This window comes from Neglectibacter sp. X4 (assembly GCF_009917365.1).
GTDB lineage: Bacteria > Bacillota > Clostridia > Oscillospirales > Acutalibacteraceae > Acutalibacter.
Genome location: NZ_QWLE01000011.1, coordinates 1 through 55,903, shown reverse-complemented (window position 1 = coordinate 55,903; position 55,903 = coordinate 1). Strand labels below are relative to the sequence as shown.

Here is a 55,903-nt window from a genome sequence, read left to right as displayed (position 1 = left end):
ATTGCTATCTGCAATCAGAAGGGCGGCACAGGCAAAACGACCACAACGGTCAATTTAGGGATAGGACTTGCAAAGCAAGGTAAAAAGGTACTCCTTGTAGACGCCGATCCGCAGGGCGACCTCACGACTTGCCTCGGATGGAAAGATAATGACAGTCTGCCGACTACCATTACTAATAAGTTGTCCGAGATAATGCGTGAAGAAAACGGAAACCCGCATTTCGGTATTTTGCATCACGAGGAAAATGTTGATTTGCTTCCCGCAAACCTTGAACTGTCCGCAATGGAAATGATGCTTGTAACGACTATGAGCCGTGAAACTGTTTTGAGAACCTATCTGAATAAGGTAAAGAACGATTATGAATATATCCTGATCGACTGTATGCCTTCCCTCGGTATGGTAACTCTGAACGCTTTAGCGGCGGCAGACAGCGTAATTATTCCCGTTCAGGCTCAGTATCTTCCCGCAAAAGGAATGACACAGCTTATGCAGACCATCGGGAAGGTCAAACAGCATATCAATCCGAACCTGAAGATTGACGGTATCTTACTGAATATTGTAGATAACCGAACAAACCTTGCGAAAAGCACGGCGGACGCACTGCGGAAAAACTACGGAACTTTGGTTGGGGGTAACTTCTTTTTTTGCTCAAAAATAACGCTTATAGCGAATAAGCAACGAAAATATCGTAAATATTTTATGAAATTCAGTATATCATCGTTAGTGCTTCGCCGTCGTCTTGTGTATTATGTCATATCTACCAAGTATACTAATACTATCAGCATTAGCTGTTACGACTTTAGTTTGATTGGAGGTGGAATGTGTGCAAAACGAAAAGAGCGTTGAACAGATAATCGGCAAACGTATTCAAAAGATAAGACAAGCAAAAGGCTATACTCAGCAGCAGTTCGCTGAAGTAATCGGGTTGTCTACTAACTATTTATCGGATATTGAAAGAGGAAAAAGCTCTGCTCGCTTGGATAAATTAGTTGCCATTATAAATGCTTTGGAATGTTCAGCAGATGATGTGTTCTCTGATGTTATTGACTTTGGCTACAAGGTCAAGAGTTCACGCTTATCAGAGCGTCTTGAAGCATTACCGCCGGAGGAACAAGAAAAGGCGTTTGCTATTCTTGATGCCTTTATTCAACAGACCATAAAGTAAATTTTGCGTGTTTGAGCCTGCGATTTTTCGCAGGCTTATTTTTTTGCCGAAAAACCTATCATTTTTGACGATATTGTGATATACTAATGCCATTATCGTTAGTTATACGCTAATAGCGATATTTTTGGAGTGAGAGTGTGAAACAGAAAACTTGTTGCTTTACCGGACACAGAGATATTCCTTTGGGAGATTATCAACTTATTTTCGACAAGACTGAAGAAATGGTTGAACGGCTTATAAAGAAGGGTTATCTATACTTTGGTGCAGGAGGAGCGTTAGGTTTTGATACCATCGCAGCTCTCGCAGTTTTGAAATTAAAGGAACACTATCCTGATATTCGCCTTATTCTTGTTTTACCTTGCCGATTCCAAACAAGAGGTTGGGCAAGTGAAGATGTAAAGATATATGAGAATATCAAAGAGCAAGCTGATAAGGTTGTTTATACATCGGAAGAATACACGAGAGGTTGTATGCACAAACGCAACCGTCATCTTGTAGATAATAGTTCGGCTTGTATAGCATACTTGACTGAAAGTAAAGGAGGAACGGCGTATACGGTAGATTATGCTGCTAAACACGGTTTGACCGTTTTCAATATTGCAGACTGCTTGTGATCTGCAAAGGGAGGAACACGATGAAAAAGAAGCTGATAATATCATTGATTGCAGTAATTATTGTTTTGGGAGTTGCTTTTGCTATCGGAGCTTTGGTGAAGGAGAAGGACACACTCCAAGATATGATAATTCGCATAGAATCAGCGATTAAAGAAGTGCTTGGTGATGATGTTAAAAAGCAGACAGAAACAGTTGTTGCGGGTACTCTAAAATACGCCGATAAAGAAGGCAACGAAATCAACTATCATATTTTGAAAACTACATACTACGAGGCAGATCCTTCAGAAATCACAGGATTAAATGTGGATGCTCTTGGCGTTTTGATAAATCCTGATAGTGCGAACCGTTGCAAAGAAATGAAAATTAAAAATTGGGATGCAGCACTCTATGAGTTCGATGAACATTCATATCTTTGCTGGACTGACACACCAGAAATAAGTTATGTTTTAGAGTATAGCCCCGAAGCAGTCCCGGATGAAGAAATAGTTAAAATGGCAGAAAGTGCTGAAACGCTTGAAAGAAACAAATAAAAAAACAGATGCCGAAAGCATCTGTCAAACACCCATTTATTTCGTAGAGTATTCTCCTTGACGAAAGCAGAATTTTCTCGAAAAACCTAATATAATTATACATAGTGTTGTCGGATTTGTCAAGGTGTCAAACGAAAATACCTGAAAAATGTCGAAAAAGAACTTTGTTTTAGTTCTTAAAGCAAAAAAACAGAGTGCTTGGCTGCATAGAAAAGCTATTTTCAGTCACATTGTCCGTCAGCCAATAGTAATTAGAAAGGATATAAAGCAATGTCGAGAACAGGTGAAAACATTTATAAAAGGAAAGATGGTAGATGGGAAGCAAGGTATATTGATTCCTATGACGGAAACGGAAAGGCAAAATATAAATACCTATACGCACCTACCTATACCGAAGTAAAAGCGAAACTTCTCAAAGCTCAGAACTATGCTGATTTATCAAGTGATTTAGGTCAGTTTACAAGGAACTACACGCAGACCGTGAAACGGGCTGCTGACAACAAACGGCGCTATGCTCCCGGCTGGGTGCATAGCACCTGTTTGTTGCGGGGGTTTCCAAAGGGGGCAGCGCCCCATTTGGCACACGACTTTGCGGAGCAAAGTGTAGTGTGTTATACGCTCTGTCGGCGTTGCCCTGAAAATACCGTTGCCGCCGGGGAGGGCAAGGGCATTTGACGCGGCAGGAAAGCAGGGCTTTGTTTGGGGCTGGTAAGCCGGAAACAAAGGGCTGATTTCAGCAGCAGACAGGGCGTATTATGAAAGCCCCCGTCCCTCGTCCTCCGCCCCCGGCCTATGGGACAAAAAGTCCCAAAGCTCTGGACACCGTGACCAGATGTGTGGCCACACTCCGGGAAAAGTAGCAGGACGGCAGGAAACCGTCAAGGCTGAAATGAATGGGCTGACGCCCGGCCTTGACCGTTCCCCGCCGCCCCGCTGGATGGGTGGACAAGGTGGCCAATCCCTAAAAGTGTTTGGCCGCACTCGTTCATTTTGGGGCCTTTCTTCTCCCAAAATTGAAATGGGCGGGAAAGCCCTAAAATGGCTTTCCCGCCTTGATTACCCATTAGCAAAGACGGGCGAGACTGTCAACGGCGGCGCTGAAAGCGCCGTTCATCTTGACCGTTGACTGGCTCGCCTGGCTTTGCTACTGCCCGTAAGAGATGGAAAAACAAGATGGAAAACAAGGTTAAAAATGGTTGACAAGTCTATCGGATGTGTGTTATACTGTGCGACAGTTTGAGATTGGAAGGAGGCTTACGTGTGTTAATTTGTGTACGCTAATAAGCAATAAAAAGTAGAAGTACCTTTCCACATGATGGTGGGCTTTTTTTGCGTGCGTATGCAAAGGAACACGTAGGTTTGACACGAGCAGTCTTTGAACTGTATCGTGGTGTTTTTTCGTGCTTTGTTGTTATGCAGGCGTCTGCCCTCTCTGTGGGACAACGCCTGCTTTTTATTGCAGAAACAAAGGAACAATGCAATAAAAAAGGAGGTTCGCATTATGACCCAAAACAACAATTCATGGAGAAAAACTTATTTTACACTTCTTGCCGGACAAGCAATATCCTTTATTAGCAGCGGTATTTTGCAAATGGCCATTATCTTTTATTTGGTTGCGAAAACTAATTCTGCAATCATATTGACGGCGGCAACACTGATTGGATTTTTGCCGCAAGCCTGTTTAGGCCCGTTTGCAGGTGCTTTTGTTGACCGGCACAGCCGTAAAAGCGTAATGATTGGTGCGGATTTGATAATTGCCGCCGCTGGCGGTATTCTGGCGCTGGTGGCGTTTTACATGGAATTGCCCGTATGGTCTATTATGGTTGTCCTGTTAATCCGAAGTGCGGGAACTGCTTTTCATTCTCCAGCATTCAGCGCAGCAACACCTATGATTGTGCCAAAAGAGGAACTTACAAAATGCGCTGGTTACACGCAGACCATGCAAGCAGTAAGTGCGATTATCAGTCCAGCTGCCGCAGCGTTTTTATATGCTGTTTGGCCTCTTAATGCAATTATATTGTTAGATATTGTGGGTGCAATCCTTGCCTGTGTGACTGTTGCGATTTCGTCCATACCAACGCCTGAACTATGTCCAGAAACGAAAAGACAACAGTTTTTACAGGATATGAAAGAGGGGTATGTGGTATTAAAGCAAAACAGGGGCCTCTTTGCTCTGCTCTGGATTGGTGTAATTTATATGTTCTTTTATATGCCAATCAGTACGCTTTTTCCTCTCATCTGTATGTCATACTTCAAAGGAACACCGGCCCATGCCTCTGCCGCTGAAATTGCTTTTGCGGTTGGTATGCTGCTTGGCGGAGTCATTCTGAGCATTTGGGGCGGTTTTAAGAAACGGCGGTACACCATCGGTCTTTCCGTTCTCCTGATGGGCGTTAGCAATATGCTCTCCGGGCTTTTGCCGCCAGACGCATTTCTTGTCTTTGTTGTGTGCTGTACTGTTATGGGAATTTCCGCTCCATTTTACGGTGTGCAAAATGCGATTTTTCAAGAAACGGTCAAACCAGAATATCTGGGGAGAGTTTTTTCTCTACTGACAAGCGCCGCTTCCCTCGCCATGCCGTTTGGCCTTGTCATTTCCGGGCCTCTGGCGGAGCGGCTGGGAGTTGAGAAATGGTTTGTCATTTGCGGAATTGGCATTATCATCGTTGCGCTTGCCGTATTTTTACTACCCGGTTTGAGAGAGATTGACAATACGCAATAATCAACTGCACCTTTTTCTATTACTAAACAAAATGCCTGGATGGTGGTTCTGAAAAACCAGAACCGCCGTTCAGGCATTTTTTATCTTCGTCCTCTCTGCGGTTTTGGATTCTTCAGCAAGTCGGATTTTTCCGCAATCTTTTTCAGCCACTTCCGTTCTTCTACTGACAGCTTCCTAAAATTCAGCTTGAGCCGTTTGCAGATAAACGCCAAGTACGCTTGTTCCGTGTCGCTGTCCTGGCTGACGATTTCACCAGCAGTTTCCAGCATTTCTTTTAGCGGGTTATCCTCTGGGACGCTGAAAAAATCGTCCTTGTGTGTTTCCCGCAGAGCAAGGGCAATCCCGTTTATGTCCCGTTGTATCACATAGCGGCAAAACTCGTCCTCATCAATATGGGCGGTGATAAGCTGTCTTAACTGCGTATCACTCATGCCAGGATTATGCTTTTTTATAACAGTTGCGCTCATCGTGTCCACTATGGCGTTTGCACCCTGCGCCTGTTTCAGTGCCGTTCCGTTCACATAGATTTCAAGGTCAGCCATCAGCCGGGGGAAATCCGGGTGCGCCGCCAGCTCACACAGCAGGGTATTGTCTATCCTCCCGCTTTTCAGCAGGTCAATCATTTCATCACTCAAACGCAGGTCTGCAAGATCGGCGTTTGGGTGATTTTTCATTTCAGACAGCCCCAGCAGATAATCAGCGGTCACACCGTAAAACTTCGCCAGCCGGATAAGGGCATAGTGGCTGATGTCCTTGAAGTCTTCCGTTTCGTAACTGCCCAGCGCAGACTTGGAAAGCCCGGTCTGCTCCGCAAGCTGCCCCAGCGTCAAGCCACGCTCCACACGTAGGTCTTTTAATCGCTCTTGTATGGATAAAGACATATTCACCCTCCTTGCTAGCTCAACGAAAGAGAAGCCGTTATGCTATGTACTATGCTCATAGCATAACGGCATAGGCATTTACAGTTTTATTTTACCATTTGCTACATCTTCACGAAATTTATCAACAAGCTTCGCTGTCAGCTTGGATTTACCGTAGTGTTCAAGTACAAAAGTACGATAACTTTTTCCATCTACAAGCACATCACTTTTTCTGGTCAACAACCAATTTCCGTTACCTCCTCCCTGTTCTCTAATATTCCAGTCTTTCCCATATCTTTTATAGATTTCATCTTTTTTACCTTGAACAGACATTGATTCGCTTGGAATATAAACAATTTGCATAATAGCTCCTCCTTTATTTTGTGCAAGAAGACCAGAAACCTGAATTTGTCTTTTATCTTTTTTTGATTATATCACAAATCCGAGAGCGTGGAAATAGGGAGTTTTTCAGGCTGATTTCCTACCTCTTGGATATACGGCACAGGCGGTCAAAAAGGTGTAGACTTGGGATAGTTCATCGATGGACAAGCACCTTGGAAACAGAACACGCCAAAGAAAACGGAGGGACGCATGAGCAAAAGACCCTATCAACACCTGCCGCCGCTGGAACACAGGCCGGACGGCTCCCCCTACCGCATAACCCCGCCCCAGAAGAGACGAGCCAGCGGCCTGATACGCCGGGAGTGCTGCAACTGCGAGGACGGAAACTGCCTTGCGCTGGACGATGGCGACACCTGCGCCTGTCCGCAGATGATTTCGTTCTCCGTCTGCTGCAAGTGGTTCCGCTGGGCGGTCTTGCCGCTGGACAGGACGCTGGAAGCGGAGATTTACCGGGACAGGGACTTGAAACGCTGTGCGGAGTGCGGCGGTGTGTTCGTCCCGAAGTCCAACCGGGGCAAATACTGCCCGGACTGCGCCGCCAGAGTTCACAGGCGGCAGAAAACAGAAAGTGAACGGAAAAGGAGGTCTGCTGTGGACAGTTAAGAGCGGGAAAAGCCTTGATTTGCAAGGCTCCGCAAGCCCTCAACCGGGGCGGCTGGTATCATTTATCATTCGCCCCGGAAAACGGGCCTCTAACCGTCCACAAAACACGCTATGACAAACACGATTTATATTCACCAGCCGGAAAAGGCGTTCAGTTTCACCCGGCTCCCCAATTTCCTTTTTGAAGCACCCACATTCCAGCCCTTGAGCAACGAAGCGAAGGTGCTGTATGCCTTTGTCCTGCGCCGGGCGGAGTTGTCCCGGAAGAACGGCTGGGCGGACGAGTACGGGCGGGTCTACCTGTACTACCCCATCTGCGAGGTGGTCGCTTTGCTCCGCTGCGGGCGGCAGAAAGCGGTCAACACCCTGCGGGAGTTGCAGTATGCGGGGCTGGTGGAAATCCAGAAACAGGGCTGTGGAAAACCCAACCGCATTTACCCGAAATCCTATGAAGCGGTTCCAAACACCGACTTCAAGAAATCCGGTTATGGTACGCCGGAGGGCTGAAAACCGTACTTGGCGAGTACGAAAATCAATCCTCTTGAAGTACGGAAATCTGACGGTATATAGAAATACAGAGATTAAAACCATCTATTTACATTCATTCCATTCCAATCCTATCAGAGATATTTTCGGCGGGAAAACCCGCCGGAAAGGAATGGAATGGGGAAAGGAGTTCAATGGCACAACACGCAATTTTGCGATTTGAGAAGCACAAGGGCCACCCGGCGGGGCCGCTGGAAGCCCACCATGAACGGAAAAAGGAGCAGTACGCCAGCAACCCGGACATTGACACCAGCCGGAGCAAGTACAATTTCCACATCGTCAAGCCGGATGGCCGCTACTACCATTTCATTCAGAGCCGCATCGAGCAGGCCAGATGCCGCACCCGCAAGGACAGCACTCGGTTTGTGGACACGCTGATTACCGCCAGCCCGGAGTTTTTCAAGGGCAAGTCCCCAAAGGAGATAGCGGCCTACTTCCAGAGGGCGGCGGACTTCCTCATTGACCGGGTGGGCCGGGAGAACATCGTTTCGGCTATGGTACACATGGATGAAAAAACGCCCCATCTGCACTTGGTCTTTGTGCCGCTGACAAAGGACAACCGCCTGTGCGCCAAAGAAATTATCGGCAACCGGGCCAATCTGACGAAGTGGCAGGACGATTTTCACGCCTGTATGGTGGAGCAGTACCCCGACCTGGAGCGTGGGGAAAGCGCCAGCAAGACGGGCCGGAAGCATATCCCCACCCGGCTGTTCAAACAGGCGGTCAACCTCTCCAAACAGGCGAGGGCCATTGAAGCGGTTCTCTCCGGCATTACCCCGCTGAACGCCGGAAAGAAGAAAGAGGAAGCCCTCTCCATGCTGAAAAAGTGGTTTCCGCAGATGGAGAACTTCTCCGGGCAACTGAAAAAATACAAGGTCACAATCAATGACTTGTTAGCGGAAAATGAAAAGCTGGAAGTCAGGGCAAAGGCCAGCGAAAAAGGCAAGATGAATGACACGATGGAACGGGCGAAGTTAAAAAGCGAACTGGACGATATGCGGCGGCTGGTTGACCGTATCCCGCCGGAGATTTTAGCGGAACTGAAACGGCAACAGCGGCAGCATGGAAAGGAAAGGTGATCTTATAAGTAATATCAGATACAAAAAGGAAATCGAAATCGTGACTTTTCAGGGAAAGGAAATCACACTGGAAAATCTCTCCCCGGTGTTCACGCCGGAACAGGAAGCAGCCAAACGCCGGGAACTGGAACAGCAGCTTTATGAGGTGTTCCGCAAGTACGCCGACAAGCGGGAGAGTGAGGAAGCCGGGACATAAGGTTTTCCAAACCCATCATTGATTTGCGGGGCTGCTGGCGGTATAATAGAACTGTCAGCAGCTCCGTTTCTTTTTTAAGAAAAGGAGCGACAATATGAACAATCGGATAGACGCAATCTATGCAAGACAATCGGTAGACAAAAAGGACAGCATTTCCATTGAAAGCCAGATTGAATTTTGCAAATACGAGTTGAAAGGCGGTAACTGCAAGGAATACACAGACAAAGGGTACAGCGGCAAGAACACAGACCGTCCGAAGTTTCAAGAACTGGTGCGGGACATCAAGCGGGGCTTGATTGCAAAGGTCGTGGTTTACAAGCTCGACCGTATCAGCCGTTCCATTCTGGACTTTGCCAACATGATGGAGCTGTTCCAGCAGTACAATGTGGAGTTTGTGTCCTCTACGGAAAAGTTTGATACCTCCACGCCGATGGGACGGGCCATGCTGAATATCTGTATCGTGTTCGCCCAGCTTGAACGGGAAACGATACAGAAGCGGGTAACGGACGCTTACTACTCCCGCAGTCAGCGGGGCTTTAAGATGGGCGGGAAAGCCCCTTACGGCTTCCATACGGAGCCTATCAAGATGGACGGTATCAACACAAAGAAGCTGGTGGTAAACCCGGAGGAAGCGGCCAATATCCGGCTGATGTTTGAGATGTACGCCCAGCCCACAACTTCCTACGGGGACATTACCCGGTACTTTGCCGAACAGGGGATTTTGTTCCATGGCAAAGAGCTGATACGCCCCACGCTGGCGCAGATGTTACGCAATCCTGTCTATGTGCAGGCAGACCTTGATGTGTACGAATTTTTCAAAAGTCAAGGTACAGTCATTGTCAATGACGTTGCCGATTTTACGGGCATGAACGGCTGCTATCTGTATCAAGGGCGAGATGTAAAGGCCAGCAAGAAAAACGACTTAAAAGACCAAATGCTGGTACTGGCTCCCCATGAGGGTATCGTCCCCTCCGACACCTGGCTGACCTGCCGCAAGAAGCTGATGAACAACATGAAAATCCAGTCTGCCCGGAAAGCCACCCACACATGGCTGGCAGGAAAAATCAAGTGCGGGAATTGCGGGTATGCTCTTATGAGTATCTACAATCCCTCCGGCAAACAGTATCTCCGCTGCACGAAACGGCTGGACAATAAAAGCTGTCCTGGCTGTGGGAAAATCATCACTTCGGAACTGGAAGCGGTTGTTTATCAGCAGATGGTAAAGAAGCTGGCAAGCTACAAGACGCTGACAGGAAAAAAGAAAGCGGCAAAGGCAAACCCGAAAATCACCGCCCTGCAAGTGGAACTTGCCCATGTAGACAGCGAGATTGAAAAGCTGGTGGACAGTCTGACGGGGGCAAACAATGTCCTGTTCTCCTATGTGAATGTGAAGATAGCGGAACTGGACGGGCGCAAGCAGGAACTTCTGGCAAGGATAGCGGAGTTGACTGTGGAGGCCATCAGCCCGGAACAGGTCAGCCAGATTTCCGGCTACCTCGATACCTGGGAGAATGTATCTTTTGATGACAAGCGGCGTGTGGTGGATTTGATGATCACCACCATAGCCGCCACAAGCGACAGCTTGAACATCACATGGAAAATCTGACTGGCGGCACCCCTCCCGTCAGATACCTACCCTGTGTAGTCCCTTGTAAACTGTACTTTGGAAAAAACAAAAGATAAGGAAAAATATGAATATTGGCTGGATGCGTGGTTACACGCCAAACGATTAGGGGTAAAAGAGTCAACCTACATTCGTTATAGGAACACAATCGAAAACCACATCAAACCCGACCTCGGCGTTGACCTGCCCGTTCACTTTTGAGAAATAGCGGATATATCCGGCGTAGTGGAGCAGGACAGCGTTCACGGCTTCTGGGTCGCCCTCACGGGCTTTGAGGATTGTTTCATAGGGGAGAAGTCTACTCATACCGGCTCACCCCCATTTCTTCGCGTAGCCGCTGCAAGGCAAGCTGGATATGCCGCCCCGCTGTGCTGCGTGACCGGCCAATACACGCGCCGATCACGCGCTGCGGCTGGCGCAGAAAGTAATAGCGCAGGATTTCTTCCCGCGTCTGCTCCGGCAAAACAGAGATCGCGTCGGCAAGGGCGGCGTTGCAGAGCAGGACGGTCTGACCGCAGACGGTAAATGGGTATTCCTCGTCCGGCTCCGACGCGGCAAACTGGACAAACTTCTCGTTCATCAGATAGTCAAGGGAAACTTGCCGTTCCCATTGCCGTTTAAGCTTCAAAATCTTGTCCAAGGCGGCACAGCGGATAACAGTCTTGCAAAAGGCGTTGTACCTGCGCTGGATATATTCTTGATAGGCTATCTGGTCGGTCATGGAAATTCCCCTTTCTGAATAATAGTGCGGGGCGGTGGCACTTCTTGCTGTCGCCCCTTGATTGCCTACCAGCAAAGGCGGGCGGGGCTGTCAACGGCTGCGCATATGCGCCGTTCATCTTGACCGTTGACTGGCTCGGCTGGGTTTGCTATTTACCCGACAAACTTGAATTTATTTTAAGCTATCACGTTTTACCTTCTTAAGCCTTACTATCATTACCATAGGAATTTCTTTGTTGGTTTTAAAACATTCTTCATAAAATCCATCAATGACAAATCCAGCTCTAAAACAAAGGTTAAAAATATCTTGTATGGAACGATGATAATAAATCTGCTCTTTCGGTTGCCCTTCAATCGCTATATCATAGTAACTGTGCGGTGTCATATATTTTTCAGTCAACGTGACAAAACAAGGGTGTTGCGTTGCAAAGACAAAAATTCCGCTTTCCTGCAACAGTTCATAAACAGCCATAAGAAGTGGTTCAATATCCGTAATATCCATAATTGCCATATTAGAAACTGCTTTCGTAAAGGCTCGATTTCTTTTTAATTCTAATATACTTTTTCTATCGGTCGCATCCGCCACACAAAATTCAATTTGTTTTGCATATTGTGATTGCCGTCTTTTAGCCAATTCTATCATTTTTTTGCTGTAATCAAAAGCGACAACCGAAGCGCCTCTTTGTGCAAGATACGAAGAATAATTTCCATTGCCACACGCAATATCCAAAATGTAATCCGCAGGATTAGGAGATAGAAGTTCCGTTACTTTGGGACGCACTACCTCTCTGTGAAATTCATTAGATTCGTCACCCATTGCATTATCCCAAAATTGTGCGTTCTCCTCCCAGATTTTTTTACTTTCCTCTGTTCCCATGTTCTCTCCCACTCCCCAAATTTGCTTTTTTGCTTCCATTAAATCTTCCTTACTATATTCCATTGTTACCCTCCATAACTTCTGATTGTTGCCGTCTTGACGATTATGTATCTTTACATTACCTTCTGAAACATATGGCGCACCTTGTCCAGGCGGCTGTTTGGACGGCGGGGCTGGATGACCGGCTGACCGACAGCGGCCTGATATCCTTTCAGCTCTGTAAGGCATACGCTCCGCCCGTTGGTGTAAAAGGCCAGATCAGTACGGTATGCCTGTATACAGCGGGCGGGAATCTCGCCAGTAAAGACAACTTCATCCTTTTTTACCTGGGCCGTTTCGATGGTGGCACAGTATTTCGGTGCATCATGATAAGCCCTGGAAAGGTATTCCTGGGGCGCATAGAGGATGAAGGAGAGATAAGGTTCCAGCAGCTGCGTCCCCGATTCCTTCAATGCCTGTTCCAATACAATCGGGGCCAATGAGCGGAAGTCCGCCGGCGTGCTGACCGGACTGTAATAAAGCCCGTATTCAAAGCAAATCTTACAGTCCGTTACGTTCCAGCCGAACAAGCCCTGCTCCAGCCCGTAACGGATACCATCCCTGACAGCGTTTTGAAAACTCTGGTTCAAGTATCCCAGCGAAACCCGGCTCTCGTATTGTACACCGGAGCCAAGCGAGAGTGGTGTAACAGACAGTCCTATGGATGCCCAAAACGGGTTGGGCGGCACCTCGATATGGATGGTGTGGCTGGCTGCTTTGAGCGGCCGCTCCATATAAATGACGGAGGGTTCCTTTACCACTGTTTCAAGCTTGTATTTTTCCGACAGCAAAGCGGAAACAACCTCCAACTGCACCCGGCCCAAAAAAGAAAGAATGATCTCATGGGTGATGGAATCCACTTCGCAACGCAAAAGCGGGTCAGTATCCGCAAGTTGCGTAAGAGCGTCCAGCAGCCGTTCTCTTTGCGCTGCCGTTTTCGGCGCAATCGTCGTCCGCAGCATGGGGAGGGGGTCCTCGCGCCACCTTTTACGAGGGAGCCGGGTTTGGTCCCCTAATACATCGTTTAACCTCACGCTGTCGCTGGGAAGGATAACAATTTCACCCTGATAAGCGGTGTCTGTCCGAACAATTTCCCCTTTGGATGGAATACGCATCTCTGTGATTTTCAGCTTTTCTCTCCCGGCCAGGGCCACCGTATCCCGCAGGCGCAGCGTTCCGCTGTATAACCGTAGATAGACACGCCGCTGGCCGCAATCGGTGTACTCAACCTTGAAAACGCTGCCGCATAGGGCGGCGCCCCCCTGTTCCCCAATCGGTTGGAACAGCCCTGTCACCGCATCCATCAACGGTTGAATGCCAAGGCCATTTTTGGCGCTGCCATGATAGACTGGGAACAGGGAGGCGTCTTGAACCCGCTGCTGTTCCTCCCGCGCAAGTTTTTCCCGGCTGATTGGTTCTCCTGCGATATACTTTTCCAATAATTCATCGTTATTTTCGATGACCGCATCCCATGTTTCTATGTCGGTATTTTCCTCCAGGACTATTTCCGGGGACAGCGACACCGTCTGCTTGATGATAATATCGGCGGAGAGCTTATCCCGAACAGACTGAACCACGCTCTGCAAATCAACGCCAGCCTGGTCGATCTTGTTGATAAAGATAACGGTGGGAATGTTCATTTTCCGCAGGGCATGGAACAGAATACGGGTCTGGGCCTGCACGCCATCTTTAGCGGAGATCACCAAGATGGCCCCATCTAAAACAGCCAAAGAGCGGTACACCTCCGCCAAAAAATCCATGTGGCCGGGCGTATCCACAATGTTAACTTTACATCTGTGCCACTGGAAGGAAGTGACTGCCGCTTGAATGGTAATCCCACGCTGCCGCTCCAAAAACATGGTGTCCGTCCTCGTTGTCCCTTTTTCGACGCTCCCCGGTTCTGAAATGGCTCCGCTGGCATATAGCAGGCTCTCCGTCAAGGTCGTCTTTCCAGCGTCTACATGGGCAAGAATTCCAATATTGATTATTTTCATGTGATTGTCCTCCCTTTACAGCCCCAAAGGGCATAAAAATCCCCAGCAGTAAAATACTTTTACCACTGGGGATTATAAGTTGCGGACATACACATATACAGCATACACCTGTTTGTGATTGCTGTTTTTGGGGATATGTCAAAATTGATAAGGCAAAAGTATTCTTAAATTGGGTACAAAAAACTAAGCCCCTACAAAAGGAGCTATCATAATCCTTTGTTCCCACTATTTGATTATAGTTTTATTTAAGAATACCTTGCCGCATATTTTTTACTCCTTTTCTGGATTAAATCATTGTATCACATCAGTTTTAGGAAAGCAAGTACCTAAAAGAAATTTTTCTTCCCCTTATATGTAACAATCATACCGGCTTCCTAGCGTTCAGAATGTTTTCTGCTGTCTGCTGTGGTGTTTGGTTGGAATTGTCCAACCAAAAGCCGATCCGTGGTGTTGTCTGCATTTTACTAAATACAAATTCAATGTATACAGAAAGATATAAGGAGTGGGAGGGATTCCGCCGTAGTTGGCATTGTAGGAAAATCCAAAAGTTTAGATTTTCCCACAATGCTTATCTTTTGGTCTTTGGTTCGGAATAGTGTAGTGCTGGCGGTCTATCTCTTGTTTTCGGTTGCTTGCTTCCTTACCGTACATGAGCATTCATTGTGCGCTTGTAGCATAAAAAATGAATCAAACAATTCTGAAAATTACGAATATACCGATGTAATCTATTCGCTTTACTATTATTTCAAACAAGATACGAATGATATATTAAGAATATTGTCATCAGATAATTTGAACGAGCAAGCGTCACAGCTAAAAGAAAAAGTAAATGAAGTCAACTGGGTTGTTTCTGCTTTACTTACTTCTTTGGAAACATTACAGGATGATACGATAATTACAGATTCTAATGAAGAAGATGCAAAAGAGAATATAACTGGAATCACATCTCTAATTGACGAAAATCTTTCTGATTTATATGATGATGAGAATTCTTCTGCTCTTGTTGATCAATTTAATAAAACATTATTGGCAAACATTAAATATGTAATTGAATTGAGATTTCAAATTCTTGATATAATAATACTAGACAATATGCCGTCTCAAAATCTTCTTAGTTTGGATGATATTAAAACAGAATATGCTTGCGAAGTAAAAGAATATATCACAATCAATCGATAACAAACTATGTTATATGTGAATCGATAATAAGACCGTCTACTCTTTTTGAGCAGGCGGTCTTATCTATTGTATTTGAGAAAGTCATTACAGTGTTCTTGCGGTCTGAGCCTATATCCTTGTGATATGAGCGTATCCGCTTTCAAAGCCACAAGGTTTATATCCGAGTTCAAGGTTCTTGCTATTTGCTGAGTATCGTAACCTCGCTCAGCCAGCTCAAGAAAATCATCATCGGATAAAGCAACTTGAGAAGCAAAAATGTTTGCTTCATATTCCATACGGTTGTCCTGCATTTCAAAGATGTTAAATTCTTCAAAGCCGCCTGTCCGGGTGGCTTCTTCTCTGTGCAGCGTGTCGTGTCCAAGTTCGTGCAACAGGACAATATTCTCCATAACCGGATGCAGATTGTCTTTGATGAACATAAAGCGATTTCGCATGATAACCTTATATGCTCCTCGCTGTTTGGAAAACGGCAAATACATTACCTCAATTCCGAGTTCCCTTGCAATGCGTTTCGGATCACGGGTGCCGCACTGAGCAACAATCCGATTCGCCTTTTGCACTATTTCGGAATTACAAACATACATTGATTCTCACCCCTTTCATACCTTCCTACACTAATCCTATCAAAAGATATGTCACAAAAAACGGACTTACTCGGAACGGTATTTCTTTGGGGTGTATTTTTTATTCTTTTCTTTTGCAATCCAATAAGCGTCCTGGATAGCTTTCATCATAACATCCATATCTTCCTGTGCCATTTCACCGCCTGCAAACAAGCCGGTTACTTCCTCGGTAAGCTGCTGAGCCTGCTTTGCACCCCTGGAGCCGTATTTCTCGGCGGCTTGTGCAACAAGCATATCGCCGTTTCCGAGGAGCTGATCTGTAGTTACATTGAGAGCTTTTGCGAGCTTTTCTGCCGCATCTAAACGAGGACGAGATGTTCCGTACTCATATCTCTGTATCATACGAGAGGAAACACCTGAAATCTTTGCGAGCTGCTCTTGCGTTAATTTGCTTTTTTCTCTCAATTCTTTAAGTCTCTCGTTGAATTTCATAATCATACCCCTTCGTCTTAAAATCTGAAAATTTTGCAACACGACATTTATTTCGTAAATTCATATTGACACGACATTAGTGGCGTGCTATAATCTAAAACACATAAACGACATTTATGTCGTGCCTATATATTACAGCACGACATTTCGTTTGTCAAGTGGTTTTGCAAAAATTTCATGAAATGAGGCGAAAAAGAGTTGAACCGTTCCATTCTGCATTGTGATATGAACAATTTTTATGCAAGCGTTGAATGTATGCTTGATCCTTCTTTAAGAAAATATCCGGTTGCAGTTTGCGGTTCTGTTGAAGAACGACACGGCATTGTCCTTGCTAAGAACTATGCGGCAAAAGCCTTTGATGTGAAAACTGGAGATGCCGTTTGGCAGGCAAAGCAAAAATGCAAAGATTTGGTGGTCGTTCCTCCTCATTATGAAGAATACATTAAGTATTCAAAACTTGCCCGGAATGTTTATAGCCGATATACAGACCAAGTGGAACCGTATGGTATGGACGAGTGCTGGCTTGATATTAGCGGCACAGAGCATATCTTTGGTTCACCTGAAAAGGTGGCAAACGAGATACGGGAAATGATTAAGTTTGAACTCGGCTTGACTATCTCTGTCGGAGTGTCTTTCAATAAGATATTCGCCAAATTAGGCTCAGATATGAAAAAGCCTGATGCCGTAACGGTAATCCCGCAGGACACTTTCAGGGAAAAGATTTGGGGACTCCCCGCAGCGGATTTGCTCGGTGTAGGTCGGGCAACGCAGCGTGTATTAGATAGCTACTGCATACGAACTATTGGAGATTTAGCCAATGCCGAACCTGATTTTCTAAAAAGACGGCTCGGTAAAAATGGCGTGGCTCTTTGGCAATATGCAAACGGTAATGACCACTCCCTTGTTCACAACTCTGACTTTGTATCACCAATTAAGAGCGTAGGACACGGAATTACCACAGTAGCAGATTTAGAGAAAAACGAGCAGGTGTGGCCCGTTTTCCTCGAACTAACCCAAGACATCGGACACAAGCTCCGTGTCCATCAGAAGTGTGCGGATGGAGTCGCTATTCACATACGGGACAACACGCTTTTGTCAAAGCAATGGCAAACGAAGTTGGATATGCCTACACAGTCCCCGATGCTCATTGCAAAGGCTGCTTTCAGCTTATTTGAGAAAAGATACGACTGGAGAAATCCAATTCGCTCTGTCACGGTTCAGGCTATCAATTTGGTGCCACAGGACACGCCCCGACAGATTGATTTGTTTATGAATGTGGAGAGAATAGAGAAATTTGAAAAGCTCGATTTGTGTATTGAAACAATCCGACAGAGGTTCGGCAAGGACAGCATTAAAAATGGTGTCCTATTTCAAAATCTTAGGATGCCACCTGAAAGGGCAGAAATCGCAATGCCGACCGGAATGTTGAGTTAGGAGAATTAGGCAATGGAAGAACGCAGAAAAGTATATGTGGAGGTAAGAGCAAGACATTTGATTGATGGAACTTGCCGACCTGAAACCATTAAGTTTGAAAATGACGAGGTTTACGAAATCGACCGTGTGAAGCAATGCTGTCGAGCTGCTTCTACTAAAGTCGGCGGTACGGGACTTCGGTATACTGTGATGATTTGCGGCAAGGAAACCTATCTCTTTGATGAAGAAAACGGGAAGTGGTTTGTTGAGGGTAAAAGCAGAGTTGCCACTTGATAATAGCATAATACTCTGGTTTTACAAAACCTCAGCAAAGGTACAAAGCAATTTGATGAGGTGATGTAATTGAAATATGATACTTGGACTCCGGTTCCTATGTTTTGCGCGAACTGCGGACATCTAAACTATGGATACCGGAATGAAAACGGAATAATCAAATATGAGTGCAAGAACTGTAAAGCAGTTTCAGTCAGAAAACAAAAAGGTCGAAGGCACGACACGATAGACTTATATGCTCCCGCAGGGCAAGTGCGATATGAGTGAGGTAGATAAAATGACTTACTATGATTTGAAAACGAATGAGATTTGGGCGGACTCGAACATTGCCGGATTTCACGACGAGCATATTGAGATTGACGAAGTGATAGCTCCGTTAATCCGAGAACTGAATATTAAGGGTTACAAAACAAAGTTCTGCTGTTCGGGACATCCCTTCTATTCTTTATGCGAAGCTATGGTCGATTCCGAAGAAACGGCAAAAGCGTTTGTGTCAATGCAACGCTCCCACAAGAGGAACACAAGGCTCGTGATATATGGGATGCACCCACTCTCTTTAAGGCTCTTGAGCTTTGCGATGACGATATATTAAGACTTGCTATTAACCTTGCTTTCTCTTGTTCCTTGCGAGTTGGTGAAATGCTTGGATTGACTTGGGATTGTGTTGAGATCTCCGCTGCAAGCATAGCAAACGGCACGGCTTTTATATTCGTTAATAAGGAACTGCAACGAGTAAACCGTGATGCACTTGAGAAATTGAATGAGAAAGGCATCATACTCAAGTTTCCGGCTTTCTTTGCAAGGACAAACACCGCCTTAGTTCTCAAAGAGCCTAAGACAAAGACAAGTACCCGAAAGGTATTCCTACCTAAGACGGTGGCAGAAATGCTCAAAGAACGTTATCAGGAAATTCAAGAATACAAGGAACTGTTCGGTGACGAGTTCCAAGATTTCAACCTCGTATTCTGTAATGCAAATGGCAGACCGATGGAGAGCCAAATCATCACCCGTGCATTGCAGAAACTAATCAAAGACAATGACCTACCGCCCGTAGTTTTCCATAGCTTGCGACATTCAAGTATTACCTACAAGTTGAAGCTCAACGGCGGTGATATAAAGTCTGTTCAGGGCGATTCCGGTCACGCACAAGTAAAGATGGTTACTGATGTGTATTCTCACATCATAGACGAGGACAGACGGCTCAATGCACAAAGGTTTGAAGAAACCTTCTACCAAAAGAAAAACCCGTCAGAGGTCAACGGAGCGACCGTAGAGCCGAAGAAAGAGCCGCAAGGCATAACCGAAGAAGCAATGCTAAACTATATGGTTCAAAACCCCGACTTCTTACAGAAGTTCAAAGTCCTGCTCGGTGTAGGAAACTAAATACAAAGCAGAACGGCAAGATCACAAAATGGTCTTGCCGTTTTCTTTTCGCTTTAATGTGTAGAATTTTTCATATTTATGTGGTATAATCAATTAGCTAAATAAGAATTTGACGGAGAGATAGTATGGCTATTATTAAAAACGAAATACCGATTTTGGAGTTTGATACAGAGCAGACAGCAGTTCTTAATCCCACTCATGAAAATCTTGGTTTGAACTTACCCAAGAAATGTGTGTTCGCATTTCTTGGTGCTTACATAGATGAATATGCCAGTAAAAGTGATACCAAACAGGTATCCACTTTTGAGAGTGCAACGAAGCATTATCCCATTTACATCACCAAATACAAGGGTGAGGACATTGTGCTTTGTCAAGCACCCGTTGGTGCGGCAGCAGCCACACAGATACTTGATTGGCTGATTGGTTATGGTGTAAGAGAGGTAATCTCGGCAGGTAGTTGCGGTGCTCTGGAAAAGTTCCCCGAAAGTACATTCCTCGTACCAAACAAGGCTCTGCGTGATGAGGGAACATCTTATCACTATGCGCCCCCTTCTCGATTTGTGGAAATCAGCGAGAAGGCAAGAAAAGCAATTGAAGAAACCATTCTTGAGCATAGTATGAAATATCAGGAGGTTATAACCTGGTCAACGGATGGATTTTTCCGTGAAACCAAAGAAAAGGTGGCTTATCGCAAAAGTGAAGGCTGTGCAGTTGTAGAAATGGAATGTTCTGCTCTGGCGGCCTGTGCTGATTTCAGAGGGGCAACCTGGGGTATGATACTTTATACCGCAGACAGTCTTGCAGATGTTGACAAATACGACGAAAGAAACTGGGGCGGTAATGCATACGAATATGCACTTACGCTCTGCCTTGATGCGGTTATCAAATTATAAGAACAGTTAGAATCAATCTTTTTTTTGTGATATAATTTTATTGAGGTGAATGAAATGAGGACTGAAAAAGAAATATACGATTTAGTTTTGAATTTTGCTTTTCAAGATGAGAGAATTAGAATTGTAACTCTTGAGGGGTCTCGCACTAATGTTAATATACCAAAAGACAATCTTCAAGATTATGATATTACTTTTTTTGTTATAGATATGGGAGAATTTTTGAAAAGCGATGACTGGCTTAGTGTTTTTGGTAACAGAATTATGATGCAAAAACCTGAAGATATGGAATTATTTCCTCCAGAAGAAAAAGGATTTTCTTATATAATGCTTTTTGATGATGGTGTAAAGATTGATTTAACTTTGTTACCTGTTTCAATGCTTGAGGAGTATCTTACTCGCGATAAACTTGTAAAAATCATGTTAGATAAAGATAATATGATTAAAACAGAAATAGTTCCCACAGATGAAGATTATTACATTAAGTGTCCAACAGAAAGAAAGTTTGATGACTGTTGTAACGAATTTTGGAATGTTGCAACATATGTATCCAAGGGCTTACTTCGTGGTGAAATACTATTTGCAATAGACCATATGAATGAAGTATTACGTCATGAGCTTCTTAGGATGATTAGTTGGTATGTCGGTACTGAAAAAGGATTTAATTTCAGTTTGGGTAAAAACTATAAATTTTTAGATAAGCATATTTCAAAAGAATTGTGGGATAACTTACTAAATACATATTCAATGAGTTCGTATGAAGAAATGTGGAAATCGTTTGATTTGTGTCTATGTTTGTTCAAAAAAATATCTAAAAAAGTGGCAGATTCACTTGGTTATAATTATCCTGATTATGATGAAAACGTTACAAAATATTTGGAAACACAAAAGAGAATTTCAAATAAATATCTTTATGGTAATAGGTATTGACAAATTCCAATTTAGCGAAGTGAGTAAAATAAATAAAACTCGGTAACAGACCGAGGTACAAGCGATTAAATAAAGGCATCTTGTGGGAATATAACCGTTTCCCTAAATCCGACCACCTTGCTAATTCCCATCTAATGAAACGGTCGAAAACGGGGTAAAATTAGCAGTAATTCCGTAACACAGCTTAACACTCAAAGTGCGAAAAAGCCTTGAAAATACGGGATTATCGGGTACAGGAAGTGACTCTACAACCGAGTTTCGAGGTCACTCCTAAGAAAGTGTTCCAACGCTCGCCTTGGGAGGACAAGGAAAATGTTGCGAGTTCTACAATTTCATAGTTTTTATAAATGTTTCCGTAGCTCAGTTGGATAGAGCGACCGCCTCCTAAGCGGTAGGTCGGGTGTTCGAGTCACCTCGGGAACGCCAAAAACCCCGCCGAAAACCCTGTAAAATCAAGGTTTTCGGCGTTTCTTATTTTCCGAGAGAAATCGGACAGGTAGCAAAGTGCGATTAGCAAAAGCCCATCTTGCTAATCAGACATACCAGAGAAAAATCGAACTTGGATTTTTCGTTCATCGGTTATCCTGCTTCGGCTTGCTAATGATTAGCAGGATTTTTGCCGAGTTTGCTAATCAAAATGCCTTTCCTGCTAATTTCCCGAAAAAAGCTGCTAAAAATCATGCTAATTTGAAAGGCGATAGTTCCAAGTTCAACAGCTTATTTTATAGGTTTATCTGCTACCAGATACGGCACATTTGAGTATCCCATCGCTTCTATATATAATGGAAGCAGGAAAGGACAAAGAAGCGATTCAACTTCCTGCCAAGTTGGCAGTAAGTTGTCAAGTGCTTCGGAAGTAGCTAAAAAAAGCGGAGATAGCGAAAGACAGGTTTTCCGTTTTGTTCGTTTAACCGAGCTTGTACCAGAGATTTTAATGATGGTAGATGAAAGGCGGATTGCTCTTAATCCTGCGGTGGAATTATCTTATCTCACCGAGGGACAGCAATACACCCTGCTTGAAGCTATGGAGTATAACGATGCCACGCCGTCACTTGCACAGGCTATCAAAATGAAAAAGTTTATGCAGGACGGCAAGCTCACGGACGAGGTTATCCAGAGCATCATGCAGGAGGAAAAGCCCAACCAGAAAGAAAAGCCCGCCTTCAAGGACGAGCGGATAACCAAGCTCATACCGAGGTCAGTCCCCAGAGGGCAGGAAACGGATTTTGTTGTCAAGGCGTTGGAGTTCTACAACCGACACCTGCAACGGCAGCGAAGCCAAGAGAGATAGCCGCACACCGAGGGCGAGGTCTGCCCTTTTGCGGCACGGGTGGATAGCCACGGCAGCGGCTTCCCCCCTCTCCACACCTCTCCTCCTTGATACTGCCAGTAACTATCCGAGAAAAGAATATCTGCAAATCCCCGTTAGGGCTGAAATTCCCACCTTTGAGGTTTTCTGCGGTTTTCCGTATAATGGAGCCACAAAGGAGGACGATTGCTTATGAAAAAACGAATGATTGCAGGCGGTGTCGGCAAGACCACCACGGCAGTCAATCTGGGCGTAAGTCTGGCACAGCAGAGCAAGAAAGTCCTGCTCATTGATGCTGATGCACAGGCAAATCTAACCATGTCCCTCGGCTACCACAGACCAGACGATTTACCAGTCACACTCTCCACCATCATGCAGGACATCATGAAAGAAAAGGGAATATCCTACAAGACCATAAGCAATGACAAGCGTTCTCTGAAAGCTGCTTTTTACACAGCGATACAGGACGACTGTATAAGGAAAAATCCCTTTGACTTCCAGCTAAACACCGTGATCGAGGACGACACAGAGCCGAAAGTACCCCTCACAGGAGAACAGGAAGAAAGCCTTTTATCCTTTATGCAGGGTGATAGCGTCTATCAGAAATATAGGGACAGATTTGCTTTCCCTCATCATGCGGAGCATCGACATATCACGACTTATGTTCGGTTGGATTGAGATGATAACAAGACAATATTCATTTTCTGCAAAAATTTCTAATGCTTTTTCGACAAACTGTGTACAGCTAACATCAACACAATCATTTTGCATTATATTTTGAATCGCTAAAGTAAACGCCAAATTATCGTCCGCAACCAATATTCGTTTTCTGATCTTAAACCACCATCCATTCTGCAAAAGAATAATAAAAATTCATAATCAATATAGTACGACGGGCTGATTTGTACCGTCCTTGAGCCCGCCGATTTTGCCTATGCTTAAATTTGTGTATAATACTCTGTCTACGTCCAGCCCATGCACCTGACAGGCTTCCTTCAGCGACTCATGGATGGAGGATGGGCATCCGACACAGTGCATTCCGGCTTTCACCAGAACATCAACAATCCCCAGGTCATAATCAAGCATCTGTCCCATTGTCGTTGCTTTTGTGATTTCCAATGTATTTCCCGCCTTATCGTTCTTCCACGGTTTCACTGAGTGGGCGGAATGTACTGTGCCATTCCTCATAAGGAACCGATTCATCAGACGGATAACCGATAGGAAGCAGGCAGATCGGCTGTACCTGCTCCGGCAGGTCAAACACCTTTGCCACCTGCCGCGAATCAAATCCGCGCACCCAAACAGAACCGATTCCTAACGCCCATGCTTCCAGCATCATGTGTGTGCAGACAATGCTGGCATCCATTTCACCGGTATCATATCCGTGCTCAGATGGGCTTCGCCAGACTTTCGTTTTATCTGCACATACCAACAGAACCACCGGCGCGTCATAGGCAAACCGGGTAAGGGAACGAATTTTTCCAATGGCTTCCGGACTTTTCAGTACATAAATTTTCTGTGGCTGAAAATTCACCGCCGTAGGCGCAAGCTGTCCGGCTTTCAAAATTCGTTCCATTTTTTCCGGCTCAATCGGACGATCAGAATAGGAGCGAACAGAATAACGGTCTGCTGCCAGTTCTAAAAAGTCCATATCTACTCTCCTTTACTTTGCAGGGCGAAGCTGAGAATAGCCATTCCATGCAAAGAGCGCTTCCTCTGCTTCATTGCCGTACACCTGCTCTACATCGCAGATATACAGATAGTGGTCGCCGGTTTCATGGTATTCTTTCATGTGGCACTGAATTGCCACCCGGCTATGTGCCGGAATCTGAATCTTGCTTCCCTCTACGCTGGCAAGTTCAATGCCGAATTTGCCGACCTTATCAGTATTTCTGCCGGTCATGCTGCCGCAGCCCATCACAGCGTCCGCTATTTCAGCGCCGGGAACTGTTACAATAACCTTGCCGGTTTCACGGACACGCTCCCCGCTGTAAGAAGTTTTTGCCATTGCAAAGGCAATCATGTTGGGATTAAAGGATAGGTACGTCCACCATGATACTGTAGCAAGATTGGTGCTGCCATCCGGCTTTTCGGTGCAGACAACAGTAACGGGGTTTGGAGAGGTCAGGCGAGATGCCTTCGCTAATTTGATTTTTTCCATTTTGTTTATTACCTTTCTATGTTCTTATTGGATTGATTTTCCCATTTCATAAAGGCTCTCGCCCTCCTTGTAGGAATAATCAGGGATTCCTTTCTTTCCTGTGCCTTTCCTGTCACGTTTTGCCCACATACGGACAGCGGCGGCATGGTTGGCGTACACTTTCCCGTAGGCGGCTATGTACTCGCTCAATTCCTCAATGAACCGTTCCAGCCTGTCCGGGTATTCCCCTTTCAGCTCCGCATACTCGGATTCGGAGAGGAAAAGGTTTTTATATCTGCCAAAGGGTGCGGGCTGCTCCCCACTCACTCCTTTTCGTTGGTTCTCTTTTAGTTGGTTTATAGTAAGTTGGTTAGGGGTCGGTTTTCCGTCCAACGCAAAGGTCGCTTTTCCGTCCTTATGAGGGTCGCTTTTCCGGCTATCAGAGGGTCGGTTTTCCGGCTGTATGGCTGTCATATGGTCGGAAAACTGTACCACTGGCATTTGCGGTATTTTTATATAAAGGCGGTTGGGTGCGGAGAAGCCCCGGCGTTCCCTCACCAGAAGCCCGGCAGCGTCCAGCTCGTTCAGTGCGCTTTTTATGGCGGTGCTGCCTTTATCCAGCATTTCCGTTATCTCCGAAACGGGATAGACAATATACGTCCTGCCCTCGCTGTCCTGCCAGCCGTTCTTCTGTGAGAGGGTGGAACGGTCAAGAAGCAGCCCATAGAGCAGCCTTGCGGTATGCGACAAGTCCATTTTCAGCAGAAAACTGTGGTAGAATCTTGCTCTAAGAAAGTGGCGGCTTTATCTAAATCAAAAACCCATTTTAAAGATACCAACTTTGCTTCATCTGTTTCGTGTGTTTCTCCGCATAGAAATTGCCACATTCCGTCATCTTCATCATGTGATACATATAGAATAGGTGCCTGACGCTCCAATATATGGCAACAGATAATCGTAGCAGTATCGGGTGAATCATAAAAAGGAAATTCCATGTCTGTTACTCCTTTCAAACTTCGATTTGTCGTTGCTTTATTATATACCCGTTTTCCCAAAAATGAAAGCGATTTCTTATGCTTCATGTTCATCAAAACGGAACTTGAACAGGGCAGCGACAAGCCGGGATTTTATGCTGTCCTCTGTATCCCTGTCGATATGCCCGTTTTCAATGGCGGCGATTCGGATTCGCTTGCTGTAATGCCGTAAAACCTCGTCCACGGCTTCCGGCTCTCCGCTGGTCGCCCGGACAATCGTTTCATAGGGTAAAAGGCTCGGATTCCCCATGTGAAAGCACCTCCATTTCTTTGTGCAGAAGCTGTAAAGTCCTGCGGATTTGATACCCGGTCGTACTCCGGCAGCGTCCGTACATTTTCCCGATTTCCTGTTGTGTGTAATCTCCGAAAAAGTAAAGGAAAATGATTTCCCGGTTTCTCTCTGGCAGAGATAACAGGGCGGCGGCAAGCTCCCCATTGGTGAGGATAACTGTCTGACCGCATATCGTTATAGGGTATTCTTCATAAGGTGCTTCAAAATATTTGTCTGTTGTGCCTAAAGGGTAAAACTTTTCTTCTGTGAGGTATTCAAGGGATATTTCTTTTTGCCGCCGTCTGCTCCTGTCACGCCATGCGTTGAGTGCTGCATAGCGTATGACGGTCTTGCAATAGCCGTTGAACGTATACATGATGTGTTCTCTGTATGCTTCTATGCAAGGCATAAATGATTCCCCCTTTCCCCCACATGGGGTGGTGCATGATTGACAGTTAAATTACTATAATTCAGATGAGAGACAGATAACGACAGGGCAGAGGAACGTCCGTTTTACAAATTTTTATTGTTTTTATTTTTCAGTTGGAACAATAATTTTTGAAATACTTCTGTATCATTTTCTGTCTCAAAAAAAAAACTAATGTCAACACTTTCTACTGCTTTAATCGCTTCTTTTAATACAGATAATCCATTATCTGTATTACAGATTGTATTCGCACGACTGTCAACTTTACTTTGGATTCTTTGCGTTAATCCTTTCTTTTCCAGCAAACGTAATGTTGACGATACTGTCATAGGGTCAATCATCGAGAAATCGGATATTTTCTTTTGCGTAATTTCAATATCACTTTCACTTAATTCAACAATAACAGCAAGTATGGGATGTGTAATACTGCCCCATCGTGACGGGGGCGTTGTAGAGCGCTGCCAGCTTGAGGAACTCCTCGGCCCTGGCGCGGCACTGGTTTCGGGCCTTGCAGAACCGGCACCAGGAGCCAGCGGCGAACTCCCCGGCCCCCATGAGGGCCATGGCCCCGGTGGGGCGGAGAACCTCCTCACCCCACTTCTTCAGCTCCTCCGGGGTGATCTCCCAAGTGGAGCAGTGGCAGAGTCGGGGCTGGAAGATGGTCAGCCGCACCACCTTGGGGTCGTAGAGCAGCTCGGCCTTGCTGAGAACACCCAGGCCGTAGATCATAAGCTGGGGGTTGCGCTCGGCATCCACCTGCACACCCCGGCCCAGCTTAAGGTCGATGATGTGGATGTAGGAGTCGGTCACGATGACCATGTCGGCGGTGCCGAAACAGCCCTCCACATACTCGGATGCATCGACCCTCTGCTCTACGGTGAAGACGGGGTCCTTGCAGACCCGCCGCGCCTCCTCGATCTCGCCCTGGACGAAGGAAACGTACTCGTCCACGGCCTCCAGCAGCTCGTCCGAGTAGTAGTCGGACACGGGGCGGCGGGTGCGCTGCTTGAGGTACTTCTTGATGAGATGTTCGGCCATCGCGTGGCCAGCGGTGCCCTCGGCGGCGTAGGCGCTCTCCTCGTCCTGGAACTGCTCCTCCAGCATCAGGGAGGGAGGACAGTGCAGGCGGCGGTTTGCAGCCGAGGGGGAAAATCTCGCGTGTGTGGAAGGCATCAGAGCGCCTCCACTTCTCGGAGGAGGTCGGCGTAGTCCTCCGGCTTGACGCCAGACAGCTTGCCAGCGTCATACTTCATCAACAGGGCCTTGACCTGGGCGGTTTTGCCCTCATCGCTCTTGGCGGACATGACGGCCCGGACCTGCTCGATGGTGATGGGCTTTTCGGTTTGCTTGTTCGGCTCCGGGGCTGCAGCGGGGGTGGTCTCCGCTCCCTGTTCAGCCAGGGAGCGGTAGCCAGCCGCCAGCAGCTCGAAGCCTTCAGCCAGTTGGCTGTAGACTTTCTTATCCATTTGTGGTATCCTTTCCTCAGATGATGTGTGCGCCCTGCAATTCAGCGAGGAACTCCTCATCCACCCGGTCATCGATGGACAGCGTGTCCGGGGTGATGCGGTTGAGCTGCTCATCGTAGCAGCGGATGGGAATGCGCATCTTCTTGGCGATCTCCAGCTCGTACTTCATGCCCTTGGTGATCTTGCTGCCGATGAGCCACATCATGTCGCTGGCCTTCAGCAGCTCGGCCCCAAGCTGGATGCCGAGGATGCGCTCGTCCGGGAGGTCGTCCCGGAGGAACTGCGGATACATCAGGTGGGGGATGACGGGGACGTAGCCGCTCTTGGCGGCGATCCGCCCAGCGTCCCTGGCGACCTTGATGTTGTGGTCGATGTCCCCACGGTAGGGGGAACAGATGAAAACTTGCTGCATATCAGTTATCCTTTCGAGTCATTCGGGTGCATCCCGTGTGGTTGATGGTTGCTGCCGCCGCCACCCGGTCGGGCGGGCAGTGGTTGTATGAGTGGCCACCTCATGGCTTAATAATAGCCTGCCAGACGGCGTTTGCCCCGGATATTGAAAACCCGAAAATGGGCCGCTTTCCAAGGCTCCAAACTGGGTCAGAGTTTCGGAAAGCGGCCTTTATCAACGGCCGAGTAGGCGGGTTTTGAAAACCCGGTAGCCAGAAAACTTTTTATTTTTCTTTCGCCAGCGGGGGAACCCCTGTGCTACGGAGCAGTGCATTGCAGTCGTAGATGCTGCTCCCTGTCATAGTGGAGAGGATCGTCAGATAGGCGATGTCGCTTGGTTCACCAGCAAAGGTGTGTCCGGCCTTATGTACCAAATCGAGGCTGAACGGCAGAGGGAGCCGGAGGCCCACGCACAGTGCGACAACGGTCTGGATATTGGGCTTCGATTTGTTGGAGCCATTTCGATACTTGCGGATAGTGTCCTCGTTGATAAGGCACAGGCCAGCCAGAGCCTCGTTAGTCAGGCGGAGCTTGTCCATGTGGTAGGCCAGGGTCGCTCCGAACTTACCAGGTAGCTCGTCCATGATGGCAGAGGCCTGCTCCACATAGGTCTTGAACTCCGGCGTGTGGGCGGGGACGTCACTGACCGCCTTATTGAATGCGGTATCTTGATAGGTGGCCTTGACCATGGCGATGTCCTTGGCTGTTTGTTTCTGATGATTCTTCATAGCTATGCCCTTTCCGCCTGGGCGGGCAAAGGATGCAGAAAAGCCTGGAGCGATACAGCGCCCCAGGCCCATGCAGTCGAAAATGGATGCACAGAACCAAGGGTGCCATATGCGCCTTCTCTTCATTGAAGAGTTAGCGACTATAGCATCCTTTGCCTGTATGCATCCAGGCTTCGATATTTTTATCTCCACGGCGGTGCCGTTTTGACCTTGTTATGTATAACGATTTTCCAAGGGAAACAAAAGCGGGTGTCGATGGGCACCTGATATGCTGCCGTATTATTGGGCTTTACCCGCGCCTTCAGCGGTTGCCTTTGAATCGACTGTTGCTCGTTTCCTTGTGCCTCTGCGACTATGGTAACACAGAAAAATTTGCTGTATCGGACACGCCGTGTCCGGTCCAGAACGCAAAAAAAGAGCCAGAGTCAACTGGGTGTAACCCAGTGAACTCTGGCTCTATAGTATCGCTATTGGGTTCAGTCTACTAAGAACGGAAATTCGGAAAAATGGCAGTCCTTACAGTTTCGGCGTTTCCTGATCCATTCTTGTGGCCTGATAGAGATTCCGTACATACCGAATCCTGCTGTTAGTCCAATCCTTGCGGGTGTAGATTTTCCTTAAATCGTAGTGCTCCCGGATAAAGCTGGCCCATTGCGCCCTGGTAGTCATGCCGCAGAAGTATTCGGGCAATGACCATTTATGTATAATCTCTTGTTTGAGATAGTACCGAATTATAAGGTAGACACACAGCTTGGCCTCGACTTCTTCCCAATCCGAATCCGAGAACATAACAGGGACCAATGACATCCGGTGGAGGACAAACCGGCTCTCTGTGTGCAGTATCGTTGTAAACTCCGGGGGAATCGGAAACGCCAACTGGGCGCATAGGGCCGCAAATCTGTCGAGAGGGACATCCTTAGTTCCGGTACGTTCGGAGTTAACAGCACAAGAATACGAAAGCTCAACACAATATTTCCATTCCAACGTAAAAAGGGCAATAGTGGCAAAAATCACGTCTTCATCTGAACCGTCCAGCTTTTTAAGCAGATCCTGCGTTAAGCTCTCATAGCCTGTCATGAATTCCCGGAATGTATTATTGCGTATCTTCTTGACATCGCAGATTCGCTTGCTTACGATTGCCTTGAAAAGAGGATAATCTACCATAGTATTCAATTCAAAATATTGCATCTCGGTAAAATGATAACCTTCCAGCCGTCCCTCCATGGATCGTACATCATCGGGTAGCAGTTCAGGTTCTTCCCACCCAATGTTGTTTTTGATGTGTTCAAACTGAAGAGTCCGATAATGCTGGGCGTACTTGGTAATCCGGCTATCCCTCATCCTGGCATCATCGTCATCCGTTCCGCGAAGTGTCCGCAAGGACTGCCGGGGCGCTGTCTCGTGATAGGAATCCTTGATCAGTTCCATAATGAAACAGTCCCGGAAATCCGCCAGACCAAATGGAGATACATCATACAGTGTAGGGTCTGAGCAATAGCCGGAAATTCGCTGGTCAATAAACTCAATCATGCTCAAGCTCATAGCGTCACCTCCTTTGGCGGATTCGGCACCGGACACGCTATGTCCGTTTTCTACCAAAAAAATTTTAAATTTCTACATCAAACGCTTTGAGATAGCTCTGTGCAGATTTAAACGGCTCCGGGTACTTAACGTGTAGGGCCTCGTTAATCCATTGGTGGCTTGGATTCATCGGCATCAGTCGGCAGCCCAGCACTTCTAGCAGTTTCTCACTTATGACTGGAGGAAGATTGAGTCCAAAACAGATGCCAGCTGCGGTTTTCAAATCTGGCTCTGTTTCGCCTTTGACCGTTCTGCTTATGGTTTTGGGATTTCGACCGATAATTGCTCCAAGATTGGTATAATTCATTCCACGCCAGTCGAGCAAGAGCTTAATACACTGTTCCGGGTCATCCGTCATTTGCCTTCGGATACCGATCCACTCCTCCTGTTGCTTTTTCCGCATAGCAATCTGGCGCTCTGGGGGAGCGTTCTGAAAACCGTTGCGGAATGTGATGTCAAAGGTAATGTCACTTGGCTCACGATTTAAAAAGCAGACCGTGTGATAGGCACCGGCAACTTTACTGGTGACCTTCATATCAAAGACCAAGCAGCATTCGTCCATGTGGGATCGGGCATAGGCGGTCAAGTCAAGGTTCCCATCCGCATTGCTTTCCACGTAGAGCGGAGTATTGTAGACGAAATGGTTGTCTATGAACAGATAATCCCCGGTCTCAGTCAACTTCTTCAGTTCGGGATTTATAAGCCGTTGGATAGCGGCATCCTGGGCGCTGATGGAAAAGGTCTGGTCTACCCGGATTGCGCCCTTGCGGAAGGAATGGGGTTTCACATAATGGTCATCGATATATGTAAAGGTGCCGACCGCTGCTTCGAAACCCAACTCCACTAAGCGAATTTTAACTGACTGCCTGGACACCACGAAATCGGTGGCCAACTGCTGGATCACGGCTTCCATGACCTCGATCTCATGACGGGCACCCATCTCGCGCATAAAACGAGAGATGTAGTCGTTTGCTTTCGCCTTGAATGGACCCGCCGGCATCTGGATGCGGGGGGACAGCCGGTTGGCTTGGCTCTCCATCCGCTCTGTTGCTCGCCGGGAGAGGTCTGCTTGGACACCGCCGGTTACCTCGCAGGTGATTCCGTGAGCCTTGTCATTGTATAGCTTTTCCAGCATATATACTTTGCGGTGCTTTACCCAATGGACGCATTCATGGATTACGGTGTTGCCAGGAGAGCCATAATTGGTGAGCAGAAACATCGTTGGGTCAACAATAATCGTCTTGCCGGGGATGTGAACTGGAACCATTTCATCCTGATCACCATCGTACATCTCGGTATCGGCGTCATCGAAGAAAAGCTGGTCAAAAACGGTACCGTCCGCTCGGATGGAGCGGGTTTCGACCTGTAGGCCCAGCCTTTTTGCCAGGACCATTGGATCAACATAGACCGGGGGTTCTTTTGGCTTTGTGATTCGGAGAGCTTCCGGGTAATACTCTTTTAGAAAGGCTGTGGCGGCATCATCCATCTTATCATTTCGAATGTCTGGAACCAAGGCATCGGACATGGAGTTTTCGGGGAAATTCTGTTTGCGGTAAATGCAGGTATTGGTGATTGTCCAGTCATTCAACCCTTGCGCCAGATCACCCGCGCAGGAAATGCGGAGCCACTCGGTAAGCTCGTCGCTGAAGTCATTGTGATGGTCTGCGGAAGATACCGCAATTTGAACCTCCAGTCCTACATCGAAAGCGATGCGGTCACCGGGAAGGTCGGAAACATACACTCTACGCACCCAGGCATCCGCCAACTCCGCAGTCTGGATATCCGGCACACGTTGGGATTCCAAGTCCATAGTCTCCCAATGCTTGGCGATATACTCAGCCGCGACGTTGTACAGGCCGTTATAGCATTTCTTATCCACATATGAAAAAATTGACCTGACTTCCGCCACAGAGAACACCTCCAACCATCCTGTTTATAAAACCATTTTACACCACAAGCAGTACAATAACAAGGATATCAATAACGGTGCAGCTCAGTTTTACAGAAAAAGGCAAAAGCTCTGGCGAATTTTCAGTTTTTTACTTTGCATTCATAGCTCGGATCATCTGCAACGCCGCCTGTTTCTGCTCCGGGGTAAGCGACACCCAATTGTCAAACAGTTCCTTCAGTTCGGGGGTCAATTCCACCATCTCGCTCTCGGCGAAGAACTGGGCCAAGGAGATGCCAAAGGCGGAACATACGGACTCCAGAGTTGAGATGGAGGGAACGGTGTTCCGCTTAAAAATGTTCGCCAGCGTGGACTCGGAGAGGCCGCTCTCTTTCGCCAGCCGATAAGCAGTCCAACCCCGCTCCGCCATTAACTGCCGCAGCTTGGAATGTGTGTCCATAATGCCGCCTCCCTCTGGTCAATATTTTACCGTTCACTTAAATGGTTTTATACAGTTGACTTGTATGGCTAATACCGTTATATTAAACTGTATCAACCATCACGGGAGAGCGGTAAAATGACGGAGCGAGAACTGCGGCAACATCGGTGCTGCTTCACTGGACACAGGCCGGAAAAGCTGGAACAGCCGGAGGCGGTGGTCGTAGAGGCACTAAAAAAAGAAATCCGCACAGCAATTGCTGACGGATTTCAAACATTTATTTCTGGAATGGCGAGAGGTGTGGACCTTTGGGCAGCGGAGATCGTGTTGGCTCTCCGTGATGAAGGTGCGGCAATCCGGCTAATCTGTGCCAGCCCCTATCAAGGATTTGAAGCCCGCTGGAGCCAGAACTGGCAGGAGCGGTATCGGCGGGTCTTGGAGCGTGCCGACCTGGTGCGCTTCATCTGCCCCGAATACAGCCGGGAATGTTTTCAGATGAGAAATGAGTGGATGGTGGATCATTCAGCGCGGATCATTGCGGTCTACAATGGAGGACCTGGGGGTACGAGGAACACGGTCGAGTATGCTCGAAAGAAACAGATTTGCATAGCTCTCATATGACTGTCTTTTGGCCCAGAGGTTCTCAATTTGTTAATTAATAGCGTTCCAAGAGGATGAGTTTAAAGAGAAATATCTCAAATACAATCAAATAGCGCAAAAGTAAAGAAATAGATTGAAATGTGTGCAAATATATGATATGATAAAATACATAATGTGGCCAAACGAGGACGAGGTGCATAAGTATGTCTAATTCACCAAACGAAAATTATATTGGCATTGAAGATGCTGCGCTATTCCTTAATATCAAGCCAGTTACTTTGCGAAAGTGGGTAAAGGATAAGAGTGTTCCAGCCCACAAAATTGGAAAGCAGTGGAAATTTAAAAGGTCTGAGCTGGAAGAGTGGGTAAAAAGTGGAGAAAGCGCAATCAGTTAGAATAGCCTCCTTGCCCAGCCCCCATGAAAGGATATATGCTTAATGACAGTTAACATAAGATGTGTTGATTTGTTTTGCGGATGCGGCGGAATGTCACTGGGCTTTGAAAAAGCCGGATTTAATGTCGTTTCGGGAATTGACAACTGGAAAGCGGCACTTCGTGTATATGAAATGAACTTCGAACATTCTGCTATTGAACAGGACCTATCAGATGTAGATGGAGCCGTAAAGGTTGTGTCAAAGTTCGTCCCCGATTTAATTATCGGGGGGCCTCCTTGCCAAGACTTTTCAACGGCAGGCTTTCAAGATGAAAGCCGTGGGAGAGCCATTCTATCGATTTGCTACTCTCAAATTGTAAGTGAAATTAGACCAAAATACTTTGTTATGGAAAATGTTGCGGCAATCCGCAATACGAACTCTTTTAACAAGGCCCTTTCGCATTTCCGTAAAGCTGGATATGGGCTGACACAAATGGTTCTGGACGCAGCTTATTGTGGTGTGCCGCAAACCCGTAAAAGAATGTTTGTGGTAGGTATGCTCGGCGCTGCCGATGGCTTTTTGGACGGAGAGCTTCGCCTTAATCTGGCACAAAAGCCCATGAGTATTCACGATTATCTTGGGGATTCACTTGGAATTGATTATTACTTCAGGGTTCCAACGAACTATAACCGTAGAGGCGTTTTTAGCGTTCATGAACCATCTATGACAATACGTGCAGTAGACCGACCCATACCAAACGGCTATAAAGGGCATCCGAATGATCCAGTCCCGGTAACACAGGTGCGTTGCCTTACGCCGAAAGAAAGAAGCTACATTCAAACTTTCCCAGAGAGCTTTCAGTTCATAGGTGGCAAGTCCGACATCAATTCAATGATTGGAAATGCCGTTCCTGTGAATTTGGCTAAATTTGTGGGGGCAGCTTTGATGAGATATATTATGGGAATAGAAGGTAGCAAATGATATGAAAGCGATTGACTTGTTTGCTGGCTGCGGTGGTATGTCATTGGGATTTGAACAGGCTGGTTTTGATGTTATTGCAGCTTATGATAACTGGGATGCTGCGATAAAAATATATGAGAGCAATTTTTCTCATCCCATTTATAAAAGGGATTTGGCGGATGACAGTGTAGCCCAGCAGATTGTAAAAATGTGTCCAGACCTCATAATGGGAGGCCCCCCATGCCAAGACTACTCTATAGCTGGCAAACGGGAATTAGGAAAGCGAGCAAATCTTACCATACGATTTGGTGAGATCGTTGCGGAAGCTAAGCCCATGTGGGTAGTGTTCGAAAATGTTTATAATATTGAGCGTTTTTCTACCGTGGCGCAATTAAAGCACATACTATCAACAGCGGGATATGGATTAACATCACGAGTTTTAGACGCAAGTCGTTGTGGTGTGCCGCAAAAACGACATAGGTTCTTTTTGATTGGTAAGCTTGGTGAGACAGATGGGTTTCTCGATGATGCGTTAGTTTCTAATTTGTCAACAAGGCAAATGTCTGTGCGGGATTACCTTGGCGATGCTTTAGATACAGAGTTTTACTATATGCATCCAAGAAGTTATAACAGGCGTGCAGTTTTCTCAGTAGACGAACCAGCGGCAACGATTCGAGGCATTAACAGGCCGATTCCTGAAAACTACAAGCGACATCATGCGGATAAGGCCGATATACATGAGGGTGTGCGGCCACTGACAACACGAGAACGAGGATATATTCAAACTTTCCCGGATAGCTTTTCATTGCCTGGCGCAAAAACAGATGTGGAGCTTGCGATAGGAAATGCTGTTCCACCTGCACTTGCAAAATATGTGGCAAAATGCATTATCCAGTATTCTTCTAATTTTAATCAAAGTGAGGTGTGACTATGCCATATTTTGAGGAAATAGCAGAGTATTCAACATATTCTGGTCACGATGCTGATTTTCATTTCATATATAATTCGAACAGTGGTGGTGGGCAGGCCTTTTTAGCAGGCAGGTTTTACGACGAAAGTGGACAACTGGTTTCTCCAGAATCTTTGGATGGGAAAACTGCTCTTTTTAGGTATGTTTTTCGCTCCCAATCTGGAGAAGATCTTTGCATCATATTGAACGATGATAAAGCGAAATATGAAGTTAAGCCGCGCGGGAACGGCTCTACATCGATGAAACTGGGCGTTGGTACAGGCCGTGTATCACCAAGTAAAGTGATGTCCTCGTTTATGATGCTACCACCTACTTGTGGGGTAAAAATGCCCAATAATTTACAGTGGTCCATTTTGAGCGCAAATAACTTTTGGCTCCAGTCTATGTGGCTTGAATGTTGTCCCAACGCCGACAACCCAAATGAAGTTTTGTTTACTGTTAAAGACTGCGTGTTTTGTGGTGGTGAAAGCAAAGACTCAACCGATAGAACGGGCCGCTACTTTAAGCTAAATTTTGATAAGAGAATAGCTGACATTATTGAGTTATCCAACCATTTAGATGCATTTGATGAGCGGATAGCCGCTATAATCGGACAATTTGCAGATACATATCTCGGTAGGAGAGCATTCCAATACGAGGAGTGCAGTGAGGCAACCAAATCCCTAATGATGCTATTGCCTCAAGAATACCCAGAAAGCTATTCTGGTATTATGGACCCACTCCCGATTCTGCAAGAAGTGATGATAATGCATGAGAACAGGATGGCGGATGGAGAAAGAGACCTTGAGAGTGCGTTTAAGGAGTGGCTATCTTGCGTTACAAAAGCAAACGGCGAGCTATACTCAGAAAACACAAGAAATCAGTATATCAGTGCGCTAAAGGCTGTAGGGGCTTCATTTGCTGGCGCTATTGCACCATGCACATCCATATTTGAAATTAGAGATACCGATTCGTTCAGCAGGGTCTATGACAGTATAAAGGCTTCTGAAGGATATGAAGCCTTCAACCAGGCGCGAGGCAATGGAGCGCTTTCAGCCGGACTCGAGTTATACAATCGTTTTTTACGAGAACATCCTATTACAGTGGAGTCCTGTCCAGTCAATTTTAAGACAGGGCTTGTTAGTGACCAGCCGCATAACCGCATTCTCTTTGGCGCACCTGGTACTGGTAAGAGCTTTACCCTTAATTGTGATAAAGATGCCCTCCTTGCTGCAGGCGGCGAATATGAGCGTGTAACCTTCCATCCAGACTATTCGTATGCAAATTTCGTTGGTACATATAAGCCTGTGCCGTGCAAAGACAGCGACGGCAAGGACGCCATCACTTATGCGTATGTCCCAGGACCGTTCATGCGTACCTATGTGAAAGCGCTTCAGAACAGCAGAACGGCCGAGCCTAAGCCTTTCCTCCTCATCATTGAAGAGATTAACCGTGCCAATGTGGCCGCTGTGTTTGGCGATGTGTTCCAGCTTCTTGACCGTGGTGAGGATGAGGTTAGCGAATATCCGATTCAGGCATCCGAGGACATCAAAAAGCATTTGGCAGAGAAGCTCGGCGGTGCGCCGGACGATTATTCGGAAATTCGCATCCCGGACAATATGTTTATATGGGCAACGATGAACAGCGCAGACCAAGGCGTTTTTCCGATGGACACGGCATTTAAACGCAGATGGGATTTCACCTATTTGGGGATCGATGACAGCGAAGCCGGGATTGCCGGTAGGAAGGTAATTCTTGGTCAAGGCGAATATCGCCGCATCGTTGAATGGAATGCGCTCCGTAAAGCCATCAACAGTGAGCTTCTGACCTATAAGGTTAACGAAGATAAACTGATGGGTCCGTATTTCATTTCCAAGAAAAGCCTGCCAGATGGCGATACAATTGACGCCGAAACCTTTGCCCGCATATTTAAAAACAAGGTCATTATGTACCTGTTTGATGACGCCGCAAAACAGAAGCGTCTCAGTCTATTTGGCGGCTGCGACGAGAAATCGAGAAATCAGTATTCGAAAATCTGCAGAGAATTTGACACCAAAGGTGTGTACATTTTCTGCGATGGGATCAGTAGCCAGTTTATTGACGGTGTGCCAGAGGATGAAGGGGTATGATTTCAGTTTTTCTGCGAGAACAAAAGCGATATACGCAAAATGAACTGGTGGATCAGTTCCAATGCTCCGAGGAAAGGACTGTCCATATTCTGAAGCGGCTCAAAGAGTATGGCGTTCTCAAGGCTGTAAAAGCAAATGACACACAAAAAGACCTTACCGAGCTGATAGACGAGGACATTGAAATAGCAGATGTTGAGGTTGGCGAAAACGAGTACCTGTATGTATTTACCTTCGTAGGGGTTATCACGATAGAGGGCCGGGTACTAAAATGCTTTCCAAAATACCTGCTCGATGCTACTGCGCCCACGCCAGAGCTAAAACAGGTGCTTAAGGTGCTGGAAAAGTACAATTCCAAAGAGCAGATCATTCGGATGTATAATGATACGAGCGACAGCAGCGCGTTTAATATGCTTGCGGTCATGCTGTTCCTCCTTCAGGACTATTTCGAATACGGTGCCTATACAAACACACAGGATATCATCGAATCGAATGGTGCTGGGGATATTCTTTGGGATAAAACCATCAACGAGACATTTACCCTTCTTAGCAATAACCGGCCATATTACCCGGAATTGTTGACGATGAAGCGCGTAAACGATGATTTTGATTATTTTAAGCGACTGCATGAGTGTATCCTCACAAAATGCAGTATGGAACTAAGAGACGCCGATTTGTTAGACCTGTTTGACATTATGGGCGTTGATATTTCCGATGAACAGATTGAGGACTTTGGTGACAAGGAGTACATTCTTGAGCGAATCACCAAGGAACTCAACATCCAGTTTAACACCCGCAAACAGCTTCTGCTAAAAACCCTGTATGCCTACATAGCCAACAGCAGCGCCTTGGATGATTTGGATTGCTTCAGTATGTTCGGCACGAACAGTTTCAACCTGGTATGGGAAAAAGTCTGCGCCGAAGTGTTGGACAACCAGTTGCAGAGGCCAATTGGCGGTCTGCGTCTGCCTGTCCAGTTGGCGGGACAATACCGCGAGATGCGGCACAGGAAACTCATTGATTTGATTGAAAAACCGGAGTGGTGCGGGTTTGCACCAAGCGGCGAACCGTTTTCGAAGAGAGCGGAGGATACACTCATTCCTGACCTCATCTCTATCGTAGATGTCCATGGGGATTACCAGTTTATCATCTTTGACGCAAAGTATTATAACCTCCAGCTTCAATATAATAAAGTGCTTCGAGGTCATCCTGGGATAGAATCTATCACAAAGCAGTATCTATATCAGCTTGCCTATCAGCCTTTTGTGGATGCCCACCAGATTGGTACAGTGAGAAACTGCTTTTTAATGCCGACCGCTGCTTCAGCGATTATCAGCAAAGGGTCAGTTTCAATGTCTATGCTGGAAAATCTGGGTTTACAACCCATCCAAGTGCGCCTATTGCCCGCAGATTTAATGTACCGACACTATTTAGAAAACACTAAGCTGGACATTCTGAAACTCAATTTATAGGGGGAAATCCCAACGATTACCCCATACTCTTAACGATTACCTCATTATTCTAACGATTGTCTTAAAGTTTCAACGGTTACAGAGCCGGATTAACACCCGAAAAGCAAAAAAGCACCGCCGCCAGCCGGGATTTCCCCAGCCAGCGACAGTGCTTTTTTCAAAAATATACGAAAATCGGCGGTTTTCAGCCATTATAGGCAAAAAGAAGGGGTGGAAATCTTGATGCTCCTTGTATCAAAATCTCCACCCCTACATGTGAGGTGGATACGAAAAAGATATTTTTGGCAAATTGGTGGGTGTATCTGAACTCTCACACATTCTCAATCGCCTGCTCAACCTCTAACCCTCCCGCAAAAATCACCTTGATTTTCTCCTTGGATTCTACCACCACACATTCCAGCACCTGCCGTACCAGCCGGTCATCATACTCCATGGGGTGATTCTCCAGCCCCTCGAGGATAGTGAAAATTTCATCCAGCCGGGACTTAGCATTTTCTTTTTCCTGCTGTGCATTTCCATATCGTGTGAGCTGTTGCTCCAGTTTGCTTTTCTCGGCCATGAGCTCTGTGGCCCTCTGCTCGTCGAAATCCTCAACCGTATCTGTAGCTATCGCCTGTAGCATTGCCTTGAATTCTGCATCAATTTCTGCTATCCTAACCTGGATATCCAAGCTGTTATCTTCAGTATCACTGGCTTCCAGCCCCATGCCAATGTGTAGCTTTAAGGTGCCAAGCACATCAGCACTCTGCTTTGCCGTGCGCAGAATTGCCGTCATGATGGCCTCCTGCAGCACACTTTCTTCCATGGTAGGCGAGTGGTGGCAGTATTTTTTGCCGAAGTCCAGCCGGTTGATGCACCTCCAGATCGGTTTCTTCTCTCCTTTGATTGTCCAGGTGCATCGACGGTAGGGGGTACCGCACTCGCCACATACCAGCAGTTCCGTCAAAGCATACTTGCTGGAATACCGGCCCTGCTCCGTTTTGGTACCTTTCTGCTTAACCTTTCGCTTGCCGGTACGCCGGGCCAGTTCCTCTTGCGCCCGACCAAAGGTGGCAGAGTCGATGATTGCCGGATGATTGTTTTCCACAAAGTACATGGGCCTGGCCTTGCCATCATTGCGCTTAACTTTCTTGCTCAAGCAGTCCACCACATAGGTCTTATTTAGGACTGCATTACCCGCGTATTTTTCATTTGAAATAATCGATTGTATCGTTCCAGGCACCCATCTGCCAGAGCCAGTGGGGGTTGGTATACCGTCAGCGGTCAGGGAGTTGGCGATGGTAGTCATGCTGTCCCCGGCCAGAAAGCTGGCGTAAATGCGTTTCACAACTTCTGCCTGCTCCGGGTCGATTTCCGGCTTGCCGTCCGTCCCACGTCGATATCCCAGGAACCGCTTATACTGGAACGGCACCTTTCCTTCTTTAGCGCTCTGATTCTTGCCCCATATGACATTAGCGCTGATATTCTCCGATTCGCTCTGGGCGATGCTGCCGTAAATAGTGATATAAAACTCAGCCCCAGGCTGTGTGCTGTGGATATTCTGTTCCTCGAAGAAAATATCTACTCCGATTTCCTTGAGCATACGCACATATTTCAGTACATCAGCGGTGTTTCTTGCAAACCGACTGATGGATTTCGTGATGATCATATCAATTTTGCCACGCCGACACATCTTAATCATCTTATTGAACTCGTCACGCTTTTTGGTGCTGGTACCCGAAAGCCCCCTGTCTGCAAAGATGCCCACAAAGGCCCATTTTGGCTCGCTTCTGATCTTCTCGGTGTAGTACCTTACCTGTACGTCATAGCTGTTTAGCTGTTCCTCCTGAGCCGTGGAAACGCGGCAGTAAGCTGCCACCCGGAGCTGCCGGTGGGCTTGCTTGATTTCTTCAGCGATATCGACCTTGGCAGGTATTTTCCGTACCACTTTCTTCGGTATTTCCATCGCCTGTTGCATATTCATCATCCTTCCTGACTGTTTGGTCATTCATTAATTTGATGCTTACTGTGCCATCTTTTTCAAGGTGGATGGCCTGAACCGTCCTCTTAAAAAGCGACAGAGAAAAAATTGAAAGCGGCTCTGCATCTGCGAGAGCCGCTTTCAATCTATGTGCTGTATATGGAGCGGAGTCGATGTCCGCATATTTCAGGGAAACACATTCCATCATCTTTTTTCTCAAGGCATTTTTATCATAATCGAGGGTGTCCAACATCCTGGCAATTTCGTTTTCTGCTTTGAGAACCTGCACACTTGGCTCATGCCCCGGTTCGGCGGGAATTTGCACCAACTCAGGATTGACAACCAGACGGTTAAGCAATACAGTTATATCATCCAGCAGGTCGCTGTCTGCCTTGTGAATCACTGTGCGGCACTCGGCGTTGGAACATACCCACCGCTGCTGACATTTCTTGAGCCGGCTGTCGTGCCTGCGGTTCATCTCAGAACCACACACTGGGCAAATAACCGGCACATCTATATGGAAAACTTCCGCGCTGCGGTTGGTGGCACTTTGTGTGTTCTTATTGGCTTTCATTTCAACCATGGCCTGGTGAGTTTTACCATCGATAATTGCCGGAAAACCGTTCTTGCCGGTGTACCGTTCATCCTCTATCAGCCTCATGATGCGCGATTTATTCCAGCCGGTAACGCCGGGCTGATACTCGATATTTTCATCGTTCAGGCGGCTGGCAATTTCCAGCAGGGACAGGCCATTTTGGTACTCGCTGAAAATGCGATTTAGCACAGTAACCTCTTGCGGATGGGCGGTTATCACTCCGTTCTGATATTGATATCCGAACGGAACATTCCTCTTTTTCATGCTGTGCGACACCTCACATTCTCAGGGATTTGCTCCGTGAAGGCCAGCCCACCGACGAGGTGAAAGGCCAGCCGCGCATTGTCCACAACCGTGATACTCTGCACGATTTCCTCGAACAGTGCTCGGTTAAATGGTGTACCCGGCACGTACCCTGCCAGGGTGTCATCCAAGGATTTCAGCGTATATATCAATTCGTCATCTTCATCCTCTGCCAGCGCCTTTTTGCGGTCGAGCCGCAGGGCATTTATTTTATTGCTTATAACCGAGGACTGTGCGGCGAAGTCAGTGGCATTCAGCACCCCATTGGTGTGGAGCCGGGCAACCACCAGGTTTTGCGCACTCAAGTCGGCTATCTGCTTGTCAATCTGCCGAACCTTTTCCAGACTCTCGCCGCCACGATTCTGTATCATCTCCAGTTGATGGATAAGGGTACCGGGCAAATCTTGCCGGTGGGCAGACAGCTTGTCAACCATCAAGCAGAAGGTATCGTAAACAGCATTTTCCCGTACACGCCTGCTCTGGCAATTTGTGGCCCCTGCCGCCTTGCCGCTGCACAGCCAGTAGGCGGTACCATTCAGGAGCAGCCTGCGGAATGTCCTGCCACATTCGGGGCAATGAAGGATACTCGCCAGAAGATGCACGCGTTCACGCTTGTGACTAACATTCCTCGATTTTTGCAGTTCCTGTGCTGCTATATAGGTTTCTTTGCTGACGATAGGCGGGTTGCTGTTCTCCACATAATATTGCGGTTTTTCACCACGATTCTTTTTCTTTCTAAATGGTAGGGTGTCCGTAGTGAACTTCTTTTGCAGGAGCGCATCGCCCATATAGCGTTCGTTGTTTATCACATAATTTACTGTGGTGTGGTACCACTTCTCTTGAGCATACCTGCGGGGAACCCCCTCTGCGTTGAGGATATTGGCAATATTCTGCTTGCCCACGCCTTGCAGGTAAAGGTCAAAAATGCGGCGTATCACAGCCGCCTCATCCTCTTTGATGACCATCTGTCCATCCACCATCTTAAACCCATACGCAGGCGCATTGCAGTTGAACTCCCCGGATTCCATGCGCATCTGGTAGCTCCTTCGCAGGTGGTCGGAAATGTTGACACTTTCCTGCTGGGCGGCCATGCCGGGGAAGGTCACCAGCATTTCCATGTTCATTTTATCGCTGTCGATGCCTTGTTCCTCAAAGTAGATGCTAACGCCCATCTCCTTGAGGCTGCGCAGAGCCACCAGCAGTTCCTGGGTGTTCCGGGCAAACCGTGATACCGACTTTGTAATGATACGGTCGATTTTGCCCAGCTTGCAGTCACGGATGAGCCGGTTCTGCTCGTCGCGCTTTTTCATGTCGACTCCACTCAGACCTTCATCAGCGTACACATCCACCAGCTTGTACTGCGGATTCATGCGCTCATAATCCTTGTAGTAGCGGATTTGCGCGGCAAAGGAGTGCAGCTGGTCGGTAGACTTGCTGGACACCCGACAGTAAGCCGCCAGCCGGATAATCTCAGGTTTTTGAGGTTCTCGGCTGATGTCGGTTACAGTCATATGCACCATTCCTTTCTGTATAATTTCGCCTTGCGGCAACATCAACAATACCACAAGAGTTCAGATACATCCAGCGCAAGTTGCCAGAGTTTTCATTTCGGACATATATTTTTTCTGCGTCGTAGTGGGCGGCACTGATTTGTAAAATGCGCTCGTATTCTTCAGCAGTGATGAACTGCATTTTCAGCAGTAGCCGGAGCATATTCACGCTATAGCAAAAAGCCGCAGTATTCACATCATTTCTCATAGGAGCCCCTCCATATACTCGATTCCAAAACTGACGATGATGGCGTGGTCGACCATACCCATAGCGGCCTTATCCAGCTTGCCGCTATACCGAATCAACCTGCGCTTGTCGATAGTACGAATCTGCTCCAGCAGGACAACAGACTCCGTGGCAAGCCCGTCCGCATGGACAACAACGTGTGTGGGCAGCTTGGCCTTGTCCGACTTGCTGGTGATAGCCGCCACGATGGTGGTGGGGCTGAACTTGTTCCCGGTGTCGTTCTGGATGACGAGGACAGGACGGGTACCGTCCTGCTCACTGCCAACAACCGGTGATAGGTCGGCGTAGTAGATTTCGCCGCGCTTGACTTGTTTCATTTTTCCCTCCGTAAGTAGAGGCAGCAGTCAAAAGGCAGACTGCCGCCTTGTATCAATCGTTTTGCTTGCTTGTATTTATCCTCGATACCCCCAAGCAGGGAACGCACCTTCCGGCCTATGCCTATGAGATGCAAAGCATCTCAAATGCTCTGCATCTCGGCCTCATTGGAATCTCACCACCCCCAGGATCTCTGGAGGGCGCCCTCCTTTGCTGCGACGGGTCACGCTCGGCTTTAGGACTGGACGCAAGTATCATTATCCCTTCTGCCGGTCATCGCCGTCGGCAGGTGTGCATCCTGCCGTCTGAGCCTGGAAGCCGGGTGGCGTCCGCTCATGTAGCTGCCGCTCCTCACGGCGGCAGAAAGAAAGTAAAAGGTGCGCTGAGTATTCGGTTTTCAAAGAGCACCGGAGGAGAACAAGAAGACCCCTCACTTTCTAAGCCGAAAAGTGAGGGGTCTGATAACCTACAAATTTCAAATTTTCAAAAGTTTTTTCAACTTGGCCAGAGTGCGGGTCTTTTGCTTATGTATTGCGACTTGCGAAACGCTATACATATCAGCAATCGTGCGTTCTGACAGCCGTTGTTTGAAAAGCTGATGTAATAACCGTTGTTCATCAGCGGAAAGTAGAGTAATTGTTTGCCGGAGCTTGTCCAGCAGGAGATTCTTTTCTGCCTGTCCTGCCGTATCAGCTACTTCATCTACCAGGATATCCTCGCCGTTGAACTCATCTGTGGTGAGCATATCATAGGAGAAGTCACCGTTGTCATCTGAACGCTCGTTCAAATATTTCTGGCGGCGCTTGTCCTTATAAAACGCCTTGTACGCATCCGCAGACACTTCCATCAGCATACCGTGCAGGGGTATGAATTTTCTGCCATAGTATGTACCTTTCTGTTGACGGAACTCTGTATAACTGAGCTCCAGGTACCTTCCATCATCCAAAACGAACACTTTCCTTGGTGTGTATTCCACCATGATTCCTCCAATCAATCTGTTTTGGGTTTGGCAAAACGATTGATTGGGGTGGATCTCTACAGCCTGATAAAACCGATATCCTACTTCTATGGATAAATTGAAAATAAATAAGCAAAGCGTCAGGATGGGAAGGAGTATTCCTGACACTTTGCTTCATTGCAATTATTTAACAGTGAGCATTAATTATATATTTTGGCGCTGGTCTTAGACCATACCTATTTATGCAGTACTGCCCGCTCTATACATAGGACAGATGGGCACCCACTGATGGTGTGGACTGGATATGCTCTTTTGGATACAACACCCTTTGTGGAGCATAGGGACGATTAGATTTTGGCTTGTGGGCATTTGTCAGTGCTGGCAGTGGATCCGGGAGAAACAGTCATGCGAAGGCAGTTGTGGATCAAATTGGCAGTACCAGTAACTCTGCAGAACCACATTTGGATTTGGCTATGTATCAAAATATAGATGCCGGTATTTGAGGGTGAAAATTTAGCAAAACTGGCATGGTCGCAGTTTCGAGTAAGATACGCAGGTACACACAGAACCTGTTTGGCGGTGTTCCTAATTTGAGTGGGATATCACTCCATCACTCATAGTAATAACCCTTGATGCATAGGAAGATAACTCTTGGTCATGAGTCACCATAACAATAGTAATACCTTCATTATTTAGATGCTTTAAAAGGTCCATCACTTGTATTCCTGTTTTATAGTCTAAATTCCCTGTTGGCTCGTCGGCCAAAATCACTTTAGGATGGTTGGAAATAGCCCGAGCAATAGCCACACGCTGTTGCTGGCCGCCAGAGAGTTCTTGGGGAAAGGATTTAGCCTTATCCAAAAGGCCTACCCGATTTAATAACTCCTTTGCTCTACTTCTTCGAAACGCTCTCTTTATTCCCGCATATCCCATTGTAAGTTCAACGTTGTCTATACAATTAAGCTCATCGATAAGATTATAGGACTGATAGATATATCCAATTTCCGAGAGCCGGATCTTCGAGCGCTGATTCCTATCTGCTTTTTGTATATCTGTCCCATTCCATAGATATACTCCATTTTCAAAAGAGTCAATTAACCCTAAAACATTTAGTAGTGTTGATTTTCCACATCCGGATCGGCCCATAACAACTACAAATTCACCACTTTCTATATGTAGAGTCAGGTTACGGAGAGCATAAAAAGGGCCATCTTTAGTTTGGTATACTTTGTTCAAATTTTGTAACTCGATCATAGTTATTCCTCACAAATCTTTTAATACATTAATTGGGGTAATGCGCTTAATTTTATGGAATGACAAAACACAAACTATGAGGCTGACCAACATAGCACCAATAATACAGACAATCAACGTCCAAACAGAAAAGTGTACGGACACTCCCATCCCTCCAAAAAGTGGGAGAAAGGGGATGGAGGATAAGATTCCAAGCAAACTGCTCAAAATTACCAGCAATGCGATTTCTAAATAGCTTTCTGTCAATAATTGATGATAAGTTGCACCACACATTAGAGAGATCGCATACTCTCTTTGCCGTTGATTCAAAAAAACCAATAAGAGGCCAGTTAGTCCGAAGAACACAATAACAAGGATAAATCCTGCTAAAATTGCCACTGTACTTGCTAGTTGTTCATTTCGACTCAATGTCCTTCGGACTTCTTCTCCAAAATTTATAATTTTATAGCTATTGTCGGGATGTGTTGATAATAAGCAGGACTGTATTTTATTCAGATCGTCGGTGATTTTTGCGTTATCCGGGGATGTGATCGGCAACGCAATGATACTCTGACACAGAAATTCTCCACAGGCTTCCAAAGGGAACAAAAGCACATTCTCAAAAGACGTAACCTGCAATGATCCTTCTGTATAAGTGACAGCTGACAACAAGCCGGGTGCAGCGTAATCTAAAGTTTTTATTGGAGTAATTTCCTTCAAAGAATACCCAAAAAGCATCCGGCTTTCCGGGTCATAAAACTTTCTTAGCTGTATATCTATTGGAGTCCAATTTTCCAAGATATCAATCACTTCTTGGCCAGCCATAAGTTTTTTGTCGACAGCAGATTCTGCCCCCATAATGCCGGTGAGAAAATCTTTATCAGCAAAAACGATGGTAAATGGCTCGCCAGACAAGTATTGCTTATAGAATGTAAAGTCGTTCTCTAAGGATAGGCTTTTTAGTTTCTTTAGGTCAGATTCTGTTATTTTTGTGGAATTATCTCCAATTTCTGTGCTAACGCCAGCGAAAGGTATTTTCATATAGCTAGAAAACTCCCACATCTGTTTCAGCAGACTGAAGCTGAGTGATATTGACAAAGAAAGCAAGCAGACTCCAACAATAATCTGCAGTGCCATGGGGATGTATTTTCTTTTTCCTTTTCGCACACGAAGGATAGCACGATGTAATAAATACGACATTCTTTCTACTCCTCCTACAAACCTTTTATGATCTTTGTGATTTCAACCTGTTTGAATTTTCGAAACAGAAGAAGACTTAGGAAAAGAGAAGAGAACACAGATATGATAAGCATAATTACAACCGTCATTGGTCCAAAGTAATGGTTCAAAATGTTCCTTGTCATAACAGCTATTATGGGGTCACAGCAAAAGACGCATATCACAGCCGCCAACACTAGCACTAGTGATTCCAAAAAGAACTGCAAAAACACCTGCCGGTATGAAGCCCCCAGAGCAATTCGAACACCAAGACTTTTTTGTTGTTGATACATTTTACTGACCAAAATATTAATGAGATTCATGAGTGCATAAAATAAGATAAGAATACCAACGACAAAGAACACTGTGCTACGCTGAAATAAGGAATCCAGACCTTGGTTAAAGTATGTTTCTCCGGACAATGGCTCTCCTATAAGCCCCAGTTCACTCCAGTTTATTTCTGAAGCCATTGTGGTATCGGACAGTGTTGCAGCAACCGTATAACCCTGGATTTCCAGGCTGGGGATATTATCGTCCTCAAATGTTTTATATGGTACCAAATTTGCACTTGCGTTAGCAGCGTACTTCATTACTCCAATGATTGTCAGGTTGTGCTTGCCGACTTTTAAGGTATCCCCCACATCGAGGTCGGACTGTAGCCAAAACCCCTCACCTATAACGCAAACAGAAGCGCCCTCTCGGATTTCGTCTTTGCTAAAATATCTTCCTCGAATTAAAGGAAAAGTAAAATGAGATTGAAAACCTTCATCCACCCGGTATATGGTGAGACCTTCTCCAGTTAGTGAATCAAAGTAATATCCATATTCCACCACAGCCATACTTTGAATAAATTCATATTGTGCTGAGAAATCCTCAAATTCCTTTTGGGAAATGGATGCTTGTCTCTGTAACTGTCTGGCCTGCCCATAAAAATATATACTTCTATCCATATCCTTTAAAGCAAAGGAGGAGACCCCAAGCATACCATCTTCAACGTGGCAGCAAATCATAAAGAAAAAGAGATAAGCTACAAATAGAGTCAGGGCAATAACTATGTTGATTCCTAAGTGCTTTTTAATATTTTTAAGTGTTTGATTGATAAGAAACATCATATTCATTTCCTCATGTTTCACCCTGTGGTGATATTCGATATATTTTTCCTTCCGTAGGTGAGGTGGCAAATAAACTATCCGTTGTCTCATCGTATGAAATATACTTAATGGAAACATCACCATTAAATTGATATAGTGTTTCTATGTAATTTCCATCCAAGTCAAAACAATCCAGTGTTTGGAAACGCTCGCTATATAGGTAAATATGGTCACCGTCACAAGCAAAGTCAGATGGATTGAAACCAAATGGGAGTTCGCTGACAACTTCCATGATATCATCAACTATTTTATACAAATGATTCTCATAAGTCATAACATAAGTCTGCTCCTGAAATCCCTCTTGCGCATAATATAGCGTTTTGTAATTTGCAAAGAATAGGGTATCGTTCATATATTCAATATATCCGATAAGATGGTCGCCTATTTCATTTATCCTGCCATTTGGTGTCACTTTAAATACTTTGGTATATTGGGGTGTAATCGCATATGCCGTTACATAAATATTCCCCTCCTGGTCAACGGCAAGATCCTGATACCCAGAGTCAGAGTCGAAATCATCGATTCTCCTCAACTCAACTTCATCAGAAAAAGAGAAATCGGAATTTAATATTTGTACTCGAGAATTTCCGCTGTCCAAAACATAGTATTTTTCATTACAATATACAACTTGGCAAGGTGCGATAAACTGTAGTTCGTCATTCCCAGTTTTCCCCACTTCTTGTATTAATTTCCCAGCTGTTGAGAATATTTTTAAGCAGTTGCCAGCTCTATCACAAACAACTATTTGCCCATTTACTATCGTTAATCCTGCCGGTTCAGAAAGGTTCGTTTCAAAGAAATCCTCTGAAAAGGTATATCTTTTTTGGGTTTCCACAATGCTCCTGTTTTCATGAAGCCGTGGATCATCCATCATTTCTTGAGCAATATTGTTTATCTTGGGACCAGATGAACAGCCCGATAGAAGGATAAGGAAGATGGTAATTGCTGCAATTGCAAAGAATATGCTTTTTCTTATAGTGTTCATAATACTATCCTCTCAATGTTATAGTCAAATTTGCAAATAGCGATGTGCAACAAGCATCGTTTTAATACGAAACTTATTGCACAACATTATATTACTTCGGCTATACAATGTGATGATTCTTACAATAGTGAATTAGTTTTTCACAACTTATTCACTTAAGGTAATTGAATTGTACGGCTTAGCAGCAAACTCCATAACCAGCGTGCTGGTACAGCAGGTTTCCGGTGGTAGTGCTCTTATACTCGTCATATTTCTGATGCCACAAGTTGAATACGCCGCAGTCATCTGCCTTGGAGCATCTGTAATTATTTGTCTTAACGAAAGTTTCGGTAGCCGCAAAAGCGGGAGCAGCCAGAGATACCACCATGCACAGAGCCACGCAAAGGGCCCCAACTTTCTTCATCAGTTTCGATCCTGTTTTTTTCATGCCTGTTTTGCCTCCTTGAAGTTATTATGTTAGTTTTGCAGTACAGCCGAAAAATATAACCTTGGTTAACCTTGTGCATAATTGGCATCTTTAAGTAGTGTTTGCTCTAACTCATCTGCATCAGTCTTTCCTACAAAGGAGAAATCTCCATTTTCTTGTAAGACCAAAAAGCTAGGATACCAATCGATTCCATAAACCATTTTATAGATGCCAAGTTTATCTACAATGTCGCCATCATTTGCATTTTTATCGCGTTCAATACGTGTAATATTGAATGTGCGCCCTATCAACGAAGATGAAATAATCTGACTTGCTTCCTCACAATCGGGGCACCCTGGCATACTAAAATACACAAGGTTTGGATACGTTTGATCGCTAATATATTTGCTGATAATATAATCATTTGCATTAGTAACTGCTGTTTCTTGGTCGACAACACCTTCGTCAAGCAAGAATAGCAAAACATTTTCGTATCCGTTGCTATCGACAAAACGAACTTCATTACTTTTGTCAACCCAAAAGACAGTATCTAAAGACGAAGATATTGAAACATTTCCGAGAGAATAGCTGTTGCTCAAGAGGTTATTTTGCTTAACTCTATCTTTTGGAATTTTATTCTCCCAGAGCAAGAGCATTTCTACGCCTTGATTCACGCAGAAAATCTGATTGATTTCATCCAAAATAGGTAGAGCGTCAATACATGTTCCACAGTCGCTCGATAAATAAACGAGCAGTTTGCTGTATTCGGTATCGAGAGTGTAATCTTGGCCACCAGAATCAACAAGGGAAAGTCCGGAAATATTGTCTTTATATTGAATGTAATTTTTTTGAGCAGACTTTGAATTTGAAAATTGTCCGAAGAAAATCAATACAACGCTGGCAGATAGCACAATCAATATTGCAACGGACGCAATAATAAATTTCCATTTCTTTTTTAATTTTCTTTCCATTTTTTGTTCTCCTTTTCGAGTTATCACGAATAGTTATAGGTGGATTTTAAACGAAATGATAAAACATTACTGAAATTATTCGTTAATTCAGAAATACTGCTTACGCAGCTAATGCCTCACTTTAATTTTTTTCACCTATACTATCTGCCAGGGATAGTTCACAATGGCTAAATTGCTTTCTTGATGGAATTATAGCACACAAGTTTTCGCTGTGCGAAAATCGTGTCTCAATTGCCAAATCTTGTGTCTAAAATATAAAATGGCCCCCTTCGCAATCTTTCTTTTTTCAAAGAAAAACTGGAAGGTGACCATTTAGACACAAAATTTGCGCTTTTTAGACACAATATCTGTTTTTGCCAAAAAAATGTGCTATAATGTAGAAAAGAAAATTTAAAGGGCGAACGTTCTAAACTATTTACTATTGTGTTTTGCTTTCATAACAATATATTGCCTTAAAATGTTTAAAAAGTACTCTTTCTCGTCTTCTTCTAAGCGATCCAGCAAGGAGATGAACTCGCGGGTTACCACACTATCAGGAATGTCAACTTCACTGGCCGGATAAAAGTCCGCTTCATATATGTTAAAAATCTCTGCAAGCTGGAGGATGTTCTCTCGCTTTGGATGCAGATTGTCATTTTCCCATCTAGATACGCAAGAAGGAGTAACACCACAGAGCTCGCCTAGCTTTTCCTGAGTAAGTCCGCACCTTTTCCGATAATGACGAATCATGTTTCCAAGTGTATTTCCCATTTGCTTATACCTCTTTGAGTAAAGTTTACCAAATTTGTGTGGATTATTCCATTCAGTAAATAGAACAGAATATTTACTTTTAAGAACATTTTTGGTATAATTGAACTCAAATCAAATTATGGAGGCCACAGCACAACATGAAATTGTCAAATTCCTTGGCGGACCTGCTCTCTGCCTCATTATATCGCGAGGCAACTTATCACACTCTGGATCGAGACTTAATTAAAATGCTACTACGCCATGGCTGCAGCTATTACGATGTGGTAGCTTTATTGTCAACCATTATGCCAGAAAATAGCCCAGAAGAGGATATTGAGACGCTTCAATCTTTAGCCCCAGCGGGCTCGCCTCTTCAAAAATTGAATCCAATGTCCATTCGGGCTATGATACCACGCTGGACGGGTACAAAGTATCATACTGCACCTATTGCTAATGTGGTAAAGGATATTCAGATGAAATGCATTGCGCGGATACCCTGCATATTTACCTATCATAGCAATCTGAATCCCAGGAATAAAAAATCAATAGACGATCCATATGTCCTTTTGGTTTCCGATAAGAAGATAGTTTTTCTGGATATAAACAGGAGACGTGTTTACACCTATGCCTATGAAATGGAGGAACATTTAAATGATGAAGTTAGCGATATGTGATGATGACATCAAAACGATTTCCCGAGCGGAAGAAGTGATTGCTGCATATAACCGAGTAAGCGTACTGGATAGCCAGTTTTCTCCATCTTCCTTTACTTGTCCTACAACACTTAGGGATGAAATCACCGATGGGCAGATTTTTGATGCTTTTATTCTTGATATAGAGATGGAAATGCTTGATGGGTTTTCTCTGGCAAGGGAGATACGCAAGTATATGCCCACAGCCGCTATCATTTTCCTTTCCTCTCATACTGAATACAATTATACCCAGGAGGGATATAAGGTTCGAGCCTTACGGTATGTGTCAAAATTAACAATGGAAACCAGCCTGATGGAGGCGTTAGAAACAGCCGCGAAGGCGTGCCAATTTCCTGACATCAAATACTTCACTATTTCCCACTATAACGATATTTTGCGCATTCCATATGATGAGATCATTTATATCCACCGTGTCAGCAGAACTACAGAAATAGTAACAGAAAATAATGACCGACCGGTAATCCGTATGACTCTAAAAGAAGTGATGGATAAGTTAGATGACCATCGATTTGTATATACGGACAGAAGCTGCATTGTGAACGGTAATTTCGTGGTAAGCGTACAGAAAAGCGCACTATGTCTGCGCAATGGCGAGACCTTGCCGGTCAGCCGAAAAATGATGTCGCAGGTAAAGACTGATTTATTGAGTTTGTGGGGTGGTTTGAAATGACCTTGACCCAATTTGTTGTGGAAACAACTGCAACTATAATTGAACTATGGCTGATACTATCAACAGTTCTTGGTATCTCTGGAAGTAAATATAGTGGAATGAATAAACAAGTTCGAATTATCATTTCAGCTTTTGGATTGACTGTCTTTGTTTCAGTTCTTAATTCATTTAGACTCTTTTCATTTGTAACTATATTGCTTTCCATATTGCTAATACTATTCATAACTAAATTCTTAACCGACCAGTCAACTGTTTTGAGAGCTTTTGCAACTGTTCTTGTCTTCTTGAGTATTCATGCGATAGACTACATAGTGCTATTCGTTCTCGGAATGCTTACTGAATCGCCGATTACAAATATCTATTCTTTCTCTATTCTTTTCGAATTTGGTATTCAACGTTGCTTGTATTTGTTAATTGTTAAAATTATCGACCTATCTTTATATGCTATAGCAAAAAAGCACTTTTCACAGCTACAATTTATTCCGCAACGGCATATGACTGTACTGCTTATTATGGTAACAATCGCATATGGTGTGATGTCAGCCCTATTATCTTTGATTCTGTCCGATTCCATGGCAGGGATGCAGTTAGCAGTCATCTTTTCCTGGCTCTTCATCCTATTATGTGTCTGTGCAACTTTATGTTTCTCATATATAACTGCAAAATATCAGGAAGAAAAGGCACAAAATGAGATGTTGGCCATGTGTAACTCTATGATGGAAAAGAATTATCAACGTCTGCACTCGAGCCAGCAAGCAACCGCCCGGCTGATTCATGATTTTAATCATCATTTAGGCGCTTTGCGAGAGTTGGCAAGACAGTATGAAAGCAATGAAATCAGCAAATATATTGACTCTCTTTTGGAAATCCATTATAGGGGACTGCCTATGTGTAAGTCAGGCAATGATGTAATAAACGCCATCATAAACCACAAAGTTGGACAGGCTCAAGAGTATCATATCAAATTTCAGTATAGAATCGATGTGGATGTACCTCCTCTTTTGCACTCGGTTGACCTGTGTTCAATTCTAGCGAACCAGATTGATAACGCTTTTGATGCTTGTAAACAGATAGATGACCATTCCCAAAGAATAGTATATGTCCATATTTGGCAAAACAGTGATAACCTATTTCTATTTCAGGTCATGAACAAAGTGGAATGCGACCCTTTCAAACAAAACCCAGAATTGCAATCCACCAAAAACGACAATAGCCACCCGCATGGGCTTGGTGTTAAATGTATCAGGGATACTGTGGAGAAGTACAACGGGGCGTTGGTAAACAACTATCATGATGGACGATTTTTCTCTACAGTGTTTCTTGACTTAAACCCCCAGTACAGACAGGAAGATAAAAAATGTTAAATCGATTCGCGAACTATCTTACTGACATGATGTATAAATATTTTCCGACAGCTCATTCTAGTAGGCCAGTATACGTTTATGGATTCGAATTATTACTGTCCACGGGATGCTCTGTTGCCTCAATTATGGCATTATCTGCTGTCTTTTCTTTGGTACACTATGCGTTGTTATTTCTAGGTGTATTCATGTCCCTCCGATTGTTTAATGGTGGTTTTCACGCTAAGACTTATGGAAAATGCTTTCTTGTAACTAATGCAGTATACCTTATTGTCCTGTTGACATCTCTTTTTGTGCAAAACATTGCGCAAATATCAATGACTGGTTACTTACTTATAACTGTGTCAGCTGCTACTGTCATTTATGTGCTATCTCCTATTAAACATGTCAATCATCCACTTTCAGAAAGACAATACAGGCACAACCAAAAAATCGGTAGAATATTAGTAGTAGTTATCGCCGTGGCAAATTGCATACTTTTCTTTTACCCACTACCGTTTATTAACCCTGTTTTAATATCGTTCACCCTAATGGCTGTTGCCATTATGATGATAATTCCGCAATTTACAGAAAGGAGGAAATAAGATGTCTGCTTTTTGGTCCATGATTGCCTCCCTTGTTGAGGCAATCGCCAATATTGGTGCTGGTATGGCTTCCACTGGAGCTTCATATGAGCCTGCAGTCCCCGAGGAGCTTAAGAAGTAAGCTCTCTAGCCCGGCCGGGTGATAAACCTAGCCGGGCATTTCTTTATATTGACCGGTGGGGTATAGACGAATATCGTGGGCTTGGCCAAAACCGCCACTTAACTGTAAAATCAACTGATGGTTTTTTCCAGTATGGGAACATTTTCTCTCCCCTTTTTGCACATAAAGTAAATTATTTGCGTCTCTACTAATTGATCCGCTTAAATAGTGTCTACACAAGGTAGAGGAATTGTGATAGAATGGAAGCATCAAAAAAAGACAGGAGAGGAAAAGATGGATGCTTCTTATCACAGACACGACATAAGCGATCAAGTGTGGTTGTTGCTGGAACCCCATTTGCCAGGACAACGAGGCCAGTGGGGAGGGATCGCCCAGGATAACCGCCGATTTATCAATGCGGTGTTTTGGGTATTGCGAACCGGAGCGGCCTGGCGAGATTTGCCTCCCGATTATGGGAAGTGGGGCAGCGTTCATCAGCGGTTCATCCGTTGGCGCAGAAAAGGT

The 55,903-nt window shown here is 45.5% G+C and carries 66 protein-coding genes, 1 tRNA gene and 2 pseudogenes (1 of these 69 cut by a window edge); 33 read left to right on the top strand and 36 right to left on the bottom strand.

Features of this window, described 5'->3' with window-relative positions; translation table 11 throughout:
* The 6 genes from D1841_RS07010 to D1841_RS06975 form a co-directional block, all read left to right on the top strand.
* Positions 1-846: the 3' portion of a ParA family protein gene (locus tag D1841_RS07010; RefSeq protein ID WP_160642513.1), read on the top strand. The gene continues 18 nt to the left of window position 1, outside the view; 846 of the gene's 864 nt are visible here — the last part of the coding sequence; its start codon lies off the left edge, out of view; its stop codon occupies positions 844-846.
* Complete coding sequence (locus D1841_RS07005; protein WP_117859362.1) at positions 824-1,165, top strand: helix-turn-helix domain-containing protein; 342 nt, start codon at positions 824-826, stop codon at positions 1,163-1,165. Before D1841_RS07010 ends, D1841_RS07005 begins: the two co-directional genes overlap by 23 nt.
* A gap of 137 nt (positions 1,166-1,302) precedes the next feature.
* A complete protein-coding gene (locus D1841_RS07000) occupies positions 1,303-1,779 on the top strand; it encodes an SLOG family protein (protein ID WP_160642512.1) in 477 nt (158 codons plus the stop codon).
* Between the two features lie 20 nt (positions 1,780-1,799).
* Complete coding sequence (locus D1841_RS06995; protein ID WP_160642511.1) at positions 1,800-2,309, top strand: hypothetical protein; 510 nt, start codon at positions 1,800-1,802, stop codon at positions 2,307-2,309.
* A gap of 270 nt (positions 2,310-2,579) precedes the next feature.
* A complete protein-coding gene (locus D1841_RS19780; RefSeq protein WP_160642510.1) occupies positions 2,580-2,984 on the top strand; it encodes a hypothetical protein in 405 nt (134 codons plus the stop codon).
* Between the two features lie 826 nt (positions 2,985-3,810).
* Positions 3,811-5,031, top strand: a complete 1,221-nt coding sequence (locus D1841_RS06975) for an MFS transporter (RefSeq protein ID WP_002584949.1) — start codon at positions 3,811-3,813, stop codon at positions 5,029-5,031.
* A gap of 80 nt (positions 5,032-5,111) precedes the next feature.
* On the opposite strand, the gene D1841_RS06970 is transcribed toward D1841_RS06975, so the two are convergent.
* Both D1841_RS06970 and D1841_RS06965 read right to left on the bottom strand, forming a co-directional pair.
* Positions 5,112-5,912: a helix-turn-helix domain-containing protein gene (locus D1841_RS06970; protein ID WP_002575858.1), complete on the bottom strand. Its 801-nt coding sequence runs from the start codon at positions 5,910-5,912 to the stop codon at positions 5,112-5,114.
* A 78-nt stretch (positions 5,913-5,990) separates the two neighbouring features.
* The gene (locus D1841_RS06965; RefSeq protein ID WP_002575859.1) at positions 5,991-6,254 is read right to left on the bottom strand and encodes a hypothetical protein; all 264 of its coding nucleotides are present in this window, start codon (positions 6,252-6,254) and stop codon (positions 5,991-5,993) included.
* A gap of 228 nt (positions 6,255-6,482) precedes the next feature.
* On the opposite strand from D1841_RS06965, the gene D1841_RS06960 reads away from it, so the two are divergent.
* The 6 genes and pseudogenes from D1841_RS06960 to D1841_RS19775 form a co-directional block, all read left to right on the top strand.
* Positions 6,483-6,896: a cysteine-rich VLP domain-containing protein gene (locus D1841_RS06960; RefSeq protein WP_002575860.1), complete on the top strand. Its 414-nt coding sequence runs from the start codon at positions 6,483-6,485 to the stop codon at positions 6,894-6,896.
* A 111-nt stretch (positions 6,897-7,007) separates the two neighbouring features.
* Positions 7,008-7,403 (top strand): replication initiator protein A, encoded by a 396-nt coding sequence (locus tag D1841_RS06955; RefSeq protein WP_002575861.1) that lies wholly within the window; start codon positions 7,008-7,010, stop codon positions 7,401-7,403.
* 173 nt (positions 7,404-7,576) lie between these two features.
* Positions 7,577-8,521 (top strand): MobV family relaxase, encoded by a 945-nt coding sequence (mobV, locus tag D1841_RS06945; protein WP_002575862.1) that lies wholly within the window; start codon positions 7,577-7,579, stop codon positions 8,519-8,521.
* Positions 8,505-8,717 (top strand): hypothetical protein, encoded by a 213-nt coding sequence (locus D1841_RS06940; RefSeq protein ID WP_002584948.1) that lies wholly within the window; start codon positions 8,505-8,507, stop codon positions 8,715-8,717. Before mobV ends, D1841_RS06940 begins: the two co-directional genes overlap by 17 nt.
* A 94-nt stretch (positions 8,718-8,811) precedes the next feature.
* Positions 8,812-10,323: a recombinase family protein gene (locus D1841_RS06935; protein WP_002575864.1), complete on the top strand. Its 1,512-nt coding sequence runs from the start codon at positions 8,812-8,814 to the stop codon at positions 10,321-10,323.
* A 57-nt stretch (positions 10,324-10,380) separates the two neighbouring features.
* Positions 10,381-10,467 (top strand): annotated as a pseudogene (locus D1841_RS19775) (hypothetical protein); the annotation flags it as partial.
* Here D1841_RS19775 and D1841_RS06930 read toward each other — a convergent pair.
* The 4 genes from D1841_RS06930 to tet(W) all read right to left on the bottom strand — a co-directional run bounded on the left by D1841_RS06930 (position 10,462) and on the right by tet(W) (position 13,971).
* Complete coding sequence (locus D1841_RS06930) at positions 10,462-10,647, bottom strand: helix-turn-helix domain-containing protein (protein WP_160642509.1); 186 nt, start codon at positions 10,645-10,647, stop codon at positions 10,462-10,464. The pseudogene D1841_RS19775 and the gene D1841_RS06930 overlap by 6 nt on opposite strands.
* The gene (locus D1841_RS06925) at positions 10,640-11,062 is read right to left on the bottom strand and encodes a sigma-70 family RNA polymerase sigma factor (RefSeq protein ID WP_002586616.1); all 423 of its coding nucleotides are present in this window, start codon (positions 11,060-11,062) and stop codon (positions 10,640-10,642) included. The genes D1841_RS06930 and D1841_RS06925 overlap by 8 nt, the downstream gene beginning before the upstream one ends.
* 171 nt (positions 11,063-11,233) lie before the next feature.
* Complete coding sequence (locus D1841_RS06915; protein ID WP_002586626.1) at positions 11,234-12,001, bottom strand: class I SAM-dependent methyltransferase; 768 nt, start codon at positions 11,999-12,001, stop codon at positions 11,234-11,236.
* Positions 12,002-12,051: 50 nt separating this feature from the next.
* Positions 12,052-13,971, bottom strand: a complete 1,920-nt coding sequence (gene tet(W), locus D1841_RS06910) for a tetracycline resistance ribosomal protection protein Tet(W) (RefSeq protein ID WP_160642508.1) — start codon at positions 13,969-13,971, stop codon at positions 12,052-12,054.
* Between the two features lie 600 nt (positions 13,972-14,571).
* Between tet(W) and D1841_RS06905 the strand changes: the two genes are divergently transcribed.
* Positions 14,572-15,150, top strand: a complete 579-nt coding sequence (locus tag D1841_RS06905; protein ID WP_166554237.1) for a hypothetical protein — start codon at positions 14,572-14,574, stop codon at positions 15,148-15,150.
* 59 nt (positions 15,151-15,209) lie between these two features.
* Here D1841_RS06905 and D1841_RS06900 read toward each other — a convergent pair whose 3' ends face one another.
* Together D1841_RS06900 and D1841_RS06895 are read right to left on the bottom strand one after the other, a co-directional pair.
* The gene (locus D1841_RS06900) at positions 15,210-15,734 is read right to left on the bottom strand and encodes an ImmA/IrrE family metallo-endopeptidase (RefSeq protein WP_160642506.1); all 525 of its coding nucleotides are present in this window, start codon (positions 15,732-15,734) and stop codon (positions 15,210-15,212) included.
* Between the two features lie 66 nt (positions 15,735-15,800).
* Positions 15,801-16,205 (bottom strand): helix-turn-helix domain-containing protein, encoded by a 405-nt coding sequence (locus tag D1841_RS06895; RefSeq protein WP_022294552.1) that lies wholly within the window; start codon positions 16,203-16,205, stop codon positions 15,801-15,803.
* A gap of 198 nt (positions 16,206-16,403) precedes the next feature.
* Between D1841_RS06895 and D1841_RS06890 the strand changes: the two genes are divergently transcribed.
* The 8 genes and pseudogenes from D1841_RS06890 to D1841_RS19610 all read left to right on the top strand — a co-directional run bounded on the left by D1841_RS06890 (position 16,404) and on the right by D1841_RS19610 (position 23,102).
* Positions 16,404-17,639: a DNA polymerase IV gene (locus tag D1841_RS06890; protein ID WP_160642505.1), complete on the top strand. Its 1,236-nt coding sequence runs from the start codon at positions 16,404-16,406 to the stop codon at positions 17,637-17,639.
* 12 nt (positions 17,640-17,651) lie between these two features.
* A complete protein-coding gene (locus tag D1841_RS06885; protein ID WP_131779396.1) occupies positions 17,652-17,912 on the top strand; it encodes a hypothetical protein in 261 nt (86 codons plus the stop codon).
* A gap of 462 nt (positions 17,913-18,374) precedes the next feature.
* A pseudogene (locus D1841_RS06880) lies at positions 18,375-19,295 on the top strand (site-specific integrase); the annotation flags it as partial.
* 125 nt (positions 19,296-19,420) lie between these two features.
* The gene (locus tag D1841_RS06875; protein ID WP_002582179.1) at positions 19,421-20,188 is read left to right on the top strand and encodes a nucleoside phosphorylase; all 768 of its coding nucleotides are present in this window, start codon (positions 19,421-19,423) and stop codon (positions 20,186-20,188) included.
* A 54-nt stretch (positions 20,189-20,242) separates the two neighbouring features.
* Positions 20,243-21,115: an aminoglycoside 6-adenylyltransferase gene (gene ant(6) / locus D1841_RS06870; RefSeq protein WP_002582178.1), complete on the top strand. Its 873-nt coding sequence runs from the start codon at positions 20,243-20,245 to the stop codon at positions 21,113-21,115.
* Between the two features lie 349 nt (positions 21,116-21,464).
* Positions 21,465-21,541 (top strand) — tRNA-Arg (locus D1841_RS06865).
* Positions 21,542-22,049: 508 nt separating this feature from the next.
* Entirely contained in the window at positions 22,050-22,406 is a 357-nt protein-coding gene (locus D1841_RS06860; RefSeq protein ID WP_237076231.1) for a hypothetical protein, read from the top strand.
* Positions 22,407-22,616: 210 nt separating this feature from the next.
* A complete protein-coding gene (locus tag D1841_RS19610) occupies positions 22,617-23,102 on the top strand; it encodes an AAA family ATPase (protein ID WP_371721546.1) in 486 nt (161 codons plus the stop codon).
* Between the two features lie 201 nt (positions 23,103-23,303).
* On the opposite strand, the gene D1841_RS06850 is transcribed toward D1841_RS19610, so the two are convergent.
* From D1841_RS06850 to D1841_RS06780, 15 genes are all read right to left on the bottom strand, one after another.
* Entirely contained in the window at positions 23,304-23,543 is a 240-nt protein-coding gene (locus D1841_RS06850) for a DUF1858 domain-containing protein (RefSeq protein WP_201751242.1), read from the bottom strand.
* 13 nt (positions 23,544-23,556) lie between these two features.
* Positions 23,557-24,075: a nitroreductase family protein gene (locus D1841_RS06845; protein WP_160642502.1), complete on the bottom strand. Its 519-nt coding sequence runs from the start codon at positions 24,073-24,075 to the stop codon at positions 23,557-23,559.
* A 12-nt stretch (positions 24,076-24,087) separates the two neighbouring features.
* Complete coding sequence (locus tag D1841_RS06840) at positions 24,088-24,585, bottom strand: flavin reductase family protein (RefSeq protein ID WP_160642501.1); 498 nt, start codon at positions 24,583-24,585, stop codon at positions 24,088-24,090.
* Positions 24,586-24,609: 24 nt separating this feature from the next.
* Positions 24,610-25,320, bottom strand: coding sequence for a replication initiator protein A (locus tag D1841_RS06835; RefSeq protein ID WP_160642500.1), 711 nt, complete (start codon positions 25,318-25,320; stop codon positions 24,610-24,612).
* A 2-nt stretch (positions 25,321-25,322) separates the two neighbouring features.
* Positions 25,323-25,559 carry a hypothetical protein gene (locus D1841_RS06830; protein ID WP_160642499.1) on the bottom strand — a complete coding sequence of 79 codons (237 nt, stop codon included), beginning with the start codon at positions 25,557-25,559 and terminating at the stop codon, positions 25,323-25,325.
* 76 nt (positions 25,560-25,635) lie between these two features.
* Positions 25,636-25,848: a helix-turn-helix domain-containing protein gene (locus D1841_RS06825; RefSeq protein WP_160642498.1), complete on the bottom strand. Its 213-nt coding sequence runs from the start codon at positions 25,846-25,848 to the stop codon at positions 25,636-25,638.
* Entirely contained in the window at positions 25,820-26,278 is a 459-nt protein-coding gene (locus D1841_RS06820) for an RNA polymerase sigma factor (RefSeq protein ID WP_160642497.1), read from the bottom strand. Before D1841_RS06820 ends, D1841_RS06825 begins: the two co-directional genes overlap by 29 nt.
* A gap of 104 nt (positions 26,279-26,382) precedes the next feature.
* Positions 26,383-26,667, bottom strand: coding sequence for a MarR family winged helix-turn-helix transcriptional regulator (locus tag D1841_RS19770; RefSeq protein ID WP_347563960.1), 285 nt, complete (start codon positions 26,665-26,667; stop codon positions 26,383-26,385).
* A gap of 22 nt (positions 26,668-26,689) precedes the next feature.
* Complete coding sequence (locus tag D1841_RS06810; protein ID WP_161879931.1) at positions 26,690-27,469, bottom strand: DUF2800 domain-containing protein; 780 nt, start codon at positions 27,467-27,469, stop codon at positions 26,690-26,692.
* Positions 27,469-27,762, bottom strand: a complete 294-nt coding sequence (locus D1841_RS06805) for a hypothetical protein (protein WP_161879930.1) — start codon at positions 27,760-27,762, stop codon at positions 27,469-27,471. Before D1841_RS06805 ends, D1841_RS06810 begins: the two co-directional genes overlap by 1 nt.
* 16 nt (positions 27,763-27,778) lie before the next feature.
* Positions 27,779-28,174, bottom strand: coding sequence for a DUF4406 domain-containing protein (locus tag D1841_RS06800; RefSeq protein ID WP_160239167.1), 396 nt, complete (start codon positions 28,172-28,174; stop codon positions 27,779-27,781).
* A 262-nt stretch (positions 28,175-28,436) separates the two neighbouring features.
* Complete coding sequence (locus D1841_RS06795; protein ID WP_160642491.1) at positions 28,437-29,066, bottom strand: helix-turn-helix domain-containing protein; 630 nt, start codon at positions 29,064-29,066, stop codon at positions 28,437-28,439.
* Between the two features lie 390 nt (positions 29,067-29,456).
* Positions 29,457-30,482 (bottom strand): hypothetical protein, encoded by a 1,026-nt coding sequence (locus D1841_RS06790; RefSeq protein WP_160642490.1) that lies wholly within the window; start codon positions 30,480-30,482, stop codon positions 29,457-29,459.
* Positions 30,483-30,546: 64 nt separating this feature from the next.
* Complete coding sequence (locus tag D1841_RS19045) at positions 30,547-32,430, bottom strand: hypothetical protein (protein WP_347563959.1); 1,884 nt, start codon at positions 32,428-32,430, stop codon at positions 30,547-30,549.
* Between the two features lie 130 nt (positions 32,431-32,560).
* Positions 32,561-32,869 (bottom strand): helix-turn-helix transcriptional regulator, encoded by a 309-nt coding sequence (locus D1841_RS06780; RefSeq protein WP_201751241.1) that lies wholly within the window; start codon positions 32,867-32,869, stop codon positions 32,561-32,563.
* A gap of 117 nt (positions 32,870-32,986) precedes the next feature.
* Here D1841_RS06780 and D1841_RS06775 point away from each other — a divergent pair, with 117 nt between their 5' ends.
* The 6 genes from D1841_RS06775 to D1841_RS06750 all read left to right on the top strand — a co-directional run bounded on the left by D1841_RS06775 (position 32,987) and on the right by D1841_RS06750 (position 39,329).
* Positions 32,987-33,469, top strand: coding sequence for an SLOG family protein (locus D1841_RS06775; protein WP_160642489.1), 483 nt, complete (start codon positions 32,987-32,989; stop codon positions 33,467-33,469).
* Between the two features lie 182 nt (positions 33,470-33,651).
* Positions 33,652-33,843: a helix-turn-helix domain-containing protein gene (locus tag D1841_RS06770; protein WP_160642488.1), complete on the top strand. Its 192-nt coding sequence runs from the start codon at positions 33,652-33,654 to the stop codon at positions 33,841-33,843.
* Between the two features lie 42 nt (positions 33,844-33,885).
* Positions 33,886-34,803 (top strand): DNA cytosine methyltransferase, encoded by a 918-nt coding sequence (locus D1841_RS06765; protein ID WP_160642487.1) that lies wholly within the window; start codon positions 33,886-33,888, stop codon positions 34,801-34,803.
* Position 34,804: 1 nt separating this feature from the next.
* Positions 34,805-35,710 carry a DNA cytosine methyltransferase gene (locus D1841_RS06760; protein ID WP_160642486.1) on the top strand — a complete coding sequence of 302 codons (906 nt, stop codon included), beginning with the start codon at positions 34,805-34,807 and terminating at the stop codon, positions 35,708-35,710.
* Between the two features lie 2 nt (positions 35,711-35,712).
* Positions 35,713-37,860: an McrB family protein gene (locus D1841_RS06755; RefSeq protein ID WP_160642485.1), complete on the top strand. Its 2,148-nt coding sequence runs from the start codon at positions 35,713-35,715 to the stop codon at positions 37,858-37,860.
* Positions 37,857-39,329, top strand: a complete 1,473-nt coding sequence (locus D1841_RS06750) for an LlaJI family restriction endonuclease (protein ID WP_160642484.1) — start codon at positions 37,857-37,859, stop codon at positions 39,327-39,329. The genes D1841_RS06755 and D1841_RS06750 overlap by 4 nt, the downstream gene beginning before the upstream one ends.
* A gap of 310 nt (positions 39,330-39,639) precedes the next feature.
* Here the strand turns inward: D1841_RS06750 and D1841_RS06745 are convergent, their stop codons facing one another.
* The 13 genes from D1841_RS06745 to D1841_RS06685 form a co-directional block, all read right to left on the bottom strand.
* Complete coding sequence (locus D1841_RS06745) at positions 39,640-41,286, bottom strand: recombinase family protein (protein ID WP_160642483.1); 1,647 nt, start codon at positions 41,284-41,286, stop codon at positions 39,640-39,642.
* Positions 41,219-42,148 carry a recombinase family protein gene (locus D1841_RS06740; protein ID WP_160642482.1) on the bottom strand — a complete coding sequence of 310 codons (930 nt, stop codon included), beginning with the start codon at positions 42,146-42,148 and terminating at the stop codon, positions 41,219-41,221. Before D1841_RS06740 ends, D1841_RS06745 begins: the two co-directional genes overlap by 68 nt.
* The gene (locus D1841_RS06735; protein WP_160642481.1) at positions 42,145-43,698 is read right to left on the bottom strand and encodes a recombinase family protein; all 1,554 of its coding nucleotides are present in this window, start codon (positions 43,696-43,698) and stop codon (positions 42,145-42,147) included. The genes D1841_RS06740 and D1841_RS06735 overlap by 4 nt, the downstream gene beginning before the upstream one ends.
* The gene (locus D1841_RS06730) at positions 43,658-43,945 is read right to left on the bottom strand and encodes a hypothetical protein (protein ID WP_160642480.1); all 288 of its coding nucleotides are present in this window, start codon (positions 43,943-43,945) and stop codon (positions 43,658-43,660) included. Before D1841_RS06730 ends, D1841_RS06735 begins: the two co-directional genes overlap by 41 nt.
* Complete coding sequence (locus D1841_RS06725) at positions 43,942-44,301, bottom strand: type II toxin-antitoxin system PemK/MazF family toxin (protein WP_160642479.1); 360 nt, start codon at positions 44,299-44,301, stop codon at positions 43,942-43,944. The genes D1841_RS06730 and D1841_RS06725 overlap by 4 nt, the downstream gene beginning before the upstream one ends.
* Positions 44,302-44,774: 473 nt before the next feature.
* Positions 44,775-45,278 (bottom strand): hypothetical protein, encoded by a 504-nt coding sequence (locus D1841_RS06720; RefSeq protein ID WP_160642478.1) that lies wholly within the window; start codon positions 45,276-45,278, stop codon positions 44,775-44,777.
* 564 nt (positions 45,279-45,842) lie between these two features.
* Positions 45,843-46,511: an ABC transporter ATP-binding protein gene (locus tag D1841_RS06715; protein ID WP_160642477.1), complete on the bottom strand. Its 669-nt coding sequence runs from the start codon at positions 46,509-46,511 to the stop codon at positions 45,843-45,845.
* 9 nt (positions 46,512-46,520) lie between these two features.
* Complete coding sequence (locus tag D1841_RS06710; protein ID WP_160642476.1) at positions 46,521-47,690, bottom strand: ABC transporter permease; 1,170 nt, start codon at positions 47,688-47,690, stop codon at positions 46,521-46,523.
* A gap of 14 nt (positions 47,691-47,704) precedes the next feature.
* Entirely contained in the window at positions 47,705-48,820 is a 1,116-nt protein-coding gene (locus D1841_RS06705; protein WP_160642475.1) for an ABC transporter permease, read from the bottom strand.
* Between the two features lie 10 nt (positions 48,821-48,830).
* Entirely contained in the window at positions 48,831-49,844 is a 1,014-nt protein-coding gene (locus D1841_RS06700) for a hypothetical protein (RefSeq protein WP_160642474.1), read from the bottom strand.
* A 178-nt stretch (positions 49,845-50,022) separates the two neighbouring features.
* Entirely contained in the window at positions 50,023-50,247 is a 225-nt protein-coding gene (locus D1841_RS06695; protein WP_160642473.1) for a hypothetical protein, read from the bottom strand.
* Between the two features lie 89 nt (positions 50,248-50,336).
* Complete coding sequence (locus tag D1841_RS06690) at positions 50,337-51,221, bottom strand: hypothetical protein (RefSeq protein WP_160642472.1); 885 nt, start codon at positions 51,219-51,221, stop codon at positions 50,337-50,339.
* Between the two features lie 411 nt (positions 51,222-51,632).
* Positions 51,633-51,971, bottom strand: a complete 339-nt coding sequence (locus D1841_RS06685) for a helix-turn-helix domain-containing protein (RefSeq protein ID WP_160642471.1) — start codon at positions 51,969-51,971, stop codon at positions 51,633-51,635.
* Positions 51,972-52,108: 137 nt separating this feature from the next.
* On the opposite strand from D1841_RS06685, the gene D1841_RS06680 reads away from it, so the two are divergent.
* The 6 genes from D1841_RS06680 to D1841_RS06655 form a co-directional block, all read left to right on the top strand.
* Entirely contained in the window at positions 52,109-52,624 is a 516-nt protein-coding gene (locus tag D1841_RS06680; RefSeq protein ID WP_160642470.1) for a hypothetical protein, read from the top strand.
* Positions 52,602-53,333, top strand: a complete 732-nt coding sequence (locus tag D1841_RS06675) for a LytTR family DNA-binding domain-containing protein (protein WP_160642469.1) — start codon at positions 52,602-52,604, stop codon at positions 53,331-53,333. Before D1841_RS06680 ends, D1841_RS06675 begins: the two co-directional genes overlap by 23 nt.
* Complete coding sequence (locus D1841_RS06670; RefSeq protein WP_160642468.1) at positions 53,330-54,697, top strand: ATP-binding protein; 1,368 nt, start codon at positions 53,330-53,332, stop codon at positions 54,695-54,697. The genes D1841_RS06675 and D1841_RS06670 overlap by 4 nt, the downstream gene beginning before the upstream one ends.
* On the top strand, positions 54,691-55,278 hold the full coding sequence (locus tag D1841_RS19765; RefSeq protein WP_160642467.1) for an accessory gene regulator B family protein: 588 nt from the start codon (positions 54,691-54,693) through the stop codon (positions 55,276-55,278). Before D1841_RS06670 ends, D1841_RS19765 begins: the two co-directional genes overlap by 7 nt.
* A gap of 1 nt (position 55,279) precedes the next feature.
* Positions 55,280-55,399, top strand: a complete 120-nt coding sequence (locus D1841_RS06660) for a cyclic lactone autoinducer peptide (protein WP_160642466.1) — start codon at positions 55,280-55,282, stop codon at positions 55,397-55,399.
* 273 nt (positions 55,400-55,672) lie between these two features.
* Positions 55,673-55,903: transposase (locus D1841_RS06655; RefSeq protein ID WP_166554239.1), on the top strand; the 231-nt coding region annotated here is incomplete at its 3' end.

What these genes read in the sequence shown, in the direction of transcription:
- D1841_RS06935 (WP_002575864.1), top strand. Translation starts at nt 8,812, where the DNA reads ATGAACAATCGGATAGACGCAATCTATGCAAGACAATCGGTAGACAAA.
- D1841_RS06830 (WP_160642499.1), bottom strand. Translation starts at nt 25,559, where the DNA reads ATGGAATTTCCTTTTTATGATTCACCCGATACTGCTACGATTATCTGT.
- D1841_RS06860 (WP_237076231.1), top strand. Translation starts at nt 22,050, where the DNA reads ATGATGGTAGATGAAAGGCGGATTGCTCTTAATCCTGCGGTGGAATTA.
- D1841_RS06900 (WP_160642506.1), bottom strand. Translation starts at nt 15,734, where the DNA reads ATGTATGTTTGTAATTCCGAAATAGTGCAAAAGGCGAATCGGATTGTT.
- D1841_RS06690 (WP_160642472.1), bottom strand. Translation starts at nt 51,221, where the DNA reads ATGGAAAGAAAATTAAAAAAGAAATGGAAATTTATTATTGCGTCCGTT.
- D1841_RS06710 (WP_160642476.1), bottom strand. Translation starts at nt 47,690, where the DNA reads ATGTCGTATTTATTACATCGTGCTATCCTTCGTGTGCGAAAAGGAAAA.
- D1841_RS06780 (WP_201751241.1), bottom strand. Translation starts at nt 32,869, where the DNA reads ATGGACACACATTCCAAGCTGCGGCAGTTAATGGCGGAGCGGGGTTGG.
- D1841_RS06955 (WP_002575861.1), top strand. Translation starts at nt 7,008, where the DNA reads ATGACAAACACGATTTATATTCACCAGCCGGAAAAGGCGTTCAGTTTC.
- D1841_RS06875 (WP_002582179.1), top strand. Translation starts at nt 19,421, where the DNA reads ATGGCTATTATTAAAAACGAAATACCGATTTTGGAGTTTGATACAGAG.
- D1841_RS06925 (WP_002586616.1), bottom strand. Translation starts at nt 11,062, where the DNA reads ATGACCGACCAGATAGCCTATCAAGAATATATCCAGCGCAGGTACAAC.
- D1841_RS06805 (WP_161879930.1), bottom strand. Translation starts at nt 27,762, where the DNA reads ATGGATAAGAAAGTCTACAGCCAACTGGCTGAAGGCTTCGAGCTGCTG.
- D1841_RS06670 (WP_160642468.1), top strand. Translation starts at nt 53,330, where the DNA reads ATGACCTTGACCCAATTTGTTGTGGAAACAACTGCAACTATAATTGAA.
- D1841_RS06755 (WP_160642485.1), top strand. Translation starts at nt 35,713, where the DNA reads ATGCCATATTTTGAGGAAATAGCAGAGTATTCAACATATTCTGGTCAC.
- D1841_RS06820 (WP_160642497.1), bottom strand. Translation starts at nt 26,278, where the DNA reads ATGCCTTGCATAGAAGCATACAGAGAACACATCATGTATACGTTCAAC.
- D1841_RS06940 (WP_002584948.1), top strand. Translation starts at nt 8,505, where the DNA reads ATGGAAAGGAAAGGTGATCTTATAAGTAATATCAGATACAAAAAGGAA.
- D1841_RS06750 (WP_160642484.1), top strand. Translation starts at nt 37,857, where the DNA reads ATGATTTCAGTTTTTCTGCGAGAACAAAAGCGATATACGCAAAATGAA.
- D1841_RS06705 (WP_160642475.1), bottom strand. Translation starts at nt 48,820, where the DNA reads ATGATGTTTCTTATCAATCAAACACTTAAAAATATTAAAAAGCACTTA.
- D1841_RS06995 (WP_160642511.1), top strand. Translation starts at nt 1,800, where the DNA reads ATGAAAAAGAAGCTGATAATATCATTGATTGCAGTAATTATTGTTTTG.
- D1841_RS06700 (WP_160642474.1), bottom strand. Translation starts at nt 49,844, where the DNA reads ATGAACACTATAAGAAAAAGCATATTCTTTGCAATTGCAGCAATTACC.
- D1841_RS06760 (WP_160642486.1), top strand. Translation starts at nt 34,805, where the DNA reads ATGAAAGCGATTGACTTGTTTGCTGGCTGCGGTGGTATGTCATTGGGA.
- D1841_RS06895 (WP_022294552.1), bottom strand. Translation starts at nt 16,205, where the DNA reads ATGAAATTCAACGAGAGACTTAAAGAATTGAGAGAAAAAAGCAAATTA.
- D1841_RS06725 (WP_160642479.1), bottom strand. Translation starts at nt 44,301, where the DNA reads ATGAAACAAGTCAAGCGCGGCGAAATCTACTACGCCGACCTATCACCG.
- D1841_RS06795 (WP_160642491.1), bottom strand. Translation starts at nt 29,066, where the DNA reads ATGAAGAGAAGGCGCATATGGCACCCTTGGTTCTGTGCATCCATTTTC.
- D1841_RS06715 (WP_160642477.1), bottom strand. Translation starts at nt 46,511, where the DNA reads ATGATCGAGTTACAAAATTTGAACAAAGTATACCAAACTAAAGATGGC.
- D1841_RS06695 (WP_160642473.1), bottom strand. Translation starts at nt 50,247, where the DNA reads ATGAAGAAAGTTGGGGCCCTTTGCGTGGCTCTGTGCATGGTGGTATCT.
- D1841_RS06835 (WP_160642500.1), bottom strand. Translation starts at nt 25,320, where the DNA reads ATGGACTTGTCGCATACCGCAAGGCTGCTCTATGGGCTGCTTCTTGAC.
- D1841_RS06915 (WP_002586626.1), bottom strand. Translation starts at nt 12,001, where the DNA reads ATGGAATATAGTAAGGAAGATTTAATGGAAGCAAAAAAGCAAATTTGG.
- mobV (WP_002575862.1), top strand. Translation starts at nt 7,577, where the DNA reads ATGGCACAACACGCAATTTTGCGATTTGAGAAGCACAAGGGCCACCCG.
- D1841_RS19610 (WP_371721546.1), top strand. Translation starts at nt 22,617, where the DNA reads ATGAAAAAACGAATGATTGCAGGCGGTGTCGGCAAGACCACCACGGCA.
- D1841_RS06735 (WP_160642481.1), bottom strand. Translation starts at nt 43,698, where the DNA reads ATGACTGTAACCGACATCAGCCGAGAACCTCAAAAACCTGAGATTATC.
- D1841_RS06965 (WP_002575859.1), bottom strand. Translation starts at nt 6,254, where the DNA reads ATGCAAATTGTTTATATTCCAAGCGAATCAATGTCTGTTCAAGGTAAA.
- D1841_RS06970 (WP_002575858.1), bottom strand. Translation starts at nt 5,912, where the DNA reads ATGTCTTTATCCATACAAGAGCGATTAAAAGACCTACGTGTGGAGCGT.
- D1841_RS06660 (WP_160642466.1), top strand. Translation starts at nt 55,280, where the DNA reads ATGTCTGCTTTTTGGTCCATGATTGCCTCCCTTGTTGAGGCAATCGCC.
- D1841_RS06810 (WP_161879931.1), bottom strand. Translation starts at nt 27,469, where the DNA reads ATGCCTTCCACACACGCGAGATTTTCCCCCTCGGCTGCAAACCGCCGC.
- D1841_RS06680 (WP_160642470.1), top strand. Translation starts at nt 52,109, where the DNA reads ATGAAATTGTCAAATTCCTTGGCGGACCTGCTCTCTGCCTCATTATAT.
- D1841_RS06675 (WP_160642469.1), top strand. Translation starts at nt 52,602, where the DNA reads ATGATGAAGTTAGCGATATGTGATGATGACATCAAAACGATTTCCCGA.
- D1841_RS06975 (WP_002584949.1), top strand. Translation starts at nt 3,811, where the DNA reads ATGACCCAAAACAACAATTCATGGAGAAAAACTTATTTTACACTTCTT.
- D1841_RS06840 (WP_160642501.1), bottom strand. Translation starts at nt 24,585, where the DNA reads ATGGAAAAAATCAAATTAGCGAAGGCATCTCGCCTGACCTCTCCAAAC.
- D1841_RS06740 (WP_160642482.1), bottom strand. Translation starts at nt 42,148, where the DNA reads ATGAAAAAGAGGAATGTTCCGTTCGGATATCAATATCAGAACGGAGTG.
- D1841_RS06765 (WP_160642487.1), top strand. Translation starts at nt 33,886, where the DNA reads ATGACAGTTAACATAAGATGTGTTGATTTGTTTTGCGGATGCGGCGGA.
- D1841_RS06825 (WP_160642498.1), bottom strand. Translation starts at nt 25,848, where the DNA reads ATGGGGAATCCGAGCCTTTTACCCTATGAAACGATTGTCCGGGCGACC.
- D1841_RS06930 (WP_160642509.1), bottom strand. Translation starts at nt 10,647, where the DNA reads ATGAGTAGACTTCTCCCCTATGAAACAATCCTCAAAGCCCGTGAGGGC.
- D1841_RS06720 (WP_160642478.1), bottom strand. Translation starts at nt 45,278, where the DNA reads ATGGTGGAATACACACCAAGGAAAGTGTTCGTTTTGGATGATGGAAGG.
- D1841_RS06770 (WP_160642488.1), top strand. Translation starts at nt 33,652, where the DNA reads ATGTCTAATTCACCAAACGAAAATTATATTGGCATTGAAGATGCTGCG.
- D1841_RS06800 (WP_160239167.1), bottom strand. Translation starts at nt 28,174, where the DNA reads ATGCAGCAAGTTTTCATCTGTTCCCCCTACCGTGGGGACATCGACCAC.
- D1841_RS06730 (WP_160642480.1), bottom strand. Translation starts at nt 43,945, where the DNA reads ATGAGAAATGATGTGAATACTGCGGCTTTTTGCTATAGCGTGAATATG.
- D1841_RS06790 (WP_160642490.1), bottom strand. Translation starts at nt 30,482, where the DNA reads ATGAGCTTGAGCATGATTGAGTTTATTGACCAGCGAATTTCCGGCTAT.
- D1841_RS06775 (WP_160642489.1), top strand. Translation starts at nt 32,987, where the DNA reads ATGACGGAGCGAGAACTGCGGCAACATCGGTGCTGCTTCACTGGACAC.
- D1841_RS19780 (WP_160642510.1), top strand. Translation starts at nt 2,580, where the DNA reads ATGTCGAGAACAGGTGAAAACATTTATAAAAGGAAAGATGGTAGATGG.
- D1841_RS06960 (WP_002575860.1), top strand. Translation starts at nt 6,483, where the DNA reads ATGAGCAAAAGACCCTATCAACACCTGCCGCCGCTGGAACACAGGCCG.
- D1841_RS06745 (WP_160642483.1), bottom strand. Translation starts at nt 41,286, where the DNA reads ATGCAACAGGCGATGGAAATACCGAAGAAAGTGGTACGGAAAATACCT.
- D1841_RS06845 (WP_160642502.1), bottom strand. Translation starts at nt 24,075, where the DNA reads ATGGACTTTTTAGAACTGGCAGCAGACCGTTATTCTGTTCGCTCCTAT.
- D1841_RS19765 (WP_160642467.1), top strand. Translation starts at nt 54,691, where the DNA reads ATGTTAAATCGATTCGCGAACTATCTTACTGACATGATGTATAAATAT.
- D1841_RS06885 (WP_131779396.1), top strand. Translation starts at nt 17,652, where the DNA reads ATGGAAGAACGCAGAAAAGTATATGTGGAGGTAAGAGCAAGACATTTG.
- D1841_RS06685 (WP_160642471.1), bottom strand. Translation starts at nt 51,971, where the DNA reads ATGGGAAATACACTTGGAAACATGATTCGTCATTATCGGAAAAGGTGC.